This is a genomic window from Kitasatospora griseola (assembly GCF_044999035.1).
Lineage (GTDB): Bacteria > Actinomycetota > Actinomycetes > Streptomycetales > Streptomycetaceae > Kitasatospora > Kitasatospora griseola.
On sequence record NZ_CP173360.1, the window covers coordinates 4,607,222 to 4,663,124 of the forward strand.

The following is a 55,903-nucleotide window of genomic DNA, read 5'->3' on the forward strand; positions in this document are numbered from 1 at the left end:
GTCGATCGCGCTGGCCGTCGCCGCCCTGTTCGCGGCCCGACTGCTCGCCTCCGCGCTGTTCGGGGCCGCCCTGCTCGGTCCGGTGCACGCCCTGGTCGGCGGCCGGATCGACCGGCGCTGGAGCCTGCTCGGCGCGGACTTGGCCCGCGCCCTGCTGATCGGCCTCGCCCCCTGGTGGGTGGTCTGGTCGCCCGGCTCAGCCACCTGGCTGCTGCTCGGCTCGGTGTTCCTGGCCGGCGCCGCCGAACGGATCTGGACCATCGGCAAGTCCGCCGCCGTCCCCGCGCTGCTGGCCGTCCCCGAGCAGACCGGCCCGCCGGCCGCCGCCTCGCTGGACGCCGTCCGCACCCTCGACCTGCGCACCGGTTGGGCCGCGCTGCCGCTGGCCGCCACCGGGCTGATCGGCTTCACGCTGGTCAACAACGTGCTCGCCGCGGTCGGCCTGCACTGGCTGCGCGGCCACCAGCTCACCGTCGCCGCGCTCGGCGCCGCCGCGCTGTTCGTCGTCAACGCCGGGCTGCTGTACTTCCAGGAGCTGCCGGCGGGCGCCAGCACCGCGCCGCGCTCCCCGCTGCAGGGCCTGCGCGCCCCCACCGACGCGACGCCCGGACCGTCCCTCAAGAAGGGCCGCACCGGCTCCGCCCCGTACTTCACCTTCTCGATCGCCGCCGCCTACGCCGCGATGGCCGGCGTCGCCGCGCTCGGACTGCTCACCGCCACCGAGCACCTGGCCGGCCCGATCGGCTACGGCCTGCTGGTGCTCGCCGCCGCCGGCGCGCCCGCCGTCGGCATCCGGCTCAGCCGCGCCACCCTGCCCGGCCTGTCCCGCCGCCGGCTGCTCGCCCTCGGCCTGGTCACCGCCGGCGTGGCGCTGATCCTCGCCGGACTGGTCCTCGACTTCGTCCTGGTGCTGCTGTTCACCGTGCTGGCCGGCCTCGCCGCCGGCGTGGTCATCGCCACCGGGCGCGGACTGCTCGCCCAGGAGATCGAGGAGATCCGCCTCGGCAAGGTCACCGAGCACCTGTACGCGGTGCTGCGGGTGGTCGTCGCCGTCGCCCTGGTCGGCATGCCGCTGCTGGCCGCCGGCTACGGCGAGGTCTCGCTCGGACACGTCGGCACCGGCAGCTTCACCTTCATCCACGGCGGCGCCGCGCTCGCCGTCTCCACCGCCGGCCTGCTCACCCTGGTGCTCGCCGCCGTCGTCCTGCTGAAGACCGACGACCAGCGCGGCATCGTCCCGTTCGGCCGCGAGCTCGTGCAGGCCGTCCGCGGCGGCGCCGGGGCCGCGCCGCACCGGGTGGCCGGCAAGGGCTACTTCATCGCCCTGGAGGGCGGCGACGGCGCCGGCAAGTCCACCCAGGCGCAGGCCCTCGCCGAATGGATCCGCGCCAAGGGCCACGAGGTCGTCGTCACCCGCGAACCCGGTGGCTCCCCGATCGGGCAGCGCCTGCGCGCCCTCGTCCTGGACGTCGGCAACACCGGCCTGTCGCACCGCGCCGAGGCGCTGATCTACGCGGCCGACCGGGCCGAGCACGTCGAGAACGTGATCCGGCCGGCGCTGGAGCGCGGCGCCGTGGTCATCACCGACCGCTACATGGACTCCTCCATCGCCTACCAGGGCGCCGGCCGCGACCTGGCGGCCACCGAGGTCGCCCGGATCTCCCGCTGGGCCACCGGCGGACTGGTGCCCGACCTGACCGTCGTCCTCGACGTCGACCCCACCGCCGCGCGGGATCGTTTCACCGAGGCGCTCGACCGGCTGGAGTCCGAGCCCACCGAGTTCCACCAGCGGGTCCGCTCCGGGTTCCTCGCGCTGGCCGCCGCCGACCCGGCCCGCTACCTGGTCGTCGACGGCAGCCAGGCGCCCGCCGCCGTCACCACCGCCGTCCGGCACCGCCTCGACCGCGAGCTGCCGCTCTCCGACCAGGAGAAGGTCGCCAAGGCCGAGCAGGAGCGCAAGGCCCGCGAGGAGGCCGCCCGGCGCGCCGCCGAGGCCGAGGCCGCCCGCAAGGCCGCCGAGGAGGCCGAGCGCAAGCGGCTCGCGCTGCTGGAGGAGCTCCGCGCCGAGCAGGCCGAGAAGGACCGCCTGGCCGCCGAGGAGGCCGCCCGCGTCAAGGCCGAGCAGGAACGCAAGGCCGCCGAGGAAGCCCGCCGCGCCGCCGAGGCGGAAGCCGCCCGCAAGGCCGAGGAGGAGGCGAAGCGGCAGGCCGCCGAGCAGGCCCGCCTCGCCGCCGAGGCCGCCGCCGCCCGCAAGGCCGCCGCGGAGGAGGCCGCCCGGGTCGAGCTCCAGCGCCAGCGCGACCTGCAGCGGGAGGAGCAGCGGCGCCGCGCCGAGGAAGCGCTGCAGCGGGCCGAGGACGCCCGGAAGGCCGCCGAGGCCGAGGCGGACCGGACCGCGGTGCTCCCCAAGGTCGAGGACGCCGAGTCCGACAGCGAGACCACCCGGGAGCTGCCGAAGCCGGTGCTCGACGAGACCGCCGTGCTGCCGAAGGTCGCGGACGACGAGACCGCGGTGCTGCCCAAGGCCGAGCCGGCGCCCAAGCCCGAGCCGGCGCCCAAGCCCGCGCCCAAGCCCGAGCCGACCCCCGCGCCCAAGCCCGCTCCCGGGGCCGAGCCGGCTCCCGGGGCCAAGCCGGAGGCCGGGGCCAAGCCGGAGGCCGGGCCCGAGGCCAAGCAGGTGCCGCCCGGGCTGTTCCGCGACGAGGACGACTCCTCGCGCACCCGCGAGCTGCGCCCCCGGCCGGACTGGGCGGAGGAGACCCCGCTCGACGACCTGCCCAGCCTGACCGACAGCCTGCTCGGCTCCCGCGAGGAGTGGGCGCGCTGGGAGGCCGAGGCCCCCGAGCAGCCGGAGCAGGACGAGCAGCCGAAGCGGGGCTGGCTCCGCCGCAAGGACTGACCGGCGGCGCTGCCGCCACCGCTGTCGAACGGCCCGGGTTGTCACTGGACGGCCCGGGCCGTCCGCTGTGCGGGCCGGGCTGTCGCCGTCCGGCGTTAGGCTCGTCGGGTCGGTGACGGCGAGGAGGAGCGCGGCGTGAGTGTGTGGGACGACCTGGTCGGACAGGACCGGGTGGTCGAACAGTTGCAGGCGGCCGCGCGGGCGGCCCGGGCCTCCGTGCTGGCGGGCCGCGGGGAGGCTCCCGGGGGCAACGCCTCGCTGATGACGCACGCCTGGCTGTTCACCGGCCCGCCCGGTGCGGGGCAGGTGACGGCGGCCCGCGCCTTCGCGGCGTCGCTCCAGTGCACCAGCCCGGACCTGGACCTGGGCGGAACCCCCGGCTGCGGGTTCTGCGACGGCTGCCACACCGTGCTCTCCGGCAGCCACGCCGACGTCAAGCAGGTACGCACCGACGGCCTGTCGATCGGCGTCGGCGACATGCGCGACCTGGTGCTGCGGGCGGCGAGCTACCCGACCGGCGGCCGCTGGTCGGTGATCCTGGTGGACGCCGCGCACCGCCTCACCGAGGCGGCCGCGAACGCGCTGCTGAAGGGCGTCGAGGAGCCCTCGCCGCGGACGGTGTGGCTGCTCTGCGCGCCGTCCGTGCAGGACGTGCTGCCGACCATCCGCTCCCGGTGCCGACTGCTGGTGCTGCGCACGCCCCCCGCGGAGGCGGTCGCCGACATGCTGGTCCGGCGCGACGGGGTGGAGCCCGAGGCGGCCCGGCTGGCCGCGCTGGCCGGGCAGGGCGACATCGACCGGTCCCGGCGGCTCGCGGTGGACGAGCAGGCCCGGGCCCGCCGCGCCGAGGTGCTGCGGATCCCGCTGGAGGTCGCGGACCTGGGCGGCTGCCTGGCCGCCGCGCAGCGGCTGGTCGACACCGCGAAGGCCGACGCCGAGGCGCTGGCCGAGACCCAGGACGCCAAGGAGACCGACGACCTGCGGGCCGCGTACGGCGCGGCCGAGGGCAGCCGGGCGCCGCGCGGCATGGCGGGCGCGGTGAAGGAACTGGAGAAGCGGCAGAAGAGCCGGGCGACCCGGACCCGCCGGGAGACGCTGGGCGTGGCGCTCGGCGACCTGCTGGGCTTCTACCGGGACGTGCTGGCGGTCCAGCTGGGCGCGGGCGGGGCGCTGGCCAACGAGGACCAGCGGCCGGCCGTGCAGCGGGTGGCCGGCGAGGGCGCCGCGGAGAACACGCTGCGCCGGATCGAGGCGGTGCTGGCCTGCCGGCGGGCGCTGGACCGGAACGTGGACCCGCTGCTGGCGGTCGAGGCGATGACGGTGGCGCTGCGGGCGGGCTGACCCTCAGGGCGGGTCGACACCGCAGGCCGGCCGGGTGGCGGTCGGCGGTGCGGGCCGATGGCTTCGGGCCCGGTTGCCGTTAACTCGTTCGAGTGAACGTGGGGAGACGCCCGTACCGTGCGGCGGTCGGCGGGCGTGCGGTCTTGCACCCTGTGCACTGGCCACGCGCTCGCGTCCGGCCGGTCCTTCCCCGAGGTGGTGCGTCCCCCATGCCCCGATCGCTCCTCGTCCTGTTGCTGCTGGTGGCCGTGGTGGCGGGCAGTTGGCTGGCCCGGTCGGCGATGTCGCGCTGGCGGGACCTGCGGGCCGCGCAGACGTACGAGCTGGCGGCGGAGGCGCGGCCGGTGCTGGTCCGGGCCGGGGCGGCGGTGCTGTGCCTGATGTGCGTGAGCGCGCTGGGAGTGGCGGTGCTGGCGGGCCTGCGACCCGGCCGGGTGGCGGTGCGGCAGGCGGTGGCGGCGGTCGGCACGGAGCGGCCCGCCGCGCCCGCGCCGCCCGCGCCCGCGCCGGTGGAGGTGCTGTTCAGCAACGTGAGCCGTCCGGCGGGCGGTGAGCTGCTGCAGGGCGAGGTGCCCGGTCCGGACGGGCGGCCGCGCGCGGTGCGGGTGTGGCTGCCCGCCGAGTACCGGCAGGAGCCGGCGGCCCGGTTCCCGGTGGTCGTGGTGCACTCCGGGACGGCCGGGCGGACCGCCGACCAGGACCTGCCGGACGTGTTCGACGGCGCGGCGTCGGCCGTCGAGCTCGGCCGGGCCCGCCCGTTCGTGCTGGTCGCCCCCGAGGCCCCGAGCGGCACCGGCCACCCGTGCGACCTGGTGACCGCCGTCCCGCAGGCGGTCGCCGACGACCAGGCGCTGCGCGCGGCGGTCGGCGCGGTCTTCCGCACCCGGCCGGCCGGCCCCGACGGCTGGGCCGTGCTGGGCGTGGACGACGGCGCCCCGTGCGCGGCCGCGGCCGGACTGACCCGCCCGGACCTGTACGGGGCGGCCGCGGCCGTGTCCGGCCGGTACGACGGGCGGGCGCTGGCGGCCGCCGCGGGCGAGGCCCCGGCCGGGACGGCGGCGCGGCTGCTGCTGGCCGCGGCGAAGCGGGACACGGACGGCCTGGCCTCGGCCCGGGAGGTGCAGGCGGCGCTGCGGGACGCCGGGGCGCGGGCGGAGGTGCGGATCTCCGACCTCGTCCAGGACTACTCGGCGGACCGGGAGCAGCTGCGGCTGGTCCGGGTAGCGATGCAGTACCTGACGGAGCAGCTGCCGAAGCCCTGAACCGGGCCCGCCGACCGACGCGTTCCGCGGTGTGATGATCGGCCTCCTGAGGTGGCGGTCGGGGGCCCGGGCGCGGCGGCCGTGGTCACGGGGCGTGTCGTTCCGACGGCTAGGCTCGACCTCCCGGCGACGGCCGGGTCGGTCGGCCGGTGGGCCGGCCCGTTCCAGGGGAGAGGACCCACGTTCATGAGAGTCGCCCGGCCCCGCCGGTCCCTGTCCGCCGTCGCGGTGGCCGCCGCCGCGTCCCTGCTGCTGGCGGGCTGCACCTCGGGTCATCCGGCGCCCACGGCGAGCGGCTCGCCCGGCAGCCACGCGCCGGCCCCCGCGAACGGCGTCACCCCGCTGGAGGCGCTGCCCACCGAGCTGCCGGCCGGGCTCGCCCCCTACTACGCGCAGCAGCTGAGCTGGAAGCCGTGCACCACGGACTTCGAGTGCACCACCTTCAAGGTGCCGCTGGACTACGCCCACCCCGGCGACGGCCACGACGTGGAGCTGTCCGCGATCCGCAAGCCCGCCGCCGACCAGGGGCACCGGCTGGGCTCGCTGCTGCTCAACCCGGGCGGCCCCGGCGGCTCGGCGATCGAGTACGTGCAGAGCGTCGCGTCGCGCTACGACGGCGGGGTGCGCTCCAGCTACGACCTGGTGGGCTTCGACCCGCGCGGCGTCGGCAGGTCCGCGCCGATCACCTGCCTGAGCGGCGACCGGATGGACGCCTACGCGGCCGCCGACGTCACCCCCGACGACCAGTCCGAGATCGACGCCCTGGTGGCCGTCGACAAGGAGTTCGCGGCGGGCTGCTCGGCCCGGGCGGGCGAGCTGCTCGGCCACGTCTCCACGGTCGAGGCGGCCCGGGACATGGACGTGCTGCGGGCGCTGGTCGGCGACCGGAAGCTCAACTACGTCGGCAAGTCGTACGGCACCTTCCTCGGTGCCACCTACGCCGGGCTGTTCCCGAGCAAGGTCGGCAGGGTGGTGCTGGACGGCGCGATGGACCCCTCGCTGGACGCCGTCACCGGCAACACGACCCAGGCCGGCGGCTTCGAGACCGCGTGGACGGCGTTCGCCAAGGACTGCGTCAAGCGAGACGACTGCCCGGTCGGCCGCACCGAGCAGGAGGCCGGCGACAAGCTCGCCGCCCTGTTCAAGAAGCTCGACGCGGAGCCGATGTCCACCGGCACCGACCGCCCGCTCACCGAGGCCCAGGCGCTCACCGGAGTCGCCGAGGCGATGTACAGCGAGGCCCTGTGGCCGCACCTGCGCGCGGCCCTGGCGAGCGCTCAGAACGGCAGCGGCAGCGGGCTGCTGCAGCTCGCCGACCAGTACTACAGCCGCAACGCCGACGGCAGCTACGACAACCTGATGTACGCCAACATGGCCGTCAACTGCGTCGACCTGCCGGCCTCGTTCACCGACCCGGCGGCGGTCACCGCCGCGATCCCGGCGTTCGAGAAGGCCGCACCGCACTTCGGCCGCGACATGGCCTGGATGGCACTCGGCTGCGCGTACTGGCCGGTCAAGCCCACCGGCGCCCCGCACACCGTCCGGGCGGCCGGCGCCGACCCGATCGTCGTGGTCGGCACCACCCGCGACCCGGCCACCCCCTACGCCTGGGCCAAGTCCCTGGCCGGGCAGCTGGAGTCCGGGCGACTGCTCACCTACGAAGGCGACGGGCACACCGCGTACGGGCGGCACAACACCTGCATCGACGACGCGGTGAACCACTACCTGCTCAGTGGGGCGGCGCCCGACAACGGGAAGGTCTGCACGGACTGACCCTCACCGTGGTCCGCATGACGGGACCATCTGTCAGGAGTGTTTGTGCGTGAAGGGGCTGGCGCTAGCATGGCGCAGCCCCTTCGGCGTTCCTGCCTCCCGGACCCTTGGAGACCGTCGTGCTCGGCGTCCACGACCTGACCACCTACATCCTCGGCGCACTGGTCATCGTCCTGCTGCCCGGACCGAACTCCCTCTACGTGCTCTCGGTCGCCGCCCGCAAGGGCGTCCGCACCGGCTACCGCGCCGCCTGCGGCGTCTTCCTCGGCGACCTCACCCTGATCAGCCTCACCTCCCTCGGCGCGGCCTCCCTGCTGCGCGCCAACCCCGCGGTCTTCGCGGTGGTCAAGTTCGGCGGCGCGGCCTACCTGCTCTGGATAGGCCTCGGCATGCTGCGCGCCGCCCGGCAGATGTGGCGCGAGCGGGCGGTCGTCACCGGCGCCGACTCCGATTCCCCCGCCGAGCAGGACAGCGAGCGCCCGTTCCGCCGCGCGCTGGTCATCAGCCTGCTCAACCCCAAGGCGATCCTGTTCCTGCTCTCGTTCTTCACCCAGTTCGTGGACACCGACTACGGCGCCCCCGCCCTCTCCTTCGCCCTCCTCGGCGGCGTCCTGCAGACCTTCTCCTTCCTCTACCTCTCGCTGCTGATCTTCGCCGGCACCTCCCTCGCCAACGCCTTCCGCCGCCGCAAGCGCCTCTCCGCCGGCCTCACCTCCTCGGTCGCCGTCCTGTTCGCCGGCTTCGCCGCGAAACTCGCCGTCTCCTCCGCCTGACCCGCCCGCCCCACCACCGCGTACGGACCACCCCGGAAACTGTGTAGACTGGCCCGCGTTGCCGATGCGACCCTGGTTCCACCAGCCGGTCTGTCCTGGCAGCGGTGCCGCCTTAGCTCAGTTGGCCAGAGCAACGCACTCGTAATGCGTAGGTCATGGGTTCGAATCCCATAGGCGGCTCCAAGAAGCCCCAGGTCGTAGATTTCGACCTGGGGTTTTCGCGTTCCTGTTCCGGTGTCGAAGATCAGGATGTCCGAGCGGAATGTGAAGTTCCGGTAGAGCCCCCGGCCGGCGGGCCGCAATTCGGGGCCTCGACATGGGTGAGCGGCAGACGGATCGTGTCGAAGCGAGATGTCCGAACTGTATTGCTTTGGCCGTTCGCCTTCCCCGGTTATACCAGGGGTCCTGTCGGATTCTTGCCAGTGCGGCCATGGCGGATCTGACACGATTGAACCGTGCTGGGCGCGGGATTGCGCGGCCGGACACCTGGAGCTGCCCCTGGCGGCCGGACGCCCCCCGGCCGGCCGCCACGGGCCGGATGGCGACTGGTCGAACTGGTCCGGAGGAGGTACGTCATGGCAGCTGATGGAGGGGAATTCCGACTGGAGGAAGACACGGAGATCCTGCGGGATCAGGTTGTTTTCCACAGAATGTCCCTCGGGGAGTACTGCCGTGAGTTCTCGGAATCCGAGTTGGACGAGCGGCTCGTTCCGTGGTCGCGGGTGACCATCGCGGGGATTCTCCGCGAATTGACCAACTACGAATTCGACTGGTCCGACTGCGTCCACCGGCACGTGGGCATGGTCGTGCGGAACGAGCAGCCGCAGCACCGGAGCGGCGAAGCGGACGTGTTCGACACCTGGCAGGTGGCCTGCACCCGCTCGCGGCTCGCCGCGGACCACCTGGAATCGCTGTGCGCGCAGGGGAAGTTCACCGACGAGCGGCTCCGGATGGCGCTGCTGCCGCTCGGCGCGACGTACGCGCGGTACCTGGCCCAGCTCCAACTGCTGCGCACCGAGCGCCAGTAGCGGCGCACGGAGGCCCGCGGCCGGGTGGCGCGGTGCGGACCCTCGCGCCACTCGGCCCGGTCCGGGGCCCGGAACCCGCAGGTACCGGCCGGACCGGGCCGAGGGCGTGGGGTCACACGATGATTCCGGCGCCCACGGTGTGGTTGGTCGACTCGTCGATCAGGATGAACCCGCCGAGCGTCCGGTTCCGGCGGTACTCGTCGAAGACCAGCGGCGCGGTGAGGCGGAACCTGACCCGGCCGATCTGATTGCAGGTCAGCTCGGCCGCCGGCGTCTCGTGCAGGGTGTTGATGTCGAGCTGGTGGTCGATCGCCTCGACGCTCGCCCGGACACGGCGCGTCGTGTGCTTGAGCACGTAGCGCTGCTGCGGGACGAGTGGCGCCGTTTCGTCCATCCAGCAGACGAGGGCCTCCAGTTCGCCGGCGACGGTGGGCACGTCCTGCGGCGGGCAGAGCAGGTCGCCCCGGGAGACGTCCAGCTTGTCGGAGAGCTGGACGGTCACCGACATCGGCGGCCGGGCCTCGGTGACCGGGCCGGACGGCGAGTCGATCCGCGTGATGGTGGTGGTGGTCCGCGACGGCATGACCAGCACCTCGTCGCCGGTCCGCAGGACGCCGCCGGCGACCTGGCCGGCGTAGCTGCGGTGGTCGGTGACCGTGACGGACTGCGGGCGGATCACGTACTGCACCGGGAACCGCGTCCCGGTCCCGAGGTCGGCCGACCCGGCGGGCGTACTCTCCAGCAGCTCCAGCAGGGGCGGCCCGTCGTACCACGGCATGTTCTCCGAGCGGTTCACCACGTTGTCGCCCCGCAGCGCCGACACGGGGAGCACGGTGACCTGCTTGGTGCCGATCTGCCGGGCGTACTCCGTGAATTCGGCGCGGATCTCCTCGAAGCGGTCGCGGTCGAACCCGACCAGGTCCATCTTGTTCACGCACAGGACCAGGTGCTCGACGCCCAGCAGGGTGCAGAGGATGGCGTGCCGACGGCTCTGCTCCACCAGGCCCTTGCGGGCGTCGGCCAGGATGAGCGCGAGATCGGCCGTCGACGCCCCGGTGACCATGTTCCGGGTGTACTGGCTGTGCCCCGGGGTGTCGGCGACGATGAACTTCCGCCTGGGGGTGGAGAAGTAGCGGTAGGCGACGTCGATGGTGATGCCCTGCTCGCGTTCGGCCCGCAGACCGTCGGTGAGCAGCGACAGATCGGTGTAGTCGTCGCCGCGGGCGTGCGACACCGCCTCCACGGCGGCCAGCTGGTCGTCGAACAGCGACTTGGTGTCGTAGAGCAGACGGCCGATGAGCGTGGACTTGCCGTCGTCGACGGAGCCGGCCGTGGCGAACCGCAACATGCTCATCAGAAGTACCCCTCACGCTTGCGATCTTCCATGGCGGACTCGCTGACCTTGTCGTCGCCGCGGGTGGCACCGCGCTCGGTCAGCCTGGTGCTTTGCAGCTCCTCGATGACGTCTTCGGGCGTGGTCGCGTCGGAGACGACGGCGGCCGTGCAGGAGGCGTCGCCGATCGTGCGGTACCGCACCCGCGCCGTGAACGGCTCCTCGCCGGGCCGCACTGGGAGGTGCTTGTGCACGCCGTAGAGCATGCCGTCGCGGCTCACCACCGTGCGGTCGTGGGCGTAGTACAGCGCCGGCAGCTCGATCTCCTCCCGGGCGATGTAGTTCCAGATGTCGATCTCGGTCCAGTTCGACAGCGGGAACACCCGGATGGACTCGCCGGGGCGCACCGACGGGTTGTACAGCGACCAGAGCTCGGGACGCTGCCGCTTCGGGTCCCACTGGCCGAACTCGTCGCGGAAACTGACGACCCGTTCCTTGGCCCGGGCCTTCTCCTCGTCGCGGCGGGCGCCGCCGAAGAGCGCGTTGAGGCGGTGCCGTTCCGCGGTCTGGAGCAGCACGGGCGTCTGGATCGCGTTGCGCATGCCCGACCGGGGTTCGACGACGAGCCCCGAGTCGATCCCCTCCTGCACGCTTCCGACGATCAGCTGCGCGTCGAGTTCGGCGACCAGCTTGTCCCGGAGGTCCAGCACCTCGTCGAAGTTGTGGCCGGTGTCCACGTGCACCAGCGGGAACGGTATCCTGGCGGGGGCGAAGGCCTTCTGGGCCAGGCGGAGCATCACGATCGAGTCCTTGCCGCCGGAGAACAGCAGGCCCGGGCGCTCGGCCTCCGCGACGACCTCGCGGAGGATGAAGATCGCCTCGGCCTCCAGGGCGGCCAGGTGCTCGGTGTCCGATGCCGCGCGCGGGTCCGCGGCCGTCCGGTCAGCTGAGGAGCGGGGCATCGAGGTCCTCCTTCGCGAGGGACATGGAAGCGGGTCCGTCGGGCGTCGCCGCGGGCGGCTGCTGTTTCGGCACGACCCGGCGCAGGATCGGCCCGGTCATCGCCGTGGTGACCAGCGCCATGCAGACGAACATGGCGAACAACGCGGGTGTGAGCACGCCGAGTTCGACGCCGAGGTTGAGCACGATGAGTTCGGTGAGCCCGCGGCAGTTCATCATCGCGCCGATCGCCAGGGACTCCCGTCGGCTGTAGCCGCCCACCGAGAGCGCCGCCACCGTGCCGCTGCCGAACTTCGCCACGACCGCCACCACGAGGACCGCGAGGCAGGTCAGCCACGCGGTCGTGCCGCTGAGCGTGTTCAGCTGGGTGCGGAGGCCGACGATGGCGAAGAACAGCGGCAGCATCACCCAGACCGTGACGCCCTGGATCTTGCCGGCCATCTCGCGGAACAGCGGCGACTGGCGGGGCATCACCACGCCGGCCATGAACGCGCCGAAGATGGTGTGGACGCCCATCCGGTCGGTGGCGAGCGCGCTCACCAGGACCAGGCAGATCAGCCCGGCGGACACCCCGTCGCGCACGGACGGGCGGCGGTCCGCCCACCGCAGGGTGCGTGCCAGCAGCGGCCGGACGACCAGCATCATGATCACCACGAAGGCCGCCATGTAGGCGACCGCCAGGACCGCGGACGTCACCGAGGTGCCGCGCACGATGGCGATGACCACCACCAGCAGGCTCCAGCCGGTGGCGTCGCCGATCCCGGCCGCCGCCATGCCCGTCACGCCCAGCGGGCTGTGCAGCATGCGCCGTTCGGCCAGGATCCTGGCCAGCACCGGGAACGCGGTGATGGCGAAGGAGAGCCCGATGAACAGCAGGTAGGCCGTCATGCCGGCGCCGTTGGACGGGTAGCGGTGGTGGAGCCACAGCGCCATCGAGATGCCGATGAGGAACGGGATCGCGGTCGACGCGTGCCCGATGACGAGACCGGTGCGGGTGCTCCGGCGGAGCAGTCCGGACGGCAGTTCGGCGCCGACCAGGAACATGAAGAAGACCACGCCGAGTTGGGCCAGCAGGTCCAGCTGCGGCAGGACCGAAGCGGGGAACAGCGCGTGCTGCACCTGCGGTGCGAGGGCGCCCAGCACGGACGGACCCAGCACGAAACCGGCCACCAGCTCGCCCACGACGGCCGGTTGGCCGCACCGCCGGGCCACTGCGCCGCCGAGGGCGGCGACGGCGATCACCACGGAGGCGGCGATGAGCAGGCGGAACAACGGCCCGCCGGCGCCGGCCGGATGGGCCGCGGCCTGGGCGGTGGACCCGCCCGCGCGGTGGGTCAGCAGAAGAGCCACCGCGGCGGCCACCGGCACCAGTACAGTGATCGAATAGACGCTTATCCAGCGCCTCATAGCCAGTTCTCCGTTCGGATGGGCAGAGGCCGGGATCGGTAACGGATGTCAGCCTCCGGCGACGGGCCCCCACGGGCCTGCGCCACGGGGGACACAGCGTGGGGGAGGTTCGGGCGATGAGCAGGTTTGCGGTGGTCTCCGGCGGTGGCACCGGGATCGGCAAGGCGGTGGCCGCGGCACTCGTGGCCGAGGGGGCGGAGGTGCTGCTGCTGGGTCGGCGCGCCGAGGTCCTGGACGCCGCGGTGGCGGAACTGAACGAAGCCGCGGGTGGGAAGCAGGTCCGGTCGCTGACGGCCGACCTGGCCGAGCCCGCGGACGTGGCCCGGATCGCCGACGGCCTCGCCGCGGCCGGCCGGCCCGTCGACGTGCTGGTCAACAACGCCGGCGGCAACCTCGCGCCGCAGCCGTCGGAGGACCTCGGGCAGATCCGCCGGGACTGGCTGGCCAACTTCACCGGCAACGTGCTGCCCGTCGTGCTGCTGACGCAGGCCCTGCTGCCGGTGATGGCCCGCCCGGGCGGCCGGATCGTCACCGTCGGTTCGGTCGCGGCGCTGCGCGGCTCCGGCTCGTACGGCGGCGCGAAGGCCGCGCTGCACCCGTGGTCCTCCGAGCTCGCGCTGAAGGTCGCGCCGGAGGGGATCACCGTGAACGTGGTCGCGCCCGGATACATCGGGGGCACCGAGTTCTACGGCGACCGGATGTCCGACGAGTTCCACGCCGACCGGTCCCGCCAGGCCCCGGTGGGCCGCGGCGGAACCGTCGAGGAGGTCGCCGCGGCCGTGCTCTACCTGGCGGGTCCCGGCGGCGGGTTCACCACCGGCCAGGTGCTCCAGGTCAACGGCGGCGCCGTCACGGGCCGCGGCTGACCTGTCCCGCACGGCCGGAGGGGTCACCGGGCGTCCAGTGACCCGAGCGACTTGTGGGCCTCGGCGACCACCCGGGCGGCGAGCGCGGCGGAGGAGCCGAGGTAGCCGTCCGGGTTGAAGATCTCGGCCAGCTCCGCGGCGCTGAACAGGCCGCTGATCCGGGGGTGCTCCGCGAGGAGGGTCCGCACCGGCCGGCCCTCCTGCTGGGCCTGCTGGGTCAGGTCGTAGACGGCCTCGTGCGCCCGCTGCTTGCCGATCTGCCGACCCAGGGCCAGCATCAGCCGCTCGGACATGATCTTGTCCGCGACGGCCTCGGCGTTCGCCCGCATCCGGTCGGTGTGGACGATCAGCCCGGTGACGCTCTCCAGCATCATCGTGCAGGCGGCCAGGCAGTAGTGGGCAATGTCGGGCACCACTGCCCACTCGATGCGCAGCGCCCGGGAGTCGCGCTCGTGGTCGCCGATCAGGGCGGCGAGCGCGGCGGCGGCCTGCCCGCTCGCCAGCCGGGCCATGACGACGATCTGCTCGGCGCGCTCGGGGTTGCGCTTGTGCGGCATGGTGCTGCTGCCGACCTTGCCCGGCCGCCAGGCCTCCGAGACCTCGCCGAACTCGGGCCGGGACAGGGTCCGGATCTCGTCGGCGATGCGGCCGAGGGTGCCGGTGACCATGGCCAGCACCGTGACGAACTCGACCGGGCGGTCCCGGGCGGCGTGCCACACGGTGGTCGGCACCTTCAGGCCGAGCCGGTCGGCGAACCGGTCCAGCAGGGCCGGCCCGAGCTCGCCGAAGCCCGCCATGCTGCCCGCGCCGCCGAACAGCTGGGCCGCCACGGCCCGCTCGCGGAGCTCGGTCAGCCGGTCGCGGTGGCGCAGCAGTTCGTCGGTCCAGCCGGAGACCTTCAGGCCGAAGCCGATCGGCAGGGCCGGCTGGGCGTGGGTCCGGCCCAGCATCACGGTCTCGGCGTGCTCGCCGGCCAGACCGGACAGGCAGTCGATGAGCCGGGCGACCTGGGGTTCGAGGACGTCCAGCACGTCGCGGATCTCCAGGCTCTGCGCGGTGTCCTGGATGTCCTGGGTGGTGGCGCCGTAGTGGATGTACTGGCCGGCCTCCGGGCCGCAGACGGTCTCGAAGACGCGCAGCAGGCCGACGAGGGAGTGACCGGAGTCCTCGATCGACTCCTGGACGGCGTCCAGGTCGAGGAGCTCCAGCTTGGCGGACGCGGCGATCTTCTCGGCCATGTCCTGCGGGATCAGGCCGAGTTCGCCCTGGGCCAGGGCCAGCGCGGCCTCGATGTCCAGCCAGCGCTGGTTGCGGCAGACGTCGCAGAAGATGCGGCGGCTGTCGGGCGTGGCGTAGCGGTTGCCGTAGAAGCGGGAGTCGGTGATGTGGCCGCGGTCGTGGCGACAGGACTCGGTGGTGACGGCGTCGTGGGTGTGGGTGTTCATCGTTGGGCTCCGTAGGGTGTGGCGGCCAGGAGGGCGGGTACGGCGTGCCGGGTCGTTCACCCGACGGCTCCCCGGGAGCAGAGGTCCGGCTCCCGGGGCGGGGGATGTTCAGGCGCGGATGTCGCTGAGCGTGAGGTACGGGCAGTGGCCGTAGGCGGGCGCGTCCGGGTCGACCTTGGTGCGGGCGGCCAGCTCCATGGCGGCGTCACGCGGGGTCAGGCCCCGGAGCCGGGCGGACTGGAACAGCTCGTCGACGAGCTGGCGGGTCAGGTGGGCGGACCGGCTGAGCACCTGCTCCGCGGTCGGGGCCTGCTTCGGGCCGAACAGGACCTCCATCGAGGCGGACCCGCCGATCCCGCCGATGAAGTCGGGGACGACCAGCACACCGTGCAGGTGCAGCGCCCGCTCCACCGCGTCGCTCAGGCCGAGGTTGGCGCCCACGGCGACCGCCGCGCAGCGCAGCCGGGCGGCGCGGTCCGCATCGAACGCGTCGGCCCCGGCCGCCAGGACCAGCACGTCCGCCTCCACGTCGAACAGCGACTCGCGCGAGGGCAGCGCGAGGGCCGGGTCGAGCCCGGGCACCGGGGAGCCCGGCGCGCTCGCGAGCAGGCGGGACAGGTCGAGGCCGCCGGGGGACGCGATCGCGCCGTGCTCGTCCGCGACGGCCACCAGCCGCACCCCCTCGTCGAGGAAGGCGTGCGCGGCGGCGCGGCCGAGCGTGCCGAAGCCCTGCAGGGCCACGGTGAGCGGGCCGGTGCGGTGGGCGGCCCGGGCGGCGCCGATCGCCGCGTGGCCGAGGATGTGGCCGGCCCGGCGCTGACTGAGCGTCAGGAAGCCGACCCGGTCCTTGAGTCGGGACATCCGGACCAGGAACTCGTCGTCGCTCAGGCCCTGGGCGTTCTTGACGGCGTACTTGACGGACGGGAGGCCGTGCCCGGCCGCCAGGCGCTGGAGCTGGTTCCAGTCGGTGCCCATGTCGGAGCCCATGCTGAAGCGGGTGCGCAGCTCCTCGGCGAGGAAGCCGAGGAACCCGCTCAGCACCTGCTCGGCGTCGGCCGCGCGCGGGTCGTGGTCGAGTCCGCACTTGGCGCCCTGGACGTTCAGGCCGAGCACCTGCTGCTTGAGCGTCATCCGGGCGGCCAGCGCGCCGAGTTCGGCCCCGCTGAGGCCGGGCCTCATCCGGCAGCCGCCGGCCGCCAGCCGCGCGGTGCCGCCGTCGTAGGCCAGCCAGCCGCGTGCGCCGGTCAGGGGGTCCTGGTAGCTGAGCGTCTCTGTCATGATCTTCCTCTCTTCGCCGGCCTGCCGCCGGTCACGCGAGAAGGGCCAGGAGGTCGTTGACGGTGATCACGGCGCGGGGGAGTCCGGCGTCCACGACGACCGCGGCGCCGGAGTCCCGCAGGACGCCGATCACGTCGGACAGCCGCTGGCCGACGCCGACCGGCGGCAGCGGGGCGGACATGCGCAGCCCCACCTCGTCGTCCGGGCCGATCAGGCCCTGGGCGACGCCCGCGGCGAGATCGGACTCGGTCAGCGCGCCGAGGATCTCCGGCAGGCGCACCGGCGCCTGCGCGGAGGCGACGAGGAGGTGGGCGAGCCCCTGCTCGCGCATCAGCTTGGCCGCGCTCGCCACGCGTTCGCGCGGGTCGACGAAGACCAGCGGACGGGAGTGGCCGGGCCGGGACAGCAGCTCGCCGACCCGCAGGCCCTCCCCGGCCGCGTCGGTGAAGCCGAAGCGCTCGGTCCACTCGTCGTTGAAGATCTTCGACAGGTAGCCGCGCCCGGAGTCGGGGACCAGGACGACGACGAGGTCCTCGGGGCCCAGGTCGCGGGCCAGGTCGAGGGCCGCGGCCACCGCCATGCCGCCCGAGCCGCCGGTGAGGATGCCCTCCTCGCGGGCCAGCCGCCTGGTCAGCGCGATGGAGTCCCGGTCCGTCACGGCGAGGATCCGGTCGACCGCCTCCGGGTCGAAGGACCCGGGGATGGACGGCTGGCCGACGCCCTCGACCACGTACGGGCGGCCCTCGCCGCCGGAGTAGACGGAGCCGTAGGGGTCGGCGCCGACGATGCGGACCCGCCCGCCGGAGACCTCCTTCAGGTAGCGTCCGGTGCCGGAGATGGAGCCCCCGGTGCCGACGCCGGCGACGAAGTGGGTGATCCGGCCCTCGGTCTGCGCCCAGATCTCCGGCCCGGTGGTGTGGTAGTGGGACTGCGGGTTGGCCGCGTTGGCGTACTGGTTGGGGGAGAACGCGCCGGGGATCTCGGCGGCCAGCCGCGCGGCGGTGCTCCGGTAGGACGACGGGTGGTCGACCGGCACCGCGGCCGGGCACACGTGGACCTCGGCCCCGTACGCCCGCAGCAGCGAGATCTTGTCCGTGGAGACCTTGTCCGGGCAGGTGAACACGCAGCGGTACCCGCGCTGTTGGGCGACCAGGGCGAGGCCGACCCCGGTGTTGCCCGAGGTGGGCTCCACGATGGTGCCGCCCGGCGCGAGCAGCCCCCGCTGCTCGGCGTCCCGGATCATCCGCAGGGCGATCCGGTCCTTGGCCGAACCGCCCGGGTTGAAGGACTCCAGCTTGGCCACGATCGTCGGGGCCAGCCCCTCGCTCACCCGGTGCAGCCGTACCAGCGGCGTGTCGCCGATCAGCTCCACCACCGACTCATGCCACGGCATCGCCCTGGCCCCCCTCTCGCTGTTCCTCGGTGCGGTTCTCCGTCGCCGGCGGCGTGATCCGCCGGTACGGGTTGGCGTGCAGCAGACTGGTGCGGATCTCGACCACGACCGGGCCCCCGGCGGCCAGCGCCTTGGCCAGCGCCGGACGGACCGCCGCCGGGCTGTCCACGGTCAGGCCCAGGGCGCCGAAGGACTCGGCGAGCGCCGCGAAGTCCGGGTTCGCCAGGCCGGTGGCGATCGTCCGGCCGGGGTAGTGCCGGTCCTGGTGCATCCGGATCGTGCCGTAGCAGTTGTTGTTCGAGACGATGTAGACGACGGGCAGCTTCCGGGCGCACGCGGTCATCAACTCGCCGCCGTTCATGAGGAATCCGCCGTCGCCGACGACGGCGACGGTGGGCACCCGGTCGCCGCGCAGCGCGGCGCTCACGGCCGCTCCGACGGCGAAGCCCATCGAGCTGGACGAGATCCCGAGCAGCCGGCCCTCCTCGCCGAACCTCAGGTAGCGGTACGTCCAGCTGGTGAACGTCCCGGAGTCGACGACCACGGTGACCTCACCGTTGGTGAGTTCGTCCAGGGCCGCGACGACCGCGCCGAACACCACGCCGTCGGGCGACTCGACCGGCTCCCAGCGGGCCTTCTGCTCCTCGATCCGGTGCAGGTCGGCCATCCACTGGGCGCGCCCGCCGTCCGGGTCGGACGGGGGGAGGTCGACCAGCTCGCGCAGGAAGGCCGTCGGGTCCGCGGCGACGCCGACGGCAGGCTGGTGGAACAGGCCGATCCGGGCCTGGTCCGGGTGGACGTGGATCAGGCGCTGGTGCGGGCCGGGCGTCGGGAAGCGCCGCCCGGTGGTGCTGGTGTCCAGCCGGGTCCCCACCGCCAGCACCAGGTCGGCCCGTTCCAGTTCGGCGAGTTGGCTCGGCTGGGTGTTGTTGTGCAGGTGGCCGGCGAAGGCCGGGTGCCGGTTGGGCAGCAGGTGCTGGTTCTTGTTGCTGGTGATCACCGGGATCCGGTGCGCCTCCGCGACCTCGCGCAGCAGCCGGCGGCCCTGCGGGCCCTCCAGCCGGGCGCCGGCGAGGATCAGCGGACGCCGGGCCCCGGCGAGCAGCTCCTGGATCCGGCGGCTGCTCTCCCGGTCCGGCACGGACGCGCCGTGCACGGTGCGCCGCGACGGGACGGCCCGCGGGTCGGGCAGCGACCAGACGTCCTCGGGGACGGCGATGACCACCGGACCCGGGGTGCCGGACTCGGCGACCTGCACGGCCCGGGCCACGAACTCGGCCGTGGCGGCGGGCTCGTGCAGCCGCCAGACCGCCTTGGCCATGCCGCCCAGGTGCCGGCCCAGGTCGATCCCCTGGAAGGGTTCGCGGTCCGTCTCGGCCAGCGGGACGTCACCGACGATCAGCACCAGCGGCGTCGCGTCCTCCGCGGCGGCGTGCACCGCGATCGCGGCGTTGGTGGCGCCGGGCCCGCGGCTGACCAGGCAGACACCCGCCCGCCCGGTCAGCTTGGCGTCGGCCACCGCCATGAAGGCGGCGGAGCCCTCGTGCCGACAGGTCACCACATCGACCTCGGGCATGTCGTACAGCGCGTCGAGCAGGGGGAGATAGCTCTCCCCAGCGACGCAGAACACCCGGTCGACGCCGTGCAGGTGCAGGCTGGCCGCCAGCGTGTGGGCGACGGTGCGCGGTCGGTCCGGCCCGCCCGGGGTGGTCACGGCGTTCGCCATGGTGGGACTCCTTGGCCCTTAGGCGCGGGGATCAGCCCGCGGATGGGGTGGACGGCGGAAGGTACTCGGCGGTCGCCAGCGACGGCGGGTAGATGATCGCCGAGTCGTCGAAGCTCTGGCCGTGCTTCTGGTACTGGAGGAGCTGCAGCTCCGGGGCGTTGTGGTGCCAGTGGGCGGGGCCGCGCTCGAAGCGCAGCGGACCGCGCCAGGTCTCGAACTCCATGGCCTCCAGGGCGTCCAGGAGGTCCTCGCGGCTGTCCGAGCGGGCGGCGTCGAGCGCCTTGGCGATGATGGTGACGTCGGTGAAGTGGGTGAGCGCGGTGTCCGGCGGGAAGGTGCCGTAGCGCTCGACGTACCGGTCGATGAACCAGTGCGCCAGGTCGGTCAGGCCGTCCCAGGACGGGCGGTAGCGCATGGCCGGCCACATGGTGCCGACGCCCTCCTCGCCGGTGAGGCGCCAGAAGTCGTCGGAGCGCAGCGGGAAGCCGAAGGTGACCATCATCGGGGTGCTCGGCCGCAGGCCGACCTCCCGGGCCTGCTCGATGATCATGTAGTTGGTCTTGATGACCGCGCCGTTGATGAACAGGTCGGGCTCGAACGCCTTGATGGCGCGCAGCTGCTCGCGGAAGTCGGTGGTGTCGTCCTGGGGGAAGTCGAACCGCAGGAACTCCATGCCGTGCCGCTGGGTGCCGTACTCGACCAGGGTGTCGGCCATCTGACCGCCGAACACGGTGTCCGCCGCGAGCAGGCCGATCCGCTTCATGCCGATCGAGGCCGCGAAGTCCAGCATCACCGGCACGCGGTCGGCGATCGAGAAGTACGAGCGGAACACGTTGCGGCGCTTCTGCGCGGTGATCAGGCTGTGGCCGTTCTCGACGAAGATCGGCAGGTTGTAGCGCTCGGCCACGTCGACCACCCACGGGGTGGTCCGCAGGTGCCACTGCCCCATGGCGGCCACCACGTTGTCCACCAGCGCCAGCTTGGTCATCTGCGCGGCCGAGGACTTGGCCATGCCCTCCTCGGCGGCCGTGGCCTGGTCGTCGTAGAGGACGAACTCGATCTGCCGGCCGCCGCGGGTGCCGCCGTGCTCGCGCACGTACTCGGCGCCCAGCACCGCCCCGCGGGTGACGAGCTCGCCGGCGGTCGGGTCGCCGGGCTCGTTCAGCGGGGTGATGATCCCGATGCGAACGGGGTTCTCCCCGGCGTGCTGGTTGCTGGCCGCGATGTTCTCACGGGCCCGGCTCTCGAAGGTGGACTCGGTCGTGGTCACAGTGTCAACTCCCCTGGCATGGTGGCGATCACAGACTGAACTCGGTGAGATAAGGGGCGAACCGCTCCTTGATTCCTTGCTCGGTGAGGCCGAACTCTTGCGGGGTGTAGCGGTGCTTGCCGGTCGTCGCGTCGTTCTCGGCGGCCATGAAGGCCGTCATCCGCCGCCGGGCCTCCGCCGTCAGCGGCACGCCGATGTAGTCGCAGACCCGCTCGGCGGTTCCCAGCGGATCGCCGACGACGTCCCGGAAGCGCAGGTCCAGCGGCGGCGTGCTGGTCGAACTCCGGCCCTGCTTCAGGCCGTTCAGCGCCTCGGCGGCGCTGTCCAGCCAGTAGCTGCCGATCTCCTCGCGGTCCACCGTGTCGCTGCGGGCGGCCCGCACCGTGGCCGTCAGGCTGCACACGCTGGGCACCGCGACGGACGGGTCGCGGTGCAGGCGGATCACCTTCGCGTCCGGGTAGACCTTGGCCAGGTCGTCGCCGTACCAGAGGTGCGACGGGCACTTCAGCAGGACCGGCGCGCCGGGCCGGCGCCACAGCACCGTCCGCAGCTGCTCCTGGTGGAAGGCGTACGCCGGGACCATCGACTGCTCGCGCAGCCACTGGGCGTAGCCCGGGATCCGGTAGCGCAGCGCGTAGATGAAGTGGCGGAAGGAGTTGGCGGTCAGCCGGTGGCACTCCTCCGGCAGGTGCGACTGGAGCAGGTGGATCGACCGGAAGTCCGGAGCCGCGCGGTAGTACTCGGCGATGTACGCCTCGCAGGCGGCCACCAGCTCCTCGTCCGGCGCGGACGAGCCGGGCGCCATGGTCTCCCAGAGCGCCGGCGAGCGCAGGTCCGGGTGCTGGGCCAGCAGGTGCTGGAGGAAGGTGGTGCCGGTCCGCAGCAGGCCCGTGATGAACACCGGCTGCACCTGCACCTGGTCCAGCCCGGGGACCTCCCGCGTCATCCGCCGGACCCGCAGCTGGGTGACCAGGGAGGCCACCAGCGCGGCCCGGGCCCGCTCCCGGCCCTGCCGGTGCAGCCCGGCCTCGGCGTCGATCGCGCCGGCCAGCTGCTCCAGTTCCGGAAGGAAGCCCAGCGGGGTCTCCTCGTCGCCCTGGAGGCGACGTGCCTCGGCGACCAGCGCTCCCGGATCCAGGTCCGTGCCCTCCATGGACCGACGGCCCCCGCCATTCTCCGTCATGCCCCACTGCCTTCCGTCGGATTAATCTGGTCGACCGGTACCGACTCGCTCGACCGGGCCCTCACCGGGCCGGAAACATTCCACTCGCGGTATCGACCAGCTCACCGTAGGCGAATGCACCTGACGGGCCGCTGATGCATAACTGACCAGGTTGACCTCCGGAAACTCTTGCTGTGCTCTTCGGGGCTGTGCGATAACTGGTGGAAAACTCGTCACGCATCCCAGCTTTGAAGGGCGGAAGCGGCATGGCCGATAATTATGCAGAGTCGGACAAGGCGCTCGAGGCAATTCAGAAATACACCGTCGCAGACAATCCGAGCGCATTCCTCGCGGTCAACAGCGGGAACAGCTACTTCAGTTCGCCGAGTTCACCGGGCGTCATCGTCTACCGGCCGACCGGCCGCTACCTCGTGCAGTTCGGCGGCCCGTTCGCACCGGCCGAGTCCAGGGCCGCGCTGCTGAAGGACTTCGTGGCGTTCGCCGCGGAACAGGACCGGACGATCGTCGCCGTGCAGGTCCAGGACGCGGACGCCGAGCCGTATCTCGAACAGGGCTTCACGATCAACCAGATGGGCGCCTCGTACGCCATCGACCTGAGCACGTTCTCGCTGCGCGGCACCGCGTTCATGCAGCTGCGCAACAAGATCGCCCGCTCCCTGCGCAGCGGCCTGGAGGTCCGCGAGGTGCCGCTGGACGACTGGGAGGACCAGATGCGCGCCCTCGACGCCAGCTGGCTCGGCACCAAGGGCGAGGGCGTCAAGCAGCTCGAGTTCCTGGTCGGCCAGTACGGCGGCCACTACCAGTCGATGCGCCGGCTCTTCGTCGGCATCCTGGACGGCAAGCTGGCGGGCTACATCACCTACTCGCCGGTCTACGGCGCCCAGCCCGGCTGGCTGCACGACCTGACCCGCCGCCTCCCCAGCGGGCCGCCCGGGGTGATGGAGGCGATCAACAAGACCGCCATCGACGTCTTCACCGCGGAGGGCGTGAAGTTCCTGCACTTCGGGTTCACGCCGTTCACCTCGCTGGACAAGCGGCCGCAGCTGCCCGGGCACAGCGAGGCGTTCCACTGGTTCATGAGCCACCTGTGGGAGAACGGCGCCGCCGTCTACCCGGCGCAGACCCAGCTCGCCTACAAGCAGAAGTGGGCGCCGGGCATCGTCCTCCCGGAGAACATCGCCTTCCAGCACGGCGCGAGCATCCCGTCGCTGGTCCACATCTTCCGCGCCTGCAACGCGGTCTGACGGCGGGCTCCCGCACCGGCGGGAGCCGCAGACCGGATCGAGAAGGTCACACCGACCGACCAACCCAGGAGGAGGTCCAGATGTCCGAGGAGATCGACGCCGCGGGGCAGCGAGTCTTCGAAATGTTCGGCGCCGTGGCCGCGGCGCCCGACGACCGGGAGACCGGGGCGCTCGCGGACGAGGCGCTCGCCGCGCTCGACGCGCTGCTGGCCGCCCAGTAGCAAGCAGCACGCCGGCGCCCGAGGGCGCCGGCGTGGGACCGAGCGGGGGCTTCCGGACTCAGACCGGGAGCCCCCGCTCGGTGAGTTCCAGGGACTGCCAGAAGTACCACGTCGCCACCGACCGGTACGGGCGCCAGAGCGCGGCCCGCTCCTCGATCTGCTGACGCGACGCCTGCTCGGCGAGGCGGAACACCCGCGCGAAGCCGCTGCGCAGCCCGAGGTCGTCCACCGGCAGCACGTCGGCGCGGCCCAGCCGGAACATCAGGAACATCTGCGCCGACCAGCGGCCGATCCCGCGCACCGACGACAGGCAGGCGACGACCCCCTCGTCCTCCATCGCGCCGATCGCCTCCAGCTCCGGCAGCGCGCCGGAGTCGACCTTGTGCGCGAGGTCGCGGAGGGCGGCGATCTTCGGCCGGGACAGGCCGACCGACCGCAGCTGCTCGTCGGCGGCGCCGAGCACGTGCTCGGGGCGCAGCACGAGGCCCGGCCCGGGGAGCAGCAGCGCGCACAGCCGGCCGTGGATGGTGGCCGCGGCCTTGGTCGACAGCTGCTGGAACACGATGGCCTCCGCGAGGGCGGAGAAGACGCTCGCCGTCGCGTTGAGCTCCATCGTGAAGGGGCCGACGGCGTCGATCACCCCGGCCAGGCCGGGGTCCGAGCCGCGCAGGTAGGCGACGGCCGCGGCGGGGTCGAAGCGGAACCCGTCGGGCGCCGGGCCGGTCGGCAGCGCCCCGGCCTCGGCGGCGCGTTCGAGCGCCAGCAGGCCCAGCTTCGTGGTCACTCCGCCGCTCGCCGAGAAACCGCCGGGCCTGCCGCCGGCCGCGACCACGCGGTGGCAGGGGACGACGACGGCGAAGGGGTTGCGGCCGAGCGCCTGGCCGACGGCGCGGGCGGCGCCCGGGCGGCCGAGCTGCTGGGCGACCTCGCCGTAGGTGAGGGTCCGGCCGGGCGGGATCGACCGCGCGAGCTCGTACACCTGTCGGTGGAAGGGCGACACGCCGGACATGTCCAGGCCGATGGCCGACAGGTCGCTGTCGCCGCCCCGCAGGTGGAGCGCGATGTCGGCGGCCGCGGCCCGCACGGGGGGCGGCGGCGACGCCTCGGCCGCTCCCGGCACGGCCCGGGCCGCGTGCTCGCGGGTTCTCTCCCGGTCGTCGCCCGGCAGTGCCACGCAGACCACGCCGCGCTCGTTCCAGGCGATCCCGCACTCGCCGATCGCGGTGTCGAAAAGTGTGAATCCGTGCTTCATGTCCTGTGGATCCCCTCGTCCTCCCCGGCGCACGCCTCGTCCGCCCCGGCCGGCCCGTGGGCCGAACACGGCGGCGGCAATCCGGAGGAACCGGATTGCCGCCGCCGTGGTTGCGCTGTCGTCAGGCCGCGCAGATACAGAACTCGTTGCCGTCGAGGTCCTTCAGGACGACCCAGCCGTCGTAGGCCTGGACCTCGGTGGCGCCGAGCTCCTTCAGGCGCGCGACCTCACCGTCGAGGTCGGCGGTGGAGAAGTCCAGGTGCAGCCGGTTCTTGCCCTCGCGCTGCTCGGGAACGAGCTGCAGGGAAATCGCGGCAGTGCCCTTCTCGGAGGCATCGAAGTACACGGTGGAATCGTCCGCGGAGGACACCGAGAAGCCGGTGGCCGCCTGCCAGAATTCCGTGGCCCGCTTCAGGTCGTTGGTGTCGATGCAGACGTTGCTGACCTGAATACCCATCTATTCCTCCTCAGATGCTGCCCATCAATTCGAACGGGCCGGGCCGGTCCGGCTCGGCCCATTCGCCACTCTGTCTACAGGATGCGGGGTGCCTGTGCACGCAGGAGGTCAATCGCCTCGGGAATCCCCATATACCGCAGGCGAGATTCGGCCAGTTCGTCGTTCCACTTGGCCGCCAGGTCCCAGCGGGACTGCGCGGTGGTGTCCAGCAGCATGGTGCCGGGGAAGAGCTCGAAGCCTTCCAGCACGTCACGGCGCTGGAGCATGCCCTCCTGGAACAGCTCCTCGCGGTGCATGACGAACTCGCGGTCGTTGATCTCGCCCCACAGCTCGCGGCCGCGGTGCAGGATGCCGATCACGTGCTCGCGCTCCTCGGGGTGCTTGATCAGGTGCTCGCGCACGATCGAGCTGCCCACGGCGAGGTGCCGGATCTCGTCGATCGCGGCGCCGCGGGCGATCTCGCCGGCCACCGGGTCGAGCACGCCCCACTTGCGCTCGCTGAGCTCGGTGGACGCGGCCAGCACGCCCTCGATGATGATGGCGAACGCCACCACGCCGCCGATGAAGTCGCCCTCGGTGCGGGTGATCTGCTGCGCGAACTCCTTGATCGGCCGCAGCACCTGCTTCTCGTAGTCCGCGCCGACGGTGCGGATCCAGTCCATCAGGCCTTCCTTGGGGAGGCCCAGGTTGAGCAGGTGGTCCCGGAAGATCATGTGATGCCGGGCCTCGTCCAGCAGCTGGGTGGAGAAGAACTCCAGCTCCTTGACGCCGGGCGCGGTGGCCACGTAGTCGGCCAGCACCTTGGTGGCGGCCTCCTCGTCCAGGGCGCGGTACGCCAGCTCCAGGCGCAGCGCCTCGCGCAGCGGACCGGGCTCCCGCATGTACTCGGGGGTGACGACGTCCGCGGAGTAGCCCCGCGGGCGGCCGGCCAGGGTGCCCTGGGCCACCGCGCTGAACCAGTAGCCCAGGTCGCACTGTTCGAGGGTCAGCGGCAGCGAGCCGGCGCCTTCGAGCAGGCCGGGGGCGTCGTGCCAGTCGGCCTCGAGCGGAATGCCGTTCGTCATCTCTACTCCTTCGTCGTCACAGCTGGGTGGTGTGGAAGTTCTCGAGCCCCTCGTCGCGGAGCCCGCCGGCGAACGTGAGCAGCGGAGCTCCGTCGTCGGCCAGGCCGGACAGGACCTCGGCGATGATCAGGTGGTGGTCGCCGATCAGCTGACAGCCCGTCAGGTTGCAGGCCAGGTGGGCGAGGCTGCCGTCGATCAGCGGTGCGCCCGTGAGCGGGTCGGCCGTCCAGTCGACTCCGGCGAACTGGTCGTCCCCGCGACCGCGCGAGGAGCCGAACGTCCTTGCCACCGTGGCCTGTTCGGTGGACAGAACATTGACTGAAAACACACCCACTTTTCGGGCAAGTGCAGTAAACGTGGACGGCGTCCGCAGGCACACGCCCAGGACGAGCGGGTCCCGGGAGATCGGTACGAGCGCGCTCACCGTGGTGCCGTGCCGCACCGTGCCGTCGCTCACGGTCAGGACCGTGACGCCCGAGGCGAAGCGGCGCAGCGCCCGGCGGCTCTCGTCCTGGCCGGCGATCCGATCGTCTGGGGAAAGGGTCGGTCGACCGCTCCCCGGGACGGGGTTCACCGACCGGCCTCCGGCACGAGGGCGTCCGACTCGTCGGCCGCGCCCGGGCCCGGCACGAGGCCGCCGACGCCCTGCGCGCGGGCGCTCAGCCGCGCGGCCAGCCGCGGGTAGAACGGGTCGGTGGCGGGCTCGAACGGGAGGCCGAACGGCTTCAGGAAGTTGCCGAACAGGCCACGGTCGCCGAGCACGTGGAACGGGATCGCCAGCAGGGCCCACTCCGGGCCCACCAGCCACAGCCACAGGCCGATGACCACGGTCTGGGTGATCAGGCTGTGCATGGTGTTGTACAGCACGTAGTACGTCTTGGGAATACGCCCGTCCGCGCTCCGCCGGAAGGCGATGGCGCCCGGAATGTATCCGATCAGGTCGATGTACGCGAACAGCGCCACGAAGGGGATCCAGCGAATCTCCCCGAAGTGCACGATGATCAGCACGATCGACAGCACGAAACCGACGAGGTACTCCGCGCGGTGCAGCTTGAACGTATTCGGCGACTCGAACGGATTTCTCTGGTCCACGATTTCCTCCCGGGCGGCCGAGGCCGACGGTTGACTGGGTTTTCAGGACAGCCGCAGGGCATTGCCTTCGAAGTACTCGACCAGCTCGGTGGCGAGGCTGCCGCGGGACGGCGGGTGGAAGGCCAGCGCCCGGATCACCGAGGCCAGGTACGCGACGTCGGGGGAGCCGATGAAGGCCATGCCGCCGAGCATCTCGGTGGCGGCGTCCACCGTCGCGGCCAGCAGGTCCTGCGTCGCGTAGCGCGCGACCAGGACCAGGGCGACGGCCTCGTCGCCCTGCACGCCGGCGGCGATGGCGCGGGCGGCCCCCTCCTGGAGGTCGATCGCCGCCTGGAGCCGGACCGACAGCGCGGCGCGGTCGCTCTCGCTGCCCCGCTTCTGCTCCAGCACGCGGCTCACCAGCGTCGCCGCCACGCCGGTGTAGGCCGAGGTGGCCAGCAGCTCGAACCAGGTGAAGCCGTTGGTCTGCAGGTCGTCGAGCCGGTGGAGGTCGTCCGGCGTGCTGCTGATCACCAGCTCCTCCGGCACCAGCACGTCCGTCAGCCGGACCAGGTCGCTCTGCGACGCGGCCAGGGCGGGCGTGGCCCAGAAGGGCTCCACGGTGATGCCGGCGGAGTCGGCCGGGATCAGCAGCAGGGCGAGGTGCCCGTGGCCCTCGTCGTCGGTGACCGCGACGCTGGCGGTCAGCAGGTCCATCGAGCGGGACAGGCTGCACGGCTTCTTCGCGCCGTTGACCCGGTAGCCGCCGTCACCGGTGCGCTCGGCCACCACCGAGGGCAGCAGGATGTTCTGGTCGGTCCGGCCCTCGGCCCAGGCGGAGGAGAGCAGCAGCCCGTCCGTGGCGACCGAGCCGAGCAGCTTGCGCTGCTCCGCGGTGAGCCGGTCGGCCGTCTCGGCGAGCTTGAACAGCATGGCCACCGTGAAGTGGTGCATGACGGTGGCCACGCCCAGCGACGGCGAGAGCGCACCGAGCATCCGCTGGACGCGGACCGCTTCGAGCGGGCCGGCGGCCTGCCCGCCGAATTCGGCGGGCACCAGGAGACCTGCCCCGCCGTGGGCGCGGAATATCTCCACGACCTGGCTGTCGGCGGCCTCGCGCTCGGCCAGCGGTATGGCCTCCAGCGCCGCTGCAAGATTCGGTTGGAATTTCTCGCACGCCTCTCGCGCGGACGTCAGAAATCGCATTGGTGGCCTTCCCCCTCAAATCCGGAGACAAATCTGGACAGTCGGCGACGGTTCATGATTATGTCAGCGGTCGACTGACGCCTTCCTGACGCTCAGCTGATCCTGGTATTCCGTGCCGGACCAATCCGTCAGCGTGCGGTCAGCGCCGGTCATTACTTTTGGTGAAATGAATCACGATGAAAGGGCGTTCCTCACACACGCGGCCGCCCAGGCGATGAACTACCTGGACAGCCTGTCCGAACGGCACGTCGGCGCCACCGCGGGAGCCGACGATCTGATGAAGCTGCTGGGCGGCCCGCTGCCCGGCGCCTCGACGGCCCCCCTGGAGACGATCGGCCTGCTCGCCCGCGCGGCGGCCGAGGGCGGGGTGGTCGCCAGCTCGGGACCGCGCTACTTCGGGTACGTCGTCGGTGGAACGCTGCCCGTGGCCGTCGCCGCGGACTGGATCGCCACCGCCTGGGACCAGAACGCCGGGATCTTCGACCTCGGGCCGGCCGTGGCCACCGCCGAGCACGTCGCCGCCGGCTGGCTCGTCGACCTGTTCGGCCTGCCCGCGGGGACCACGGTCGGATTCCCCACCGGCTGCGCGATGGCGCACATGACCGCGCTGGCCGCGGCCCGCCACCACGTACTGGCCCGGGCGGGCTGGGACGTCGAACGGTTCGGCCTGCAGACCGCGCCGACCCTGAACATCGTCGTCGGCGCCCAGCGGCACCTCACCGTCGACCTCGCGCTGCGCTACCTGGGCTTCGGCACGGAGCAGCTGCACGTGGTGCCCGCGGACGCCGAGGGCCGGCTGCAGGCCGGCGAACTCGAGGGCCTGCTCGCCGGCCTCGACGGGCCGACCATCGTCATCGCGCAGGCCGGCGACGTCAACTCCGGCGCCATCGACCCGATCGCGGAGATCTGCGAGGTGGCCCACCGGCACGACGCCTGGGTCCACGTGGACGGCGCGTTCGGCCTCTGGGCGGCGGCGAGCCCCAAGCTGCGCCACCTGGTGGCCGGCGTGGAGCGCGCGGACTCCTGGGCGACCGACGCGCACAAGTGGCTCAACGTCCCCTACGACTGCGGCCTGGTGTTCGTCGCGCACCCGCAGGCGCACCAGTCCGCGATGCTGCACACCCGCGCCGACTACCTGCCGCCGGGCACCCCGGGGGAGCGGGACAGCATCGAGTGGGTGCCCGAGCTGTCCCGGCGCGCCCGCAGCCTGCCGGTGTGGGCGGCCCTGCGCAGCCTCGGCCGGTCCGGCGTGGCCGAGATGATCGAGGGCTGCTGCGACCACGCCCAGCGGTTCGTCCGGGCCTTCGACGGCGAGCCGCAGGTCGAGATCGTCAACGAGGTCGTGCTCAACCAGGTCCTGGTCCGGTTCGGCGACGACGACGCGATCACCCGCGGCGTGATCGCCCGGCTCCAGGCCGGCGGCGAGTGCTGGTTCGGTGAGACGGTCTGGGGCGGACGGGTCGCCATGCGCGTCTCGATCACCTCCTGGCGGACCACGGCGCAGGACATGGACCGCACCATCGCCGCGATCCGCGTCGCCCTCGACGAGACGCTCCGTGCGGCCGGAAAGGCGAACTGACAGGCTCTCGACCGCGAACGCGGAACAGGGGCGCCCGGCCAGGCCGGGCGCCCCTTTCCTCGTGTCCGACGGCTCGTCACCGCAGGGATCCGGGAGTGTGCGCCGGTGGTGGCAGCACGACGACCCCGCAGGCCCGGCGGACCGGGCCTGCGGGGTCGTCGTGCCGGGCCGTGACGCGGGGAGGGTCAGGCCTGCTGCGGGGAGGGTCAGCCCTGCTGCGTGACCAGGGTCGGCTTGGCCGCCTTGGTGACGCGACCGGTCTCGTCGAAGCCGTCGTTGTAGACGAAGGCGGTCGGGATCTTCTCGTGGAACTGGTAGTCGGCCTTGATCCGGCCGTCCTCGTCGAGGATCAGGGTGTCCTGGCCGGCCATCTGGATGTCGCCGGTCTCGGTGTGGACCATGTTCCAGTTGAAGCGCACCAGGTTGTGGTGGCCCACCGCGTTGTACGCGGAGACGAAGCGGTAGCCCAGCGGGAAGTAGATGCCCTGGGTGTACAGGACCTGCTCGGTGAGCGCCTCGTGGCCGACGAACGGGTCGCGCCGGTAGAAGACGTAGAAGGCGTCGTCGGAGTACAGCGCCTTGACCTTCTCCGCCATCACCTTCGCGTCGCGCTCGTTCCACAGGTCGACGTAGGCCTCGGCGAGCTGGTTGGGGGAGGCGAACTTCATGGTGATCTCCTGGTTGTCGGTGGATGGTTCGATGGCTCTTGCGTCGAGGCCGTCAGCCCGCGAGTTGCCGGTGCAGCAGTTGCACCAGGTCCGTCGCGATGCCGGGGCCCTCGTCATGGATGAAGAAATGGCCGCCGGGGAACTCCCGCAGGCCCAGGAAGGCGTGGCTCCGTTCCTGCCAGGACCGCATCGCACCGGGTGCGAGGTACGGGTCCCGCCGGCCGGTGTACGCCACCACCGGGCAGTCGACCGACGCGCCGTCGTCCCGGTAGTCGGCGCAGACGGCGAGGTCGGCGCGCATCGGGGCGACGACCATGGCGGTGAGCGCCGGGTCGGTGAGGACCTCGGGCGAGACGGTCCCCAGCTCCTCCAGCAGCGAGGCGATCGCCCCGTCGGACCCTTCGGCCAGGCCCCGGGTGGGCATCGTGAAGCCCTCCGGGGCCCAGCCGGAGACGCCCAGCATCGCCGGGCGCGCGGAGCCCTCGCGTTCCAGCCGCACCGCCACCCGGTAGGCCAGCAGGGCCCCCATGGAGTGGCCGAACAGGACGAACGGACGGTCGCCGCTCTCCGCGGCGACGATCTCGCTCAGCTTGTCCACCAGCGGATCGAACTCGGTGAACGGCGGTTCCTGCAGCCGGTCCTGACGGCCAGGCAGCTGGATGCGGCGGCATTCGACGCTCGGCGGCAGGTAGTCCGGCCACCGGCTGTACATCGACACGCCGCCGCCGCTGTAGTGGAACAGGAACAGCGCCGCCTCGGCGTCGGGGTCGGACTCGGCCGGCCGCAGCCAGCCGGCCCGGAACTGCTTCGGCGCCACCCGCCCGGTCACGGTCGCCCGGCCGCCGAGTCGGCGTACTGGTCGCGCAGCACCCGGCGCAGCACCTTGCCGGTCGGGTTGCGCGGCAGGTCGTCCAGGAACGCGTACCCGCCCGGGATCTTGTAGTCCGCGAGCCGGCCGCGCAGGAAGACCAGCAGATCGCGCTCGCGGACCGGGTCGGCGCCCGGCCGGAGCACCACCGCGGCGCGGACCACCTCGCCCCAGCGGGAGTCCTTCACGCCGAACACGGCCACGTCCGCCACGGCGGGGTGGGCGCGGAGCGCGTTCTCGACCTCGATGGGGTAGATGTTCTGCCCGGCGACGATGATCGTGTCGTTGATCCGGTCCTGGAGGAAGAGGTAGCCGTCCTCGTCGAAGTAGCCGGCGTCGCCCATGTGCAGCCACTCGCCGACCACCATCTCCGCGGTGGCCTCCGGGCGCTGCCAGTACTCCTTGAACCGCGCCGGGCTCTTCACGCAGATCCGCCCGACCTGGCCTGCCGGCAGCTCCTTGCCGTCGCCGTCGATGATCTTCACCTCGTTGCCGGGCAGCACCCGCCCGGCCGAGGCCATCAGCGGGCTGCCCGGCACGTGCTCCGCCGCGGTGAGGCAGGTGATGAAGCTCCCGGTCTCCGCCGCCGCGTACGCCTGGACGATGTCGCACTTGAACTCGTCGAGGCAGCGCACCATCAGCTCGTAGTCGATCGGCGAGCCGCCGTAGACGATCTTGCGCAGCGACCGGAAGGCCTCCGGGCTGGAGATCTTCTCGTCCAGCATCATCTTCAGCATCGCCGGCGCGGCCCAGACGGTGGTCACGCCCTCGTCCCGGATCACCCGCACCGCTTCGTCCGGGATGAACATCCGCAGGACCACGCTGGTCGCACCGACGTTGAAGCAGTGCATGAACCAGGCGTAGCCGCCCGCGTGCAGGCCGGGGAAGCAGGTCAGGCTGCGGTCCTCGGGCCGCCAGTCGATCGAGTCGACGCCCGCCCGCTGCATGTTCTCGATGAACGTGAAGTACGACCGGTGCGACAGGACCACGCCCTTGGGCAGGCCGGTGGTGCCGCTGGTGTACATCTGCGCGATCGGGTCCTCCGGGTCGGCGTCCACGCCCGGATCGGTGTCCGGGTGCCCGGCCTTCCAGGAGGTGAAGCCCACGCCCCGCTCGGTCGCGCCGTCCATCTCGACGACCGTGCGCAGGGTCGGGAGCTCCTCGCGCAGGCGCTCGACGACGGTGAGGAAGTCGCGCTCCACGAACAGGACCTCGGCCTGGGAGTCGCGCAGGATGTGGTCCACCTCGGCCCTGATCAGCCGCCAGTTGACGGGGACCAGGACGACGCCGGCCTTCGCACAAGCGATGGTCAGCTCGTAGTACTGATCGGTCTCGCGGCCCAGGTACGCCACCCGGGCCTGCCGGCCGAGGCCCTCGGCCAGCAGCGCGTTGGCCGAGCGGTTGCTCTCCAGGTGCAGCTCGCCGTACGTGATCGTCCGGCCCTCGATGACCAACGCGGCGGCATCGGGCCGGCGTTGCGCATGCAGGGCGGACCTCGCGGTGATCGTCTGCTTCTCCGAGTTGCTCACAGCCCCTCCTTCGCTTTCTCCAGGAATTCCACGAGCTGCCCGATGGAGCCGTGGTCGAACACGATGGTCAGCGGCAGCTCGACGCCGTACTCCGCCTCCAGCCGGGCGCGCAGCTCGGCCGCCCCCAGGGAGTCCATCCCGAGGTCCAGGAACGCGGTGTCGGCGGAGATGCCCGACTCGTCGTCGATCCGCAGCAGGCCGGCGACGGCCGACCGGACGGACACCTCGACGGCGGAGCCCTGCCGGGCCGGCCCGGGCCGCCGCGCGGACCCGGCGGCCGGGGCGCGCTCCGCCGGCGGCGGCGCGACCTCCAACTGCCGGAACGCCATGCCCTCGATCTCCGCGACCGGTTCGCCGTCCTCCAGCAGCAGCACGTCGGCGAGGAAGCCGGTGCCCGCGTCCGCCGCCGCCCTGGTCTGCAGCGCGGCCACCAGCCGGGCGGCCCGGGGCTTGCGGAACAGCCGGACGGCGTCGACGCCCACGCTGATGTAGGAACGACTGCGGTCCACCAGCGCGGCCAGACCGTGCGTGGCCGCGTCGAACAGCTGCGGCGGCAGGTGCTCCGCCCGGGAGAGGTCCAGGGCGTCCACCTCGGTCAGGGTGAAGTCGTCCCCGTGCCGGTCGACCCCACGCACCCGGTCGAACTGCGGGCCGTACTCCAGGCCCGCCGCGACATAGGCCGCGTGGACCTCGGCGCCGTCCAGCTCCTGCGTGGGCGCACCCGGCGCACCGGCCCGCTCCAGCAGCCGACGGCCGGTCCCGCTCGGCCCGGGGACGGCCGCGGCGCCGATCGTCGCGGTGGCGTGCACCCGCTCGACCCGCTCCCCGCCCTCACCGGACCGGCTGACGATCTCGACCGCGGCAGTGCCGTCGGCCTTCGGTGCCAGCCTGGTCCGCAGCTCCACCGGCCGGCTGCCCAGGAACAGCGCCTCGTGGAAGCGCAGCTCCAGCAGCGGCCGCCCGGTGGTGCCGTACACCTCGTCCAGCAGCGCCAGCACCGCCTCGACGTAGGCGCCGGCGGGCAGGAACGGCCGGCCGCGCAGGGTGTGGTCGGCGAGGTACGCGGGGAACCGGGCGCTGACCCGGGCGACGAACTCCCGCGCCCCGTCGGGCTGCGCCGGGTGCGGCTCGGTGCCCAGCAGCGGATGGGCGCCCGGCCCCGCGCCGAGGCCGTGCCGGCCGACCTGGTCCGGCATCCAGTACCGCTTGCGGTCGAAGGCGTACGGCGGCAGGGCGATCCGGCGCCCCGGACCGTCCTGGTGGACGGCCGTCCAGGTGATCTGGAGCCCCGCCGTGTAGGCGCCGGCCAGCGCCTGCCGGAGGGACCTGGCCTCCTCGTCCCCGGGGCGCAGGCTGCTCAGCCAGACGTGGCCGCCGTCCGGCACGCACCGCCGGGCCAGGGCCCCGAGCGTGGCCGAGGGGCCGACCTCGACGAAGACGTGCTTGCCGCGTCGGGCCACGGCCTGCACGCCGCCCTCGAAGTCGACGGCCTCCCGCACGTGGCGGACCCAGTACTCGGGGGTGCCCACCTCCGCGAACGACGCCATCTCGCCGGTGAGGCAGGAGACGAGCGCCAGCGAGGGCTCGTGGAACTCCGTCCCCGCCAGCTCCTCGCGCAGCTCGTCCAGGATCCCGTCCATCAGCGGCGAGTGGAACGCCGACGAGACCTTCAGCGCGGTGACCCGCACCCCGCGCTCCCGTAGCAGCTCGGAGAGCTTCGCCACCGAGGCCGCGCCGCCGGAGACCACGCACTGGCCCGGGGCGTTGACCGCGGCGACGCCCACGTCGGGCAGTTCGGCCAGCAGCGGCTCGATGTCCGCGGCGGTGGCGGCGACGGCGGCCATGCCGCCGGGCTCGGTGACCGACTGGATCAGCCGGGCCCGGGCCGCCAGGAAGCGCACCCCGTCCTCCAGGCTGAACAGCCCGGCGACGGTCGCCGCGGCGATCTCGCCCACGCTGTGCCCGAGGACGGCGCTGGGACGGACGCCCCAGGACTGCCACAGCCCGGCGAGCGCGTACTCCAGCGTGAACAGCGCGGCGTGCGTGTAGCGGGTCTCGGCGAGCAGCTCCTCCGCGTCCGGGGCCGTGCCCAGCATGACCTCCGCCACCGACCGCGGCAGATGACGGGAGAACAGCCGGTCGCAGGCGTCGACGCGCTCCCGGAAGACCGGGTGGTCGCGGTACAGGGCGGCGCCCATGCCGACGTACTGCGAGCCGGACCCGGTGAACAGGAAGGCCGCCTTCCGCAGGTCGCCGGAGGTCCGCTCGCCGTCGGCCAGCTTCTGCGCCGCCTGCTCCAGCAGCTCGACCGCTTCGGCGGCGTTGCGGACGGCGCCCGCGACCCGGTGCGCGAAGTGCGTCCGGCCGGTGTTGCGGGTCAGGGCCAGATCGCCCGCCCCGGTGTCCTGGTGGTCCGTCAGGAACTGCCGGTGGCGCTCCACTTGCAGGGCCAGCGCCGACCGGCTCTTCGCCGACAGGGTGAACACGTGGGCGCCCTCGTCCGCCACGTCCGGACGGTCCGTCGCGGGGGCCTGCTCGACCACCGCGACGCCCATCGCGCCCGCCACGCCGAAGCTGTTGACCACGGCCCGGCGGACCGGGGCCTCCCAGGGAGTGCAGGCGGTCGGGATCCGGATCGGGTACATGTCCCACGGGATCCGGCCCGAGGGCGTCGAGTACAGGTGCGGGTAGAACACCCCGTCGCGCATCTGGAGGATCACCTTGATGATCCCGCCGACGCCGGCGGCCGGCTCCATGTGCCCGAGGTTCGACTTGACCGAACCGACGGTCAGGCCGTCGCCCTCGCGGTGCGCGGCGCCGAACACCCCGTTGATCGAACCGAGTTCGATCGGATCGCCGAGCGGCGTGCCGGTGCCGTGCGCCTCCACGTACTGGACGTCCCCGGGCTCCAGCCCGGCCCGCTCCAGCGCGCGCCGCATGACCAGCTCCTGCGACGTCCCGTTCGGGGCGGTCAGGCCGGCGCTCTCGCCGTTGTGGCCGATCGCGGTCGACCGGATCAGGGCCAGCACGGTGTCGCCGTCGCGCTCGGCGTCCGACAGGCGCTTGAGCACCAGCACACCGCAGCCCTCCGCCCGCGCGTACCCGTCGGCCGCCTCGTCGAAGGTCTTGCAGTGCCCGTCGGGCGCCAGGAACCCGCCCTGGGACAGGATCGCGAAGATCTTGGGGTGGTGCAGCGCGTTGACGCCGCCGCACAGCGCGATGCTGCACTCGCCGCCCCGCAGACCCGCCAGGGCCATGTGCAGCGCCGTCAGCGACGAGGCGCACGCGGTGTCCGTGGTCAGGCTCGGGCCGTGCCAGCGCAGGAAGTACGACAGCCGCCCGGACATCGGGTAGGCGCCCATCCCGGTCGCCATCGAGCCGTCCAGCTTGTCGTACGGGACGGAGTCGAGCTCCATCGCCTGGTCGAACGGCGTGGCGCCGATGTAGACGCCGCCGTCGCGCACCGACGACGGGACGACGTTGGCGTTCTCCAACGCCTCCCAGGCCGTCTCCAGGAGCAGCCGCTGCTGCGGGTCCAAGTACTGCGCCTGCTTGGGCGAGACGCTGAAGAACTGCGGGTCGAACTCGTCGATCCGCTCCAGGAATCCGCCGGCCTCGGAGCGGATCAGTCCCGGCGACGCGGGGTCGTCCGAACCGAACGCGTCGACGTCCCAGCGGTCCCGCGGCAGCGGGCTGATGCCGCTGCGGCCGGCCCGCAGGAACTCGGCGTACCCGTCCAGCGAGTCGTTCCCGCCGGGAAAGCGCAGACCGACACCGATGACCGCGATCGGCTCGTCCCGGTCCGGCCCGGCCGGCTCACTGCCGCGCATCGGACGCCTCGCCGAAGAGGTCCGTGAGCACCTCGGTCATCAGGTACGTCAGCATCAGCTCCACCGTCGGGCTGTTGAACAGCACGTTGGCGCTGATCGAACAGTCCAGGAGCTCCTCGAGGCGCTGCTTGACCTCGGTCACCCGCAGGGAGGTGAGGCCCAGGTCGAAGAAACTCTCCGACAGCGGGAAGTCCTCGTCCTCGGACATCAGCAGAGATTCCTTGAATTCTCTGATGACTATCTGCTCCAGCGCGTCCGGCCGATCGAGCTTCGGAGTGTCCCGAAGCTCTTGCAGAGTCGCGTGGGAATGTGTCATCCGCTTTCTCATCTCCGGTTCCGGGAACTGGTGAGGTGCCGGCATCGGACCGAGTGAATCAGAGGTGGTTGACGCACGGCTGATGAGAGGCTGACGAAACCCGCGAACCCGCGGAGGAATCCGGGGAGTCGAGCACATCAGAAGCTCATCAGCACTGCGTCAGCGGGCCGTGCCATAGTTTTCCTCAGCAAGCGGCGGAACACGGCGGAGATAGCCGGGCTTCGCAAGGAGAGGTAGCCGTAGCGGCCTATCGGATTCCTGTTTCGGCAGGAAAGGGCTTTTGTCCTCGCAGGTTCGAATCCTGCCCTCTCCGCAGCTGTGGCGAGTCGGGGTGCCGGCTCGCCACAGTTTCGTGTCAGCAGATAATCGCCTTGCCGAGGAGAAGCGATGTCGGAGACCGTGACCCGCACAATCAACGTGACTCGCCTGTTCACCGACGAGGCCGGCGAGAGCCACTTCGTCGAGGAGAAGCTGGACCTCAACGAGGTGAACTTCGCCCCGCCGGCCCCCTCGATGTTCCTCTCGGCGCCGGCCGAGGCCCGCGCGAGCGTGTACCTGCTCTGCCCCGACGGCTACTTCGGTGACTTCCACCCGGCGCCCCGTCGGCAGATCATGACGCTGCTCCAGGGCGAGCTGGAGGTCGGCGTCAGCGACGGCGAGAAGCGCCGCTTCCTGCCGGGTGGCAGCGTCCTGGTGGAGGACACCACCGGCAAGGGCCACTCGACGCGGTGCATCGGCGACTCGCTGCTCATCGTTACCCAGCTCTGATGCTCAGTGCGGCGGCGCGCTGCAACCGGACCGTTGGAGAGTAGATGAAGGTCACTCTGTTCGAGCAGGCGCCGTACCGGTTCCTGCCGTCGGACTTCGAAAAGCACCACAACTCGGTGTGCGACACGCCTTACGGCCTGACGACTCCCGAGGGCGTCTTCAGCTCGTTCACCGATCACATCGACGAGTTGATGATCGGCGCCAGGGCGGGGTTCGACGGCATCGCCGTCAACGAGCACGCCCAGAGCTCGTACGACCTGATGCCGAACCCCAACCTGGTGGCGAGCGCGATCGCCTACGCCACCCAGAGCCAGGGGCTCGACGTCGGGATCTTCCCGATGGGGCGTTCGCTGGGCAAGACGCGCGAGCCGGTCCGGGTGGCCGAGGAATACGCGATGCTCGACGTCATGAGCAACGGCCGGCTCCTCGCGGGCTTCCCGGTCGGTCTCAGCTACGACGCCAGCATCAACAACGGCATCCCGCCGGTGGAGGTGCGCGGCCGTTTCGAGGAGAACCTCGACCTGGTGCTGCGGGCCTGGGAGGACCGTGAGCCGTTCGCCTGGAACGGCCGGTACGCCCAGTACCCGCAGGTGAACATCTGGCCGCGGCCGCTGCAGAGCCGGCCGCCGGTCTGGATCACCGGCATCGGCAACCCGAAGACGATGCAGATGACCCTGGAGCGCGGCTTCGGGTTCAACTACTTCGGGTTCGCCGGGGCGAAGCTCACCGGACCTCGGATCTTCAGCCGGTTCTGGGAGATCGCGGACGAACTGGGCCTGGAGCGGAACCCGTACCGGATGGGCTTCCTGCAGACGATCGCGGTCAGCGAGACCGACGAGCGCGCGGAGCAGGAGTACGCCGAGCACGTCGAGTACACCTACCGCAAGGGCCTGGGGGCGATCCCGCCCGAGAAGCTGGCGATCGCCGGCGGCGTGAACATCCACGGCGTCAAGGCCCTGCTGCGCGACCCGGGCGACTTCGGCCTGTACAGCCAGATGCGGACGGCCAGTTACCGGGAGCTCGTCGAGGCCGGCACCGTCATCGCGGGCAGCCCGGCGACCGTGCGGGACCAGCTGATCTCGTACTGCCGGGAGTACGGCATCGGCAACCTGCACGCGATGCTCGGCTTCGGGTCGCTGCCGAAGGCGCTCGCGGAGAAGAACATCAACCTGTTCGCCGAGGAGGTCCTGCCGCACCTGCGCAAGCTGTGGAAGGACGACGGGTTCAGCCACCACTGGTGGCCGGAGCGCCTGGGCGGCACACCGCTTCCGGTGGCGGAAGGCGGAGCGTCGGCACGGAAGGCGGAGGCCTCATGACCACGGATTCCTTCAGCGGCGAGCCGCGCGAGGAGAGCGTCGAACTCTGGGACGGGCGGCTGACGCTGCGGGTGAAGGTGGCGGGCCGCGGCGCTCCGCTGCTCTACCTGCACGGCTCCACCGGGCTGGTCTGGGACCCGTTCCTGGCGCACCTGGCGGAGCAGTACACCGTCTACGCCCCGGAGTTCCCCGGCACCACCGCCGGTGAGCCGGACGCCATCCACGTGATCGACGACCTGTCCGACGTGGTCCTCGCCTACGAGGAGCTGTGCCGGCGGCTCGGCCTGGTCGACCCGGTGATCGTCGGGCACGACTTCGGCGGCATGCTCGCCGCGGAACTGGCCGCGCACTTCCCGGCGCTGCCCTCGCGGCTGGTGCTGATCGCGCCGCTCGGGCTGTGGCGGGACGACCTGCCGGTCGGGAGCCTGGCGGCCGCCTCCGCGGAGGAGCTGGCGGGCCTGCTCTTCCTCGACCCGACGGGCGAGGTGGCCCAGGCCGCGCTGACGCCGCCGGCCGATCCCGCGGTGGCCGTCGAGGTCATCGGCGGCATGGTGTGGTCCATCGGCAGCACGGCCAAGTTCCTCTGGCCGATCCCCGACCGCGGACTGCGGTCGCGGCTGCACCGCGTGACGGCGGCGACGCTGATCGTCTGGGGCAGCGGGGACCGCCTGATGTCGGCGGAGTACGCGGAGGAGTTCGCCGGACTCGTCACCGGCAGCCGGGCCGTGGTGCTCGACGCCGCCGGCCACCTTCCGCAGCTGGAGCAGTTCAAGGAGGCCACGGTGGCCGTCGACGAGTTCCTGAGGTGAAGGACCGAGGCGCGCCCATGCTGAGTCTCTCCGGGAAGACCGCCCTGGTGACAGGTGCTTCACGCGGGATCGGCAGGGCGATCGCCCTCGGTCTTGCCGAAGCCGGGGCCGACGTCGCCCTCCTTGCTCGGGGAGCCGAGCAGTTGAGAGCGACGGCGGCTGCGGCCGAGGAGTTCGGCGGCCGGGTCGCCGCACTGGTCTGCGACATCGAGGATCCGGAGCAGATCGAGGCGAGCATCGGGAAGGCCGTCGCGGAACTCGGCCCGCTGGACGTCGTGGTGAACAACGCTGGAGGAATCACCTACTCCGGGCCGTTCCACGAAGCCACGACCGAGCAGTGGCAGCGGGAAATGCGGCTCAATTTCGAATCCGTTCTTGAGGTGTGCCGCCTGGTCGGCCCCGACATGGTCGGGCGTGGCCAGGGGTCGATTATCAACATCTCCTCGATCGGCGGAAAAGCCGGCCTCCCGAATTACTCCCCCTATGCCGTTTCGAAGGCCGCGGTGACCGCGCTCACCCATTCGCTCGCGGCGGAGTGGGCGGCTTCCGGGGTGCGGGTCAACGCGATCACGGCCGGCTGGGTGGAGACCGACCTGACCAAGCCCCTGGTCGGGCACCACGAGCTGTCCGAGCGCCTCATGGAGGTGATCCCGGCCGGGAGGTTCGCCACCCCGGAGGACCTGGTCGGCCTGGCGCTTTACCTGGCCAGCGACGCTTCGCGGTTCATGACGGGCTCGTCCGTCGTCATCGACGGCGGGGTCTCCTCCTTCTACGGCGGCGCCGCGGTCCTCCACGGGGCCGGGCGCGGATCGGCCGGGGCCGGCGTCCCGGACAGTCGCCTCAGATGCAAGTAACATGATCGACATGACAACTGACGAATCGTCAGTATCGGTCGTCGACCGGTGAATCCGGGCACTGATTTCAGCCATCGCGTCATCGGGTGATCGTCGCCCCCGTGCGCACCCGTGAACGGCCGTCTCCACAGGGAGGCGGCCGTTCGTCTGTTGCGGCCCTCCATGGCCGGCCAGGGGGAAGCCGGACAATCATCCAATATCGCCGGTCGGACGGGCGGGGCGAGGGTGCGTCCGAGTGGCTCGAAGGGGCCGGTTGACGCGCGTCACGGGGCCGCTGAGGGCCCTCGGCATCGACACCTGCGCTGCCACCTGCAATATTGCGGGAGTATTGCAGGGGTGCTTCACGCCACTGGTGGCCGGATCGCGCGGCGGCCATCAAAGAGCTATGCAAGAAGCCGATTAAATGATTGTCTTGTGGGGAGATTGCATACCGCGGGCACCTCAAGGGTGCGGGCCTGAAGTGAATAACCTGTGCGATCGGGCAGAGGGGGGTGTGTTCGGCGCAGGGCTGTGTATCGCTGCCTTTCGCGTCTCGCAGCGTGAGCCCGTCGGGCTCCAGCGCGTCGAAGGGGTGTCGACGATTCGTTCGCAGGACCGGTCGCTATCAGGATGGGAGGGGCTTTAATGCGTTTCTTCGTGCTTGGGCCGTCGGAAATCAAGGTGGGCCACCACACGGTTCGGCCCAAGGGGGCGGTCCAGGAGTTGCTGTTCGCCTCGTTCATGGCGGCGGCCGGCAGGCTGGTCACCGTGGACTCGCTGGCGGAGGAGCTGTGGGGGACCACGCCGCCGACGAAGATGCACAACGCGCTGCAGGCCCAGATCAGCAGGCTCCGCCGCAGCCTGGCACGAACGGAGCAGGACGGTGCGTCGCGCATCGTCACGAGCGTCTCCGGCTACCAGTTCAGCCTGCAGCCGGGTGAGCTCGACGCGCAGGTCTTCCTCGACACCGTCGACGTCATCCGGGGCCGGGTCTGCGACAGACTCGACCGATGTATCGCCGAGCTCCGGGGCATCCTCGCCCTGTGGCGGGGACCGGTGTTCGGAGGGCTGGCGACGGGGCCGCTGTGCCAGACCGCGGCGTCCAAGTACGAGGAGTCGCGCTTATCCGCGCTGGAGCTGCTCTACGACCTGGAGCTCAGGGCGGGCGGCCACAACCGGATCATTCCCGAGGTGACGGAGACCCTGGCGCAGAACCCGATGCAGGAGCAGTTCTGCCGCCAGCTGATGGTGGCCCTGTACCGGTCGGGCCGGCAGATCGACGCGCTCAACGTCTACCGCGACTTCCGCCACCGCCTCAACGAGGAGCTCGGGGTCGACCCCTCGCCGATGCTGAGGATGTACGAGAGCGCCGTCCTGGAGCACGACCTGGCGCTGCTGGAGGAGTCGCCGATGATCCGGCCCGTCGGAGTGCGGGTGTAGCCCGGCGGGGCCGATGCCGCGCCGTGAACGCGGCCCCGTGCCGCCCACCCCGCCCGCCCCGGATCCGGGGCGACCGCCGGCCGCCTCGCACTCCCGGGCGGCCCACTCCGCGAGACGCGCCACCACGTTGGACACGTCAAGGGCACCGACGGTGCCTCGGCCGGTACCTGATGCCGGTACGAGGCCGCACCGTGCTTCGACGAACGGGTGGTGACGGCCGCCGACCCGGTTTCGTGGTCCGGAATGCCTCGTTGAGCCCGCCGACGAAGCCCTGAAACCGTCACGGCAGGCGGCGGGGCGAGCACGCGGAAGAAATGAGGCGGTCGTGGCTTCGATCGTGCTGGAGACCGTGATCGAGGCGGACGCCGCCGAAGTCTGGGCGGTGATCGGCGACTTCGAGCAGGGCCCGCCGCGGATGGCACCGGGCTTCGTCACCGGGACGGAGCTGACGGCCGACGACGTCCGAACGGTCACGTTCGCCAACGGCGACGTGATCGACGAGCGGCTCGTCAGCCTGGACCACGAGGCCCAGCGGATCGTCTGGGCGGTCATCGGCGGCACCGTGCGGCCGTTGCACGACAACGCCTCCCTCCAGGTCGTCGCCGAGAGCGAACGGCTCAGCCGGCTGGTCTGGATCCGCGACGTCCTGCCGGACGAGCTGGCGCCGCCACTCGCCGCGACCATGGCGGACGGACTGGCCGTCATCCGCGAGACCCTGTCGGCCGGGCAGGCGTAGGCCCTCCAGGACCGAACCGCCCCAGCTCCGGACGGCCGCGCCTCTCAAGGGCGGCCGGACCGGGCTGGGGCGGTTCCGTGGTGCGGGTGCGGGTGCGGGTGCGCCGGCTACGCCGCGGAGCGGACGTCGGCCAGGGCCTCGACGGCGGGGCCGTCCGCGGACTCCTCCGGCTGCGCCAGGGCCGCGTAGCGCTCGGGATGGGCCGACCGGATCCAGTACGCGTAGCCGAGTCCGCCGACACCCACCACCAGCAGCGCCCAGGGCAGTGCGGTGACCACCGGGTTGGTCGTGCCGGTGAGGACCGCGAAGTTGCGGACGACGAGGACGGCGGCCGTGACCAGCCCGGCCGCGCCGAGCACCGGAGCGATCCTGGTCTGCCACCACCCGCCCTTGCGCTTGCGGTAGTAGCCGAGCACGGCGACCGAGGCCATCGCCTGGAGCACCACGATGCCGAGGGTGCCGATGCCCAGCATGCTGGTGGACATGTTGAGGTAGGGATCCAGGCCGGCGAGGGCGAAGGCCGCGACGACGACGGCGCTGAACACGCTCTGGACGACGCTGGCCCGGTGGATGGCCTTGTACTTGGGGTGCACCGCGGCCAGGCGGCCCGGCAGCAGGCCGTCACGGCCCAGCACGAACATGTACCGGTTGGCCGCGTTGTGCAGGGCCAGCCAGGCGCCGAGCACGCTGGTGCAGAGCAGGACCTGCATCACCGTGGTGGTGGCCGAATTCAGGTACTCGTCGCTGAGGTTGAAGAACATGTCCCCCAGGTCCGCGGTCGCCGTCGCCTGGATCTTCGACGGGCCGACGGCGCCGACCGCGAGCCAGCTGGTGGCGCCGTAGAACGTCGCGATCAGGACCACCGCGATGATCGTGGCCCGCGGAACGCTCCGCTCGGGGTTGCGGGTCTCCTCGGCGTACAGGCCCGCCGACTCGAAGCCGATGAACGACGCCATGCCGAACATCATCGAGACGCCGAAACCCGGGGCGAAGATGTTGTGCGGCGCGAAGGACGCGGCGGGCATGGCGGAGAAGCCGTGACGGGCGAGGATCGCCACGTCGAGGGCGAACAGGATGACGATCTCGCAGATCATGAGCACCGCCAGCACCCGGGCGCTGAGCTCCACGTGCCGGTACCCGAGCACGCCCACCACCACCAGGCCCGCGGCGGCCCACACCTCCCACGGCAGGTTGAGACCGTGCGACGCGGCGAGCGCCTGGGCGAAGTACGCGAAGGCGCCGAGCACGCCGACCGTGACGGTGTTGTAGGCGATGACGGCGATGATTCCGCCGCTGACGGCCGGCGGCCTTCCCAGGCCGTGGGCGATATAGGTGTAGAACCCGCCCGCGTGGCTGATCCGGCTGCTGATGGCGGCGTAACCGGAACTGAAACAGAGCAGCGTCAGCCCGGCGAAGACGAACAGCGCCGGCACGCCCGGTCCATTGCCGATCGAAAAGGACAGCGGCACGGTGGTGAGCATCGCGGCGAGTGGCGCGGCCGCTGCGATGATCATGAATACGATCTTCGGCGTGGTGAAGGTGCGCAGCAGACGCACTGGTTGGGGGCGGGAACTGGTAGTGGCCACGGGTGCTCCTGCGATAAGGGATGCGAGAGGCGCGGAGTTCGTTTTCTCCCGGCTGTTGCGATCGGGAAGCGCCCGGACGGCCGACTTCGGTCGGCCGGGCAGGAAAACGGCCGACAGGTGATCTCCGGATTTCCGCTGAGGCCTGCGGATGGCAGGAACGAGCATTCCACAGACCTTCTGACCGACGTCTGATCATGCACTGATGGTCGATTGACAGCGCTTCGTCAGTGTGCCGTCGGAATTCCGGACGCCATTTCCGCAGGTTTCAGCAGACCCCGCAGCATTCCTGGTCGAGCGGAGCCGCCGCCAGGCTGTCCGTCGCCCACAGGTGCTGCAGCGCGTAGGCACGCCAGGGGCGCCAGGCAGCGGCGTGGCGGGCCAGCGCGGCGGGCGTCGCGGGGAGCCCGAGCTCGACGGCGGCGGTTCGCACGCCCGGGCCGCCCGTGGTGAACGCGTCGGGGTCGCCGAGCGCGCCCATGGCGACGACCTCGACCGTCTCCGGCTCGATGCCCGGGATGGCGGTCAGCTGCGCCCGCGCGCGCAGCCAGTCGCTGCCCCTGCTGACGTCGACCGTGCCGTCCGCCAGCGCCTCGACGAGCCGAGGGAACGCTCCGTGCGGCCGGTCCGGCGGCACGCTCGCGGCCGGTCCGAGGCCGACCAGCTCGGCGGGGGCCGGGAACAGTCGGGACAGGCCGCCGCCCGGGTCCGTCACCGGCAGGCCGTGGACCGCCGCCAGCCGGGCCGCACGGTCACGGGCGGTCGCCGCCGAGACGTGCTGGCCGAGCAGCGCGCGGATCGCGTACTCCTCCCCGTCGACGGTGCGCGGCACCCGCCGCCCCGGGTTCTTGCGCACCAGCGGCGCCAACAGCGGGTCCTCGACCAGCAGTTCGTCCACGGCGGCGGGATCGGCGTCCAGGTCCAGCATCCAGCGGCACCGGTTGATCGCCGCGGTCAGGTCCCGCAGGTCGGAGAGCGTGAGCCGGCACTCGACGAAGGCCGAGGCGGTGGGGCGCAGTTCGACGATCCCGTGGCCGCGGGGCAGCCGCAGCGTCCGGCGGTACGCGCCGGACCGCCACTCCTCGACCCCGGGGACCGCCGCGGCCGCCAGCCGGCCGAAGAGACTGTCGGCGCACAGCGGCGCCCGGAACGGCAGCCGCAGCGTCAACGTCCCCGCGACGTCGGTGGGTCGGGTGCGCCGGCGGAGCTCGGTGGGCGACAGGGCGAACACCGCCTGCACGGTGTCGTTGAACGACCGGATGGAGGAGAAGCCCGACGCGAACGCGACCTCGGCCATCGGCAGGGTGCTGGTCTCGATCAACAGCCGGGCGGCCTGCGCCCGTTGGGCCCGGGCCAGCGCCAGCGGCCCCGCACCGACCTCGGCGCGCAGCTGCCGTTCGACCTGGCGGGTGCTGTACCCCAGGTACGCGGCCAGCCCGGGCACCCCTTCCCGGTCGACGACGCCGTCCTTGATCAGCCGGATCGCCCGCGCCACCAGGTCCGCGCGCTCGTTCCACTCGGGGGAGCCCGGAGCCGCGTCGGGCCGACAGCGCTTGCACGCCCGGAACCCGGCCTGCTGGGCTGCCGCCGCACTGGAGTAGAACCTCATGTTCTGCGGCTTCGGCGGCGAGACCGGGCAGCTCGGCCGGCAGTAGATCTTCGTCGTCAGCACGGCGACGAAGAACCATCCGTCGAACCGTGCGTCCTTGGACTGGACGGCTCGGATACATCGCTCGGTGTATTCGTGCACATGCTCAGGGTGCTTCAAGACCGGGCGGCCCGGGGCCCGAACGGCGGAATGCCCGGTGCTCCGGCCTGGTGGGGACAAGGTGTCGGCCAGAGTATTGGCGCGTTCAGGTCATCTTTGGGTCGGTCCACGCCAACCGCCCCGTCGCCCCGGATGCGGGCGGCCGGACGCCGCCACACTGCAGGTCCGAGGAACTGGGTTCGAACGCCGAGGGCGGGCGACATGGCGCGGGATCTCCGGACGGCGCACCACGGACGGCGGAGGCCTTCCGGCGACGAGCCGGTGCGGCGGACGCGGCTCGCCCAGCAGGCGGGCCTGCGGATCACCGAGCTGGCGTGCTTCGAGGACCACCGGTCGTTCCGGACGGCGGTGACCGGGGAGCCGGACGAGACGGTGCTCGTCGTGTCGCTGATCCGCACGGGGGGCCTGGTGCTGCGGGTCGGCGGACGCGAGGAGTTCGTCGACCCGACCACGGGCTTCCTGCTGCGCCGCGGGGACGACGCCGCCGTCGCGCACCTGGCCCGCCTCCCCGACCTGAGCACCGTGCTGCAGTTCCACCAGGACGTCCACGGGGAGTGTCCGGGCGGGGCCGGGCCGCGGGTCCTGCCGGTGGACGCGGGCCTCGACCTGGCCCATCGGGGGCTGGTCGCCGCCTGCCGGGCCGGGGCGGATCCGTTCGAGGTGGCGGAGCGGGCCAACCGTCTGATGGCCGGGCTGGTCGGCGGTCGCGAGCCTGCCCCCTGCCCACGGCGCGCCTCCACGGTGGTGGCGCACCGCAGGCTCGCCCACCAGGCGTGCGCGGCACTGATCGACGGGCTGCCGACCGCGGGCCTGGAGGAGATCAGCCGCCTGGTCGGTTGCTCGCCGTTCCACCTCAGCAGGGTGTTCCGGGCGGTCACCGGCCGCACGCTCACCGGCTACCGGAACCAACTCCGGGTGCGGGCGGTGGTGGAGGAGCTCGGCGGCGGCCGGCCGCTGCGGGAGCTGGCCGCGAAGTACGGCTTCGCCGACCAGGCCCACCTGACGCGGGTGTTCCGCCAGCACGCCGGCGCGCTCCCCAAGGTCGTCAGGGCCGCACTGCGGGGGACGGCGCCTCCGGCCGGAACCGAGCAAGAAAATTCAACGCCGCGGCCGCCGCCGTCACCAGAATGAGTGCTGCCCCCTGCTGAACCACGGAACGGCGACTCACCAACTGTCACGAACATCGGAGAGTGGAGGGAACGTTCATGATCAGGACGAGGACCGCGACCGCACTCGGCGCGCTCTGTCTGGCTGCGGCCGGCGTCTCCGTCGCGGCGACACCCGTCTCGGCGACGCCCGCCCCGGCGGGACAGCAGAGCCAGGCCGGCCTCCTGGGAATCGGTACCCGGGTCACCACGCGGGTCGACACCCCACTGTATTTCGGCCCCGGGCTGAGCACCCCGAGTGTCGGCGTCGCCTGGGCCGGTGACAACGTGGCCGGCATCTGCCAGATCTTCGACAACAACAACAAGCGCCTGATCCTGGGCATCGAGCGCCCGGGCCGCAACGGTGTCCAGTGGGCCAACACCGCCGGCTACATCTGGGACGACTTCATCATCCAGTACACCGCTGGCTTCCCCCTCTGCCTGAGCTACGGCCCCAGGGTCACGCCGATCCGCAACACCACGATCTACTCGGGCCAGGGGCTGAGCACCCCGGGCGTCGGGGTCGCCTGGGCCGGCGACGACGTGGAGGGCATCTGCAAGGTCAACGACAACAACGGCAAGCGGATGGACCTGGTCATCGAACGCCCCGGCCGCAACGGCGTCCAGTGGGCCAACAGCGCCGGGTACGTGTGGGACCTCGACATCGCCGAGAACACCGACGCCCTGCCGGACTGCGGCACCGTGTAGGCGGAGAGGGCAGGATTCGAACCTGCGTGGGCGCGTGCGCCCGGCTGGGGTTTTTAGGCCCTGGTCCCCGATAAGCCGCTCCGGGCACCTCTCCTTGCTTCCAACCCGGGTTCCGGGCTGTTTGCGCGGAGAGGGCAGGATTCGAACCTGCGTGGGCGCGTGCGCCCGGCTGGGGTTTTTAGGCCCCGGTCCCCGATAAGCCGCTCCGGGCACCTCTCCTTGCTTCCAACCCGGGTTCCGGGTCGTTTGCGCGGAGAGGGCAGGATTCGAACCTGCGTGGGCGCGTGCGCCCGGCTGGGGTTTTTAGGCCCCGGTCCCCGATAAGCCGCTCCGGGCACCTCTCCTTGCTTCCAACCCGGGTTCCGGGTCGTTTGCGCGGAGAGGGCAGGATTCGAACCTGCGTGGGCGCGAACGCCCGGCTGGGGTTTTTAGGCCCCGGTCCCCGATAAGCCGCTCCGGGCACCTCTCCTTGCTTCCAACCCGTTTCCGGGCTGTTTGCGCGGAGAGGGCAGGATTCGAACCTGCGTGGGCGCGAACGCCCGGCTGGGGTTTTTAGGCCCCGGTCCCCGATAAGCCGCTCCGGGCACCTCTCCTTGCTTCCAACCCGTTTCCGGGCTGTTTGCGCGGAGAGGGCAGGATTCGAACCTGCGTGGGCGCGAACGCCCGGCTGGGGCTTTCGCCCCGGTCCCCGATAAGCCGCTCCGGGCACCTCTCCTTGCTTCCAACCCGTTTCCGGGCTGTTTGCGCGGAGAGGGCAGGATTCGAACCTGCGTGGGCGCGAACGCCCGGCTGGGGCTTTCGCCCCGGTCCCCGATAAGCCGCTCCGGGCACCTCTCCTTGCTTCCAACCCGTTTCCGGGCTGTTTGCGCGGAGAGGGCAGGATTCGAACCTGCGTGGGCGCGAACGCCCGGCTGGGGCTTTCGCCCCGGTCCCCGATAAGCCGCTCCGGGCACCTCTCCTTGCTTCCAACCCGTTTCCGGGCTGTTTGCGCGGAGAGGGCAGGATTCGAACCTGCGTGGGCGCAAGCGCCCGGCTGGGGCTTTCGCCCCGGTCCCCGATAAGCCGCTCCGGGCACCTCTCCTTGCTTCCAACCCGTTTCCGGGCTGTTTGCGCGGAGAGGGCAGGATTCGAACCTGCGTGGGCGCAAGCGCCCGGCTGGGGCTTTCGCCCCGGTCCCCGATAAGCCGCTCCGGGCACCTCTCCTTGCTTCCAACCCGTTTCCGGGCTGTTTGCGCGGAGAGGGCAGGATTCGAACCTGCGTGGGCGCAAGCGCCCGGCTGGGGCTTTCGCCCCGGTCCCCGATAAGCCGCTCCGGGCACCTCTCCTTGCTTCCAACCCGTTTCCGGGCTGTTTGCGCGGAGAGGGCAGGATTCGAACCTGCGTGGGCGCAAGCGCCCGGCTGGGGCTTTCGCCCCGGTCCCCGATAAGCCGCTCCGGGCACCTCTCCTTGCTTCCAACCCGTTTCCGGGCTGTTTGCGCGGAGAGGGCAGGATTCGAACCTGCGTGGGCGCGAGCGCCCGGCTGGGGCTTTCGCCCCGGTCCCCGATAAGCCGCTCCGGGCACCTCTCCTTGTTCCCGGCCCGGTTTTTGTTTTCCCCGCGCCGTTCACATGGATAACAATGCCAGACGCCGCTTAGACGGCGCTGACATCCTTCTGACAGCTCGTCGTAACCCGGGCGGGGCCTTTCGGAAAGCGCGTGTGCGGCCCCGCCCCGGCGGGGTCAGGAGGTGCGGGTGGCCAGGTAGTCGGCCCAGGTGGCGGTGCCGTCGGCGTGGGCCGGGGTGGTGAGGTGGCCCTGGCGGAGGGCGGTGCCGACCCGGCCGGGAAGGTGGATGGGGAGGACGCGGCGACGGCGCGGGTGGGTGGCGCGGAGCCAACCGGCGGCGAGGTCGGTGGCGGGACGGATCTCGGGGCCGCCGAACTCGGGTGCGTGGCCGACGGGTTGGCCGAGCGCGAGGGTGACCAGGCGGTCGGCGACCTCGGCGGGGTGGACGGGCTGGCAGGGGGTGTCGGCCGGCATGGGGAGGACGGGCAGCCGGGCGAGGCTGCTGAGCATGCCGTCGAGGAGCGCCGGGAACTGGGTGGCGCGCAGGTTGCTCCAGCCGAGGTCGGACGCGGCGAGCAGGCGTTCGACCTCCAGCTTGACGCGGTAGTACGTGAGCGGGACCTTGTCGACGCCGACGATCGAGATGTTGACGAGGTGTCGGACGCCGGCCCGGCGGGCCGCGTCGAGCAGGTGGCGGAAGGCCGGCAGGTCGTCCTTGGGGCGGCGCGGGTCGCTGGCGCAGTGGATCACCGTGTCGACGCCGATCAGCGCGGCGTCCAGGCCGACATTGGCGAGGAGGTCGCCGGTGTGCCACTCGGTGCCGCTCGCGCCGGGGACGTCCGGCGGGGTGGTGCGGCGGGTGAGGGCACGTACGGTGAGGCCGGTTCCGTGCGCCCGGCGCAGGACTTCGCGGCCGAGTACGCCGGTCGCGCCGGTCACCAGCAGGGTGCGCTCGTTCATGGCTGTCGGTTCCTTCCCGGAGGGGTCTGTGCAGGAAGGAACCGGACGGTCAGGCGTTCTGTGACAGCGGGCGGTGGTGGGCCGCGAAGTGGGCGAGCTTGTCGGGGTTGCGCAGGATCCGGACGGCGGTGACGCCGCCCGGTCCGATCTCGACGGACCCGACCGAGGTGAGCCGGTCGCCCTCCCAACCCAGCACCGCCGGAGAGCCGTTGGCCTCGGCGAACTCCAGCCGGACGCCGCCGGTGAAGCGGGCGAACAGCCCGGCGAGGAAGCGGGCGGCGTTGTTCCGGCCGGTGACCGGGCGCATCGCGGAGCGGACCTTGCCGCCGCCGTCGGCCCACACCACGACCTGTTCGGCGAGGAGTGCTTCGAGCCGGTCCAGTGCGCCGTCGGCCGCGGCGGACAGGAAGCGTTGCAGCAGGGCGGCGTTCTGGGCCGGGTCGGGCGCGGGGTGCGGGGCGTCGTCGCTCAGATGCCGGTGACCGCGGTGGTAGAGCTGGCGGGCGGCGGGCTCGGAGCAGTCCAGGACGCCGGCGATCTCGCGGTGGCTGTAGGCGAACGCGTCGCGCAGCACCACCGCGGCCCGCTCCGGCGGGGTGAGCCGTTCCATCAGGGTGAGGACCGCGAAGGACACGGCTTCGCGCTGTTCGGCGTGCTCCATCGGCCCGAGGGCGCCGCCACCGGTGGCGACCGGTTCGGGAAGCCAGCTGCCCGGATACTCCTCGCGCCGGGCCCGGGCGGAGGTGAGCCGGTTCAGGCAGAGGTTGGTGAGCACCTTGTTGAGCCACGGCCCGGGCGCCGCGACCTGTCCGGGCAGTGCGCGGTGCCAGCGGAGGTAGGCGTCCTGCACGGCGTCCTCGGCCTCCGCGGCGGATCCGAGCATGCGGTACGCGAGTGAGAACAGCCGCGGGCGGTGGGTCTCGAACTCCTGTGCCGCGTCCATGACGCCCACGGTAGCGGGGCCGCACGGACGGCGGTGCCGGGGCCCGCCCCGCTGGCGGGCCCCGGCGGAGGTGCGCCGGTCAGGCGGAAGTGGCCGCGCCGAAGCGGGTGGTGACGTCCTGCCAGTTGACGACGTCCCACAGGCGGGTGACGTAGTCGGGGCGGACGTTCTTGTACTGGAGGTAGTACGCGTGCTCCCAGGCGTCGAAGGCGAGCAGCGGGACGGTGCCCTGGCCGACGTTGCCGTGGTGGTCGTAGACCTGCTCGACGATCAGGCGCTTGCCGAGCGGCTCCCAGGAGAGGATGCCCCAGCCGGAGCCCTGAACGCCGACGGTGGCGGTGGTGAGCTGCTGCTTGAACGCCTCGAAGCTGCCGAAGTGCTCGGCGATGGCGTCGGCGAGCGCGCCCTCCGGGCGGTCGCCGCCCTCGGGGGAGAGGTTCTGCCAGAACAGCGAGTGCAGGACGTGGCCGGACAGGTTGAAGGCGAGGGTCTTCTGCAGGCCGACCAGCGAGCCGAACTGCTCCTTGTCGCGGGCCTCGGCGAGCTGTTCCAGCGTCAGGTTGGCGCCGTTGACGTACGCCTGGTGGTGCTTGGAGTGGTGGAGCTCCAGGATTTCGGCGGACATCGCCCGCTCCAGGGCGGAGTAGTCGTAGGGCAGGTCAGGCAGCGTGTAGGCACCCATGGGTGAGCAGCCCCTCTCGGTCGACGGATGATCCGTTGCGAGGCTCACCCTATTGCAACTCTTTTGCAAGAGCGTCAGGAGGGCATTAAGGGCGGGTGTCGCCGCATGTCGCCGGTGGTCACGGCCCGTCAGGAAGTCTCGCCGTACGCCTCCTCGCGCAGCCGGTCCTCGGACGCGCCGCGCCGCCAGTAGCCGGCGAAGGACACCGCGCGCCGGTCCAGCCCGCGCTCGCGCACCAGGTGCCGACGCAGCGCCTTGACGGTCCCGGCCTCGCCGGCGATCCACGCGTACAAGGCGTCGGCGGGCAGCTCGGCCTCCCGAAGGGAGGTCAGCAGCCGGGACGGCGCGCCGGGTTCGCGGATCAGCCAGGTGATGTCCACCTGCTCGGCGTCGGACAGGTCCTGGATGTCGGCGGCATCCGGCACCTCGATCCACACCAGCGCGCGGGCGCCAGCCGGCAGCCACTCCAGGATGCCGCCGACCGCGGGCAGCGCCGTCTCGTCGGCCAGCAGCAGGACGGTGCGGGTGCCCTCGGGCGGGCGGAACCCCACCGAGCGGTTGTCGGCGACGGCCGGGCCGAGCAGCACCACCCGGTCGCCGGGCGCCGCCGCCGCGGCCCAGCGGGCCGCCGGGCCGGCCGGGGACGGGTCGTCCGGGTCGGTGCCGTGCAGCGCGAAGTCCACGTCCAGCTCCGGGGGTTCGGCGCGCCGGGCGCGCACGGTGTACGAGCGCATCACCGCCCGCTCGGACGCCGGCAGCGCCCGCCAGGCCGCGAACCAGCCCTCGCCGTCCCGGTACGGGAGCAGCGGCTCGGGCTGCCCCGGGTGCGGCAGGAACAACGAGCAGGACTGGTCGCGCCCGCCGCTCGCGAAGCCTGCCAGCGCCGCACCGCCGAAGGTGACCCGCAGCATGGTCGGGCCGAGTCGGCAGGTGCCCACCACCTGCGCGGGGAAGAACGCGAACTCCTGTGCCTGGCCGGTCATTCGACTGCCTTTCGGACGGGTCTCAGCTCAGCTTCCGGGACTTCTGGACCGCGGCGGTCAGCCGCTCCAGCAGCGGGGCGAACCCGGCGTACGAGAACCGCGGCACCGCGTCCCACGGGGTGATCTGCTCGGCCTTCACCGCCGGCAGCTGCCCCCAGGCGGGCTTGGCGGCCAGGTCCTTGGGCTGGAGGGCGGTGGAGCGCTGGTCGAGCAGCAGCAGGTCCGCCGCGTACTTGCCGGCGTTCTCCCAGCTCAGGCCCTCGTAGTAGTCGCCGCCGTCGGTCTTCTCCGGCTGCACGAACTCCACGCCCAGCTCGGCGAAGTGGATCAGGTCGCAGGAGACCTTCGGGTTGGAGACGTAGAACAGGTCGGCGCTGCCCGAGCAGGCCATCACCTTGATCCCGCCGGCCGCCTTGACGGCCTGGCGCAGTGCCTCGGAGGCCCGCTCGAAGCGCGCCTTGGCGTCGACCACCTTCGGCGCCGTCAGGTCCGCGCCCAGCGACTCGGCGAGCTTGGCGTAGTGCTCGATCGGCCGGCTGATCGACACCCGGCCGGTGGAGGTCAGCACCGCGGGGGCGAGCTGCAGGATCTTGTCCTTGGACTCGTCCGGCACGTACCAGTGGGCGTCCGGTTCGTACATGTGGGTCACCAGCAGCTCGGGGCGGAGCGCCGCGTACTTCTCGATGGAGAACTCGCCCCAGGCGTTGCCGATGATCTCGACCTGATCGATGTTCAGACTGCCGGCCTGCGGGTCGGGTTTGCCGTCGGCGGCCCTGGTCTCGCCGAAGACGCCGACCAGCTGCTTGTCCAGGCCGAAGTCGGCGAGGGCGGCGGCCGCGCCGGTGAAGGCCACCACCCGGGTGGGCGTGGACTTGGCGGTGACGGTCTTCCCGCGGTCGTCGGTGTAGCTCCACGGGCCCTTGCCGGCAACGGAGTTCGCGCCGCCCGAGGCCTGGTCGGCGCCCTTGCCGGAATCCTTGCCGCCGGAGGATCCGCAGGCGGCGAGCACCGCGCCGAGAGCGGTCGCGCCGCCGGTGGCGAGCAGGCCGCGACGGGTCGGGCGGAGGGGGAGCGGCATGGCGGTACCTCGGTTCGGAGCAGGGGAGTCGGCGCGGGGCGCGGGAAGGCCGACCGGGAGCGGCAGGCGCTAGGTAGGTTAACCTAACCTAAGTTCCGGCGGGTCGGGCCTCCGAGGCCCGCGCCGGCAGTCCCCGACCGATCCGGAGCACCCTTGAGCACCACCCGCTCCCTCCCGACACCCCGCACCGGCGCCGCCCGCCGCGGCCTCCCGCGCGCCCTCGGCCCGGCCGCCGCGCTGCTCGTCCTGCTCGCCGTCCTGCTGCTCAGCCTCGGCCTGGGCGCACGGCAGTTGAGCCTCGCCGAGGTCTGGCACGGACTGACCGACCCGACCGCCCCCGGCTGGACCGTCGTGCACGAGATGCGCCTGCCGCGCACCCTGCTCGGCCTGCTCGCCGGCGCCGCGCTCGGCCTGGCCGGCGGCGTCATGCAGGCCCTCACCCGCAACCCGCTGGCCGACCCCGGACTGCTCGGCATCAACGCCGGGGCCTCCGCCGCGGTCGCCACCGCTGTCGCCTTCCTCGGCGTCAACTCCTTCACCGGCTGGGTCTGGTGGGCACTGGCCGGCGCGGCCGCCGTCTCGGTACTGGTCTACGCCGTCGGCGGCGGACGCGCCGCCACCCCCGCCCGGCTCGCCCTGGCCGGCTCCGCGCTCAACGCCACCCTGTACTCGTACGTCAGCGCCGTGATGCTGCTGGACGCCGCCTCGCTCGACCGGATGCGCTTCTGGACGGTCGGCTCGCTCGCCAGTGCGCAACTGTCCACCGTGCTCGGGATGCTGCCGTTCGTCGCCGTCGGCGCGCTGCTCGCCCTGGGCCTCGCCCGCCCGCTGAACGCGCTCGCCCTCGGTGACGACGCGGCCCGCGCCCTCGGCGCCCGGCCCGGGGCGGTCCGGGCCGCCGCGATCCTCGCCGTCACCCTGCTCTGCGGCGCGGCCACCGCCGCCTGCGGGCCGATCGTCTTCGTCGGCCTGATGATCCCGCACCTGGTCCGCGCCCTCACCGGCCCCGACCTGCGCCGCCTGCTCCCGTACTGCGCGGTGCTCGCGCCCGTGCTGCTGCTCGGCGCCGACGTGCTCGGCCGGGTGCTGGGACGGCCCGGCGAACTCCAGGTCGGCATCGTCACGGCCGTCCTCGGCGGTCCGTTCTTCCTGTACTTCGCACGACGGGGGAGGGCCCGGGCATGACGGCGCGGACACGACGCGAGAGGCGGCCCGCATGAGGACGCTGCGAGTGGCCCGGTACTCCGTGCGGTACCGGCCCCGGGCGCTGGCCGCCTGTGGCGGGGCGCTGCTGGTGGCACTGGTCGCGGCGGTGTTCGCGCTCGGCCACGGCGACTACCCGCTCGCCCCCGGCGACGTGGT

General features: G+C 72.2%; 47 protein-coding genes and 15 tRNA genes (2 of these 62 cut by a window edge). 22 read left to right on the forward strand and 40 right to left on the reverse strand.

Annotation, left to right across the window (positions count from 1 at the left end):
* From tmk to ACI1MP_RS20940, 7 genes are all read left to right on the forward strand, one after another.
* Positions 1-2,899 carry the 3' portion of a dTMP kinase gene (gene tmk, locus ACI1MP_RS20910; protein WP_404869232.1) on the forward strand. The gene continues 236 nt to the left of window position 1, outside the view, so only the last 2,899 of its 3,135 coding nucleotides appear in the window; the start codon falls outside the window, past its left edge; the stop codon is at positions 2,897-2,899.
* 135 nt (positions 2,900-3,034) lie between these two features.
* Positions 3,035-4,240, forward strand: a complete 1,206-nt coding sequence (locus ACI1MP_RS20915; protein WP_380335713.1) for a DNA polymerase III subunit delta' — start codon at positions 3,035-3,037, stop codon at positions 4,238-4,240.
* A gap of 209 nt (positions 4,241-4,449) precedes the next feature.
* A complete protein-coding gene (locus tag ACI1MP_RS20920; protein ID WP_380335715.1) occupies positions 4,450-5,502 on the forward strand; it encodes a hypothetical protein in 1,053 nt (350 codons plus the stop codon).
* Between the two features lie 186 nt (positions 5,503-5,688).
* Entirely contained in the window at positions 5,689-7,275 is a 1,587-nt protein-coding gene (locus tag ACI1MP_RS20925; RefSeq protein ID WP_404869233.1) for an alpha/beta hydrolase, read from the forward strand.
* Positions 7,276-7,394: 119 nt separating this feature from the next.
* Entirely contained in the window at positions 7,395-8,048 is a 654-nt protein-coding gene (leuE, locus tag ACI1MP_RS20930) for a leucine efflux protein LeuE (protein ID WP_404870813.1), read from the forward strand.
* A 106-nt stretch (positions 8,049-8,154) separates the two neighbouring features.
* Positions 8,155-8,231 (forward strand) — tRNA-Thr (locus ACI1MP_RS20935).
* Positions 8,232-8,797: 566 nt separating this feature from the next.
* Complete coding sequence (locus ACI1MP_RS20940) at positions 8,798-9,076, forward strand: hypothetical protein (RefSeq protein ID WP_157815696.1); 279 nt, start codon at positions 8,798-8,800, stop codon at positions 9,074-9,076.
* A gap of 112 nt (positions 9,077-9,188) precedes the next feature.
* On the opposite strand, the gene ACI1MP_RS20945 is transcribed toward ACI1MP_RS20940, so the two are convergent.
* The 3 genes from ACI1MP_RS20945 to ACI1MP_RS20955 are packed head-to-tail and all read right to left on the reverse strand — an operon-like array spanning position 9,189 to position 12,776.
* Entirely contained in the window at positions 9,189-10,430 is a 1,242-nt protein-coding gene (locus ACI1MP_RS20945; protein WP_404869234.1) for a sulfate adenylyltransferase subunit 1, read from the reverse strand.
* Positions 10,430-11,371 carry a sulfate adenylyltransferase subunit CysD gene (cysD, locus tag ACI1MP_RS20950; protein ID WP_404869235.1) on the reverse strand — a complete coding sequence of 314 codons (942 nt, stop codon included), beginning with the start codon at positions 11,369-11,371 and terminating at the stop codon, positions 10,430-10,432. The genes ACI1MP_RS20945 and cysD overlap by 1 nt, the downstream gene beginning before the upstream one ends.
* Positions 11,352-12,776 (reverse strand): cation:proton antiporter, encoded by a 1,425-nt coding sequence (locus tag ACI1MP_RS20955; protein ID WP_100588201.1) that lies wholly within the window; start codon positions 12,774-12,776, stop codon positions 11,352-11,354. The genes cysD and ACI1MP_RS20955 overlap by 20 nt, the downstream gene beginning before the upstream one ends.
* Positions 12,777-12,892: 116 nt before the next feature.
* Here ACI1MP_RS20955 and ACI1MP_RS20960 point away from each other — a divergent pair, with 116 nt between their 5' ends.
* A complete protein-coding gene (locus ACI1MP_RS20960; protein WP_100588202.1) occupies positions 12,893-13,642 on the forward strand; it encodes an SDR family NAD(P)-dependent oxidoreductase in 750 nt (249 codons plus the stop codon).
* Between the two features lie 23 nt (positions 13,643-13,665).
* Here ACI1MP_RS20960 and ACI1MP_RS20965 read toward each other — a convergent pair whose 3' ends face one another.
* The 6 genes from ACI1MP_RS20965 to ACI1MP_RS20990 form a co-directional block, all read right to left on the reverse strand.
* On the reverse strand, positions 13,666-15,087 hold the full coding sequence (locus ACI1MP_RS20965) for an adenylosuccinate lyase family protein (RefSeq protein WP_380335730.1): 1,422 nt from the start codon (positions 15,085-15,087) through the stop codon (positions 13,666-13,668).
* A 108-nt stretch (positions 15,088-15,195) separates the two neighbouring features.
* Entirely contained in the window at positions 15,196-16,365 is a 1,170-nt protein-coding gene (locus ACI1MP_RS20970; protein WP_189276607.1) for a Glu/Leu/Phe/Val dehydrogenase dimerization domain-containing protein, read from the reverse strand.
* Positions 16,366-16,396: 31 nt separating this feature from the next.
* Complete coding sequence (locus tag ACI1MP_RS20975) at positions 16,397-17,758, reverse strand: cystathionine beta-synthase (RefSeq protein WP_380335735.1); 1,362 nt, start codon at positions 17,756-17,758, stop codon at positions 16,397-16,399.
* Entirely contained in the window at positions 17,745-19,484 is a 1,740-nt protein-coding gene (locus tag ACI1MP_RS20980) for a thiamine pyrophosphate-dependent enzyme (RefSeq protein WP_404869236.1), read from the reverse strand. The genes ACI1MP_RS20975 and ACI1MP_RS20980 overlap by 14 nt, the downstream gene beginning before the upstream one ends.
* Before the next feature lie 31 nt (positions 19,485-19,515).
* The gene (locus ACI1MP_RS20985) at positions 19,516-20,754 is read right to left on the reverse strand and encodes an ABC transporter substrate-binding protein (protein WP_100588206.1); all 1,239 of its coding nucleotides are present in this window, start codon (positions 20,752-20,754) and stop codon (positions 19,516-19,518) included.
* A gap of 28 nt (positions 20,755-20,782) precedes the next feature.
* Positions 20,783-21,907 carry a sulfotransferase family protein gene (locus ACI1MP_RS20990; protein ID WP_380335742.1) on the reverse strand — a complete coding sequence of 375 codons (1,125 nt, stop codon included), beginning with the start codon at positions 21,905-21,907 and terminating at the stop codon, positions 20,783-20,785.
* Between the two features lie 275 nt (positions 21,908-22,182).
* On the opposite strand from ACI1MP_RS20990, the gene ACI1MP_RS20995 reads away from it, so the two are divergent.
* Both ACI1MP_RS20995 and ACI1MP_RS21000 read left to right on the forward strand, forming a co-directional pair.
* On the forward strand, positions 22,183-23,181 hold the full coding sequence (locus ACI1MP_RS20995; protein ID WP_052509654.1) for a bifunctional lysylphosphatidylglycerol flippase/synthetase MprF: 999 nt from the start codon (positions 22,183-22,185) through the stop codon (positions 23,179-23,181).
* Positions 23,182-23,261: 80 nt separating this feature from the next.
* A complete protein-coding gene (locus ACI1MP_RS21000) occupies positions 23,262-23,402 on the forward strand; it encodes a hypothetical protein (RefSeq protein WP_167349409.1) in 141 nt (46 codons plus the stop codon).
* A 58-nt stretch (positions 23,403-23,460) separates the two neighbouring features.
* Here the strand turns inward: ACI1MP_RS21000 and ACI1MP_RS21005 are convergent, their stop codons facing one another.
* The 6 genes from ACI1MP_RS21005 to ACI1MP_RS21030 form a co-directional block, all read right to left on the reverse strand.
* Positions 23,461-24,654, reverse strand: coding sequence for a methylated-DNA--[protein]-cysteine S-methyltransferase (locus tag ACI1MP_RS21005; protein ID WP_404869237.1), 1,194 nt, complete (start codon positions 24,652-24,654; stop codon positions 23,461-23,463).
* Between the two features lie 121 nt (positions 24,655-24,775).
* Positions 24,776-25,111, reverse strand: coding sequence for a VOC family protein (locus tag ACI1MP_RS21010; protein ID WP_189276597.1), 336 nt, complete (start codon positions 25,109-25,111; stop codon positions 24,776-24,778).
* 74 nt (positions 25,112-25,185) lie between these two features.
* Positions 25,186-26,175 carry a VlmB-like protein gene (locus ACI1MP_RS21015; protein WP_380335749.1) on the reverse strand — a complete coding sequence of 330 codons (990 nt, stop codon included), beginning with the start codon at positions 26,173-26,175 and terminating at the stop codon, positions 25,186-25,188.
* 16 nt (positions 26,176-26,191) lie between these two features.
* Positions 26,192-26,749, reverse strand: a complete 558-nt coding sequence (locus ACI1MP_RS21020) for a flavin reductase family protein (RefSeq protein WP_380335751.1) — start codon at positions 26,747-26,749, stop codon at positions 26,192-26,194.
* Positions 26,746-27,267 carry a hypothetical protein gene (locus ACI1MP_RS21025; protein WP_100588212.1) on the reverse strand — a complete coding sequence of 174 codons (522 nt, stop codon included), beginning with the start codon at positions 27,265-27,267 and terminating at the stop codon, positions 26,746-26,748. The genes ACI1MP_RS21020 and ACI1MP_RS21025 overlap by 4 nt, the downstream gene beginning before the upstream one ends.
* Before the next feature lie 42 nt (positions 27,268-27,309).
* On the reverse strand, positions 27,310-28,452 hold the full coding sequence (locus ACI1MP_RS21030; RefSeq protein ID WP_404869238.1) for an acyl-CoA dehydrogenase family protein: 1,143 nt from the start codon (positions 28,450-28,452) through the stop codon (positions 27,310-27,312).
* A gap of 166 nt (positions 28,453-28,618) precedes the next feature.
* Between ACI1MP_RS21030 and ACI1MP_RS21035 the strand changes: the two genes are divergently transcribed.
* A complete protein-coding gene (locus ACI1MP_RS21035) occupies positions 28,619-30,031 on the forward strand; it encodes an aminotransferase class V-fold PLP-dependent enzyme (protein ID WP_043914999.1) in 1,413 nt (470 codons plus the stop codon).
* A gap of 206 nt (positions 30,032-30,237) precedes the next feature.
* On the opposite strand, the gene ACI1MP_RS21040 is transcribed toward ACI1MP_RS21035, so the two are convergent.
* The 5 genes from ACI1MP_RS21040 to ACI1MP_RS21060 are packed head-to-tail and all read right to left on the reverse strand — an operon-like array spanning position 30,238 to position 37,134.
* Entirely contained in the window at positions 30,238-30,699 is a 462-nt protein-coding gene (locus tag ACI1MP_RS21040) for a nuclear transport factor 2 family protein (RefSeq protein WP_189276589.1), read from the reverse strand.
* Between the two features lie 52 nt (positions 30,700-30,751).
* Complete coding sequence (locus ACI1MP_RS21045; protein WP_157815697.1) at positions 30,752-31,516, reverse strand: thioesterase II family protein; 765 nt, start codon at positions 31,514-31,516, stop codon at positions 30,752-30,754.
* Between the two features lie 8 nt (positions 31,517-31,524).
* A complete protein-coding gene (locus ACI1MP_RS21050) occupies positions 31,525-33,096 on the reverse strand; it encodes a long-chain-fatty-acid--CoA ligase (RefSeq protein ID WP_380335757.1) in 1,572 nt (523 codons plus the stop codon).
* Positions 33,093-36,926 carry a beta-ketoacyl synthase N-terminal-like domain-containing protein gene (locus ACI1MP_RS21055; protein WP_404869239.1) on the reverse strand — a complete coding sequence of 1,278 codons (3,834 nt, stop codon included), beginning with the start codon at positions 36,924-36,926 and terminating at the stop codon, positions 33,093-33,095. Before ACI1MP_RS21055 ends, ACI1MP_RS21050 begins: the two co-directional genes overlap by 4 nt.
* Complete coding sequence (locus ACI1MP_RS21060; RefSeq protein ID WP_235438032.1) at positions 36,913-37,134, reverse strand: acyl carrier protein; 222 nt, start codon at positions 37,132-37,134, stop codon at positions 36,913-36,915. The genes ACI1MP_RS21055 and ACI1MP_RS21060 overlap by 14 nt, the downstream gene beginning before the upstream one ends.
* 335 nt (positions 37,135-37,469) lie before the next feature.
* Here ACI1MP_RS21060 and ACI1MP_RS21065 point away from each other — a divergent pair.
* The 7 genes from ACI1MP_RS21065 (at position 37,470) to ACI1MP_RS21095 (ending at position 43,144) form a co-directional block, all read left to right on the forward strand.
* A tRNA-OTHER gene (locus ACI1MP_RS21065) sits at positions 37,470-37,555 on the forward strand.
* A gap of 74 nt (positions 37,556-37,629) precedes the next feature.
* Positions 37,630-38,010, forward strand: a complete 381-nt coding sequence (locus ACI1MP_RS21070; RefSeq protein WP_189276581.1) for a hypothetical protein — start codon at positions 37,630-37,632, stop codon at positions 38,008-38,010.
* A 44-nt stretch (positions 38,011-38,054) separates the two neighbouring features.
* Positions 38,055-39,326: an LLM class flavin-dependent oxidoreductase gene (locus ACI1MP_RS21075; protein WP_380335765.1), complete on the forward strand. Its 1,272-nt coding sequence runs from the start codon at positions 38,055-38,057 to the stop codon at positions 39,324-39,326.
* Positions 39,323-40,135, forward strand: a complete 813-nt coding sequence (locus ACI1MP_RS21080; protein ID WP_380335767.1) for an alpha/beta fold hydrolase — start codon at positions 39,323-39,325, stop codon at positions 40,133-40,135. The genes ACI1MP_RS21075 and ACI1MP_RS21080 overlap by 4 nt, the downstream gene beginning before the upstream one ends.
* 17 nt (positions 40,136-40,152) lie before the next feature.
* The gene (locus ACI1MP_RS21085; protein ID WP_380335770.1) at positions 40,153-40,989 is read left to right on the forward strand and encodes an SDR family NAD(P)-dependent oxidoreductase; all 837 of its coding nucleotides are present in this window, start codon (positions 40,153-40,155) and stop codon (positions 40,987-40,989) included.
* Between the two features lie 660 nt (positions 40,990-41,649).
* Positions 41,650-42,408, forward strand: a complete 759-nt coding sequence (locus ACI1MP_RS21090; protein ID WP_229848326.1) for an AfsR/SARP family transcriptional regulator — start codon at positions 41,650-41,652, stop codon at positions 42,406-42,408.
* A 325-nt stretch (positions 42,409-42,733) separates the two neighbouring features.
* Positions 42,734-43,144, forward strand: coding sequence for an SRPBCC family protein (locus ACI1MP_RS21095; RefSeq protein ID WP_043914988.1), 411 nt, complete (start codon positions 42,734-42,736; stop codon positions 43,142-43,144).
* A gap of 107 nt (positions 43,145-43,251) precedes the next feature.
* On the opposite strand, the gene ACI1MP_RS21100 is transcribed toward ACI1MP_RS21095, so the two are convergent.
* The gene (locus ACI1MP_RS21100) at positions 43,252-44,658 is read right to left on the reverse strand and encodes an APC family permease (RefSeq protein ID WP_404869240.1); all 1,407 of its coding nucleotides are present in this window, start codon (positions 44,656-44,658) and stop codon (positions 43,252-43,254) included.
* Between the two features lie 337 nt (positions 44,659-44,995).
* On the reverse strand, positions 44,996-46,477 hold the full coding sequence (locus tag ACI1MP_RS21105; protein ID WP_387996313.1) for a DNA-3-methyladenine glycosylase 2 family protein: 1,482 nt from the start codon (positions 46,475-46,477) through the stop codon (positions 44,996-44,998).
* Between the two features lie 219 nt (positions 46,478-46,696).
* On the opposite strand from ACI1MP_RS21105, the gene ACI1MP_RS21110 reads away from it, so the two are divergent.
* Together ACI1MP_RS21110 and ACI1MP_RS21115 are read left to right on the forward strand one after the other, a co-directional pair.
* Positions 46,697-47,626, forward strand: coding sequence for a helix-turn-helix transcriptional regulator (locus ACI1MP_RS21110; RefSeq protein WP_404869241.1), 930 nt, complete (start codon positions 46,697-46,699; stop codon positions 47,624-47,626).
* Positions 47,627-47,700: 74 nt separating this feature from the next.
* On the forward strand, positions 47,701-48,348 hold the full coding sequence (locus ACI1MP_RS21115) for a hypothetical protein (RefSeq protein WP_404869242.1): 648 nt from the start codon (positions 47,701-47,703) through the stop codon (positions 48,346-48,348).
* A gap of 1 nt (position 48,349) precedes the next feature.
* Here the strand turns inward: ACI1MP_RS21115 and ACI1MP_RS21120 are convergent.
* The 18 genes from ACI1MP_RS21120 to ACI1MP_RS21205 all read right to left on the reverse strand — a co-directional run bounded on the left by ACI1MP_RS21120 (position 48,350) and on the right by ACI1MP_RS21205 (position 54,541).
* Positions 48,350-48,442: transfer RNA gene (locus ACI1MP_RS21120), tRNA-Phe, on the reverse strand.
* Between the two features lie 32 nt (positions 48,443-48,474).
* Positions 48,475-48,567, reverse strand: a tRNA-OTHER gene (locus ACI1MP_RS21125).
* A gap of 32 nt (positions 48,568-48,599) precedes the next feature.
* Positions 48,600-48,692: transfer RNA gene (locus ACI1MP_RS21130), tRNA-OTHER, on the reverse strand.
* A gap of 32 nt (positions 48,693-48,724) precedes the next feature.
* Positions 48,725-48,817 (reverse strand) — tRNA-OTHER (locus ACI1MP_RS21135).
* Between the two features lie 31 nt (positions 48,818-48,848).
* Positions 48,849-48,941: transfer RNA gene (locus ACI1MP_RS21140), tRNA-OTHER, on the reverse strand.
* A 31-nt stretch (positions 48,942-48,972) separates the two neighbouring features.
* A tRNA-Phe gene (locus ACI1MP_RS21145) sits at positions 48,973-49,063 on the reverse strand.
* A 31-nt stretch (positions 49,064-49,094) separates the two neighbouring features.
* Positions 49,095-49,185: transfer RNA gene (locus ACI1MP_RS21150), tRNA-Phe, on the reverse strand.
* Between the two features lie 31 nt (positions 49,186-49,216).
* Positions 49,217-49,307: transfer RNA gene (locus ACI1MP_RS21155), tRNA-Phe, on the reverse strand.
* 31 nt (positions 49,308-49,338) lie between these two features.
* Positions 49,339-49,429, reverse strand: a tRNA-Phe gene (locus tag ACI1MP_RS21160).
* Between the two features lie 31 nt (positions 49,430-49,460).
* Positions 49,461-49,551, reverse strand: a tRNA-Phe gene (locus ACI1MP_RS21165).
* Positions 49,552-49,582: 31 nt separating this feature from the next.
* Positions 49,583-49,673: transfer RNA gene (locus ACI1MP_RS21170), tRNA-Phe, on the reverse strand.
* 31 nt (positions 49,674-49,704) lie between these two features.
* Positions 49,705-49,795: transfer RNA gene (locus tag ACI1MP_RS21175), tRNA-Phe, on the reverse strand.
* Positions 49,796-49,826: 31 nt separating this feature from the next.
* A tRNA-Phe gene (locus ACI1MP_RS21180) sits at positions 49,827-49,917 on the reverse strand.
* 152 nt (positions 49,918-50,069) lie between these two features.
* A complete protein-coding gene (locus ACI1MP_RS21185; protein ID WP_404869243.1) occupies positions 50,070-50,855 on the reverse strand; it encodes an SDR family oxidoreductase in 786 nt (261 codons plus the stop codon).
* Positions 50,856-50,904: 49 nt separating this feature from the next.
* A complete protein-coding gene (gene sigJ / locus ACI1MP_RS21190) occupies positions 50,905-51,798 on the reverse strand; it encodes an RNA polymerase sigma factor SigJ (RefSeq protein WP_404869244.1) in 894 nt (297 codons plus the stop codon).
* A 79-nt stretch (positions 51,799-51,877) separates the two neighbouring features.
* The gene (locus ACI1MP_RS21195) at positions 51,878-52,480 is read right to left on the reverse strand and encodes a superoxide dismutase (protein ID WP_404869245.1); all 603 of its coding nucleotides are present in this window, start codon (positions 52,478-52,480) and stop codon (positions 51,878-51,880) included.
* A 128-nt stretch (positions 52,481-52,608) separates the two neighbouring features.
* Positions 52,609-53,463, reverse strand: a complete 855-nt coding sequence (locus ACI1MP_RS21200; RefSeq protein ID WP_387996301.1) for a siderophore-interacting protein — start codon at positions 53,461-53,463, stop codon at positions 52,609-52,611.
* Between the two features lie 22 nt (positions 53,464-53,485).
* Positions 53,486-54,541, reverse strand: coding sequence for an ABC transporter substrate-binding protein (locus ACI1MP_RS21205; RefSeq protein WP_404869246.1), 1,056 nt, complete (start codon positions 54,539-54,541; stop codon positions 53,486-53,488).
* 153 nt (positions 54,542-54,694) lie between these two features.
* On the opposite strand from ACI1MP_RS21205, the gene ACI1MP_RS21210 reads away from it, so the two are divergent.
* Entirely contained in the window at positions 54,695-55,726 is a 1,032-nt protein-coding gene (locus tag ACI1MP_RS21210; protein WP_404869247.1) for a FecCD family ABC transporter permease, read from the forward strand.
* 31 nt (positions 55,727-55,757) lie between these two features.
* Positions 55,758-55,903, forward strand: partial view of a FecCD family ABC transporter permease gene (locus ACI1MP_RS21215; protein ID WP_404869248.1) — the 5' end (the start) only. It continues 880 nt past the right edge of the window; only the first 146 of its 1,026 coding nucleotides appear in the window; the start codon lies at positions 55,758-55,760; the stop codon falls past the right edge of the window.

Excerpts from the sequence above, each read along its gene's own strand:
- ACI1MP_RS20995 (WP_052509654.1), top strand. The coding sequence starts at position 22,183 with ATGGCCGATAATTATGCAGAGTCGGACAAGGCGCTCGAGGCAATTCAG.
- ACI1MP_RS21200 (WP_387996301.1), bottom strand. The coding sequence starts at position 53,463 with ATGACCGGCCAGGCACAGGAGTTCGCGTTCTTCCCCGCGCAGGTGGTG.
- ACI1MP_RS21085 (WP_380335770.1), top strand. The coding sequence starts at position 40,153 with ATGCTGAGTCTCTCCGGGAAGACCGCCCTGGTGACAGGTGCTTCACGC.
- ACI1MP_RS21075 (WP_380335765.1), top strand. The coding sequence starts at position 38,055 with ATGAAGGTCACTCTGTTCGAGCAGGCGCCGTACCGGTTCCTGCCGTCG.
- ACI1MP_RS20920 (WP_380335715.1), top strand. The coding sequence starts at position 4,450 with ATGCCCCGATCGCTCCTCGTCCTGTTGCTGCTGGTGGCCGTGGTGGCG.
- ACI1MP_RS21060 (WP_235438032.1), bottom strand. The coding sequence starts at position 37,134 with ATGTCCGAGGACGAGGACTTCCCGCTGTCGGAGAGTTTCTTCGACCTG.
- ACI1MP_RS21005 (WP_404869237.1), bottom strand. The coding sequence starts at position 24,654 with ATGAAGCACGGATTCACACTTTTCGACACCGCGATCGGCGAGTGCGGG.
- ACI1MP_RS21185 (WP_404869243.1), bottom strand. The coding sequence starts at position 50,855 with ATGAACGAGCGCACCCTGCTGGTGACCGGCGCGACCGGCGTACTCGGC.
- ACI1MP_RS20965 (WP_380335730.1), bottom strand. The coding sequence starts at position 15,087 with ATGAACACCCACACCCACGACGCCGTCACCACCGAGTCCTGTCGCCAC.
- ACI1MP_RS21195 (WP_404869245.1), bottom strand. The coding sequence starts at position 52,480 with ATGGGTGCCTACACGCTGCCTGACCTGCCCTACGACTACTCCGCCCTG.
- ACI1MP_RS21100 (WP_404869240.1), bottom strand. The coding sequence starts at position 44,658 with ATGATCATCGCAGCGGCCGCGCCACTCGCCGCGATGCTCACCACCGTG.
- ACI1MP_RS21015 (WP_380335749.1), bottom strand. The coding sequence starts at position 26,175 with ATGACGAACGGCATTCCGCTCGAGGCCGACTGGCACGACGCCCCCGGC.
- ACI1MP_RS20945 (WP_404869234.1), bottom strand. The coding sequence starts at position 10,430 with ATGAGCATGTTGCGGTTCGCCACGGCCGGCTCCGTCGACGACGGCAAG.
- ACI1MP_RS21040 (WP_189276589.1), bottom strand. The coding sequence starts at position 30,699 with ATGAAGTTCGCCTCCCCCAACCAGCTCGCCGAGGCCTACGTCGACCTG.
- ACI1MP_RS20960 (WP_100588202.1), top strand. The coding sequence starts at position 12,893 with ATGAGCAGGTTTGCGGTGGTCTCCGGCGGTGGCACCGGGATCGGCAAG.
- ACI1MP_RS20980 (WP_404869236.1), bottom strand. The coding sequence starts at position 19,484 with ATGGCGAACGCCGTGACCACCCCGGGCGGGCCGGACCGACCGCGCACC.
- ACI1MP_RS21035 (WP_043914999.1), top strand. The coding sequence starts at position 28,619 with ATGAATCACGATGAAAGGGCGTTCCTCACACACGCGGCCGCCCAGGCG.
- ACI1MP_RS20975 (WP_380335735.1), bottom strand. The coding sequence starts at position 17,758 with ATGCCGTGGCATGAGTCGGTGGTGGAGCTGATCGGCGACACGCCGCTG.
- ACI1MP_RS21030 (WP_404869238.1), bottom strand. The coding sequence starts at position 28,452 with ATGCGATTTCTGACGTCCGCGCGAGAGGCGTGCGAGAAATTCCAACCG.
- sigJ (WP_404869244.1), bottom strand. The coding sequence starts at position 51,798 with ATGGACGCGGCACAGGAGTTCGAGACCCACCGCCCGCGGCTGTTCTCA.
- ACI1MP_RS20955 (WP_100588201.1), bottom strand. The coding sequence starts at position 12,776 with ATGAGGCGCTGGATAAGCGTCTATTCGATCACTGTACTGGTGCCGGTG.
- ACI1MP_RS21010 (WP_189276597.1), bottom strand. The coding sequence starts at position 25,111 with ATGGGTATTCAGGTCAGCAACGTCTGCATCGACACCAACGACCTGAAG.
- ACI1MP_RS21115 (WP_404869242.1), top strand. The coding sequence starts at position 47,701 with ATGATCAGGACGAGGACCGCGACCGCACTCGGCGCGCTCTGTCTGGCT.
- cysD (WP_404869235.1), bottom strand. The coding sequence starts at position 11,371 with ATGCCCCGCTCCTCAGCTGACCGGACGGCCGCGGACCCGCGCGCGGCA.
- ACI1MP_RS21080 (WP_380335767.1), top strand. The coding sequence starts at position 39,323 with ATGACCACGGATTCCTTCAGCGGCGAGCCGCGCGAGGAGAGCGTCGAA.
- ACI1MP_RS21055 (WP_404869239.1), bottom strand. The coding sequence starts at position 36,926 with ATGCGCGGCAGTGAGCCGGCCGGGCCGGACCGGGACGAGCCGATCGCG.
- ACI1MP_RS20990 (WP_380335742.1), bottom strand. The coding sequence starts at position 21,907 with ATGGAGGGCACGGACCTGGATCCGGGAGCGCTGGTCGCCGAGGCACGT.
- ACI1MP_RS20925 (WP_404869233.1), top strand. The coding sequence starts at position 5,689 with ATGAGAGTCGCCCGGCCCCGCCGGTCCCTGTCCGCCGTCGCGGTGGCC.
- ACI1MP_RS21110 (WP_404869241.1), top strand. The coding sequence starts at position 46,697 with ATGGCGCGGGATCTCCGGACGGCGCACCACGGACGGCGGAGGCCTTCC.
- ACI1MP_RS21070 (WP_189276581.1), top strand. The coding sequence starts at position 37,630 with ATGTCGGAGACCGTGACCCGCACAATCAACGTGACTCGCCTGTTCACC.
- ACI1MP_RS21000 (WP_167349409.1), top strand. The coding sequence starts at position 23,262 with ATGTCCGAGGAGATCGACGCCGCGGGGCAGCGAGTCTTCGAAATGTTC.
- ACI1MP_RS20970 (WP_189276607.1), bottom strand. The coding sequence starts at position 16,365 with ATGACAGAGACGCTCAGCTACCAGGACCCCCTGACCGGCGCACGCGGC.
- ACI1MP_RS21205 (WP_404869246.1), bottom strand. The coding sequence starts at position 54,541 with ATGCCGCTCCCCCTCCGCCCGACCCGTCGCGGCCTGCTCGCCACCGGC.